The organism is Nocardia rhamnosiphila NBRC 108938 (assembly GCF_000720425.1).
Classification (GTDB): Bacteria; Actinomycetota; Actinomycetes; order Mycobacteriales; family Mycobacteriaceae; genus Nocardia; species Nocardia rhamnosiphila.
This window is the reverse complement of the sequence record NZ_JOAJ01000007.1, coordinates 1-54,994: the sequence shown is the minus strand read 5'-3', so window position 1 is coordinate 54,994 and position 54,994 is coordinate 1. Positions and strand designations below refer to the sequence as shown.

Annotated in this window: 63 protein-coding genes (1 of these 63 cut by a window edge); 26 read left to right on the top strand and 37 right to left on the bottom strand. The window is 67.0% G+C overall.

The genetic code is table 11. The features are described from left to right. Positions 1-40: the 5' end (the start) of an MFS transporter gene (locus IG75_RS0122615; RefSeq protein WP_051714831.1), read on the bottom strand. Its footprint begins 1,178 nt before the window's first position; 40 of the gene's 1,218 nt are visible here — the first part of the coding sequence; its start codon is at positions 38-40; its stop codon lies beyond the left edge, outside the window. Positions 41-247: 207 nt separating this feature from the next. Here IG75_RS0122615 and IG75_RS0122610 point away from each other — a divergent pair, with 207 nt between their 5' ends. Next, positions 248-688: a DUF6069 family protein gene (locus tag IG75_RS0122610; RefSeq protein WP_030523592.1), complete on the top strand. Its 441-nt coding sequence runs from the start codon at positions 248-250 to the stop codon at positions 686-688. A gap of 82 nt (positions 689-770) precedes the next feature. Here IG75_RS0122610 and IG75_RS0122605 read toward each other — a convergent pair whose 3' ends face one another. Both IG75_RS0122605 and IG75_RS0122600 read right to left on the bottom strand, forming a co-directional pair. Next, entirely contained in the window at positions 771-1,901 is a 1,131-nt protein-coding gene (locus IG75_RS0122605) for an NADH:flavin oxidoreductase (protein ID WP_030523593.1), read from the bottom strand. 181 nt (positions 1,902-2,082) lie between these two features. Continuing rightward, on the bottom strand, positions 2,083-2,922 hold the full coding sequence (locus tag IG75_RS0122600; protein ID WP_030523594.1) for an SDR family oxidoreductase: 840 nt from the start codon (positions 2,920-2,922) through the stop codon (positions 2,083-2,085). Positions 2,923-3,075: 153 nt separating this feature from the next. Here IG75_RS0122600 and IG75_RS0122595 point away from each other — a divergent pair, with 153 nt between their 5' ends. The 3 genes from IG75_RS0122595 to IG75_RS39245 all read left to right on the top strand — a co-directional run bounded on the left by IG75_RS0122595 (position 3,076) and on the right by IG75_RS39245 (position 4,602). Further along, complete coding sequence (locus IG75_RS0122595) at positions 3,076-3,957, top strand: helix-turn-helix transcriptional regulator (protein WP_030525926.1); 882 nt, start codon at positions 3,076-3,078, stop codon at positions 3,955-3,957. Between the two features lie 143 nt (positions 3,958-4,100). Next, positions 4,101-4,223 carry a hypothetical protein gene (locus IG75_RS40640; protein ID WP_265804183.1) on the top strand — a complete coding sequence of 41 codons (123 nt, stop codon included), beginning with the start codon at positions 4,101-4,103 and terminating at the stop codon, positions 4,221-4,223. Positions 4,224-4,443: 220 nt separating this feature from the next. Beyond that, a complete protein-coding gene (locus IG75_RS39245) occupies positions 4,444-4,602 on the top strand; it encodes a hypothetical protein (protein WP_156059110.1) in 159 nt (52 codons plus the stop codon). 671 nt (positions 4,603-5,273) lie between these two features. Here IG75_RS39245 and IG75_RS0122580 read toward each other — a convergent pair. The 4 genes from IG75_RS0122580 to IG75_RS0122565 form a co-directional block, all read right to left on the bottom strand. Next, entirely contained in the window at positions 5,274-6,551 is a 1,278-nt protein-coding gene (locus IG75_RS0122580; RefSeq protein WP_030523597.1) for a VWA domain-containing protein, read from the bottom strand. Between the two features lie 189 nt (positions 6,552-6,740). Further along, entirely contained in the window at positions 6,741-7,790 is a 1,050-nt protein-coding gene (locus IG75_RS0122575) for a zinc-binding dehydrogenase (protein ID WP_030523598.1), read from the bottom strand. Positions 7,791-7,975: 185 nt separating this feature from the next. Then, positions 7,976-8,902, bottom strand: a complete 927-nt coding sequence (locus tag IG75_RS0122570) for a DUF5996 family protein (protein WP_030523599.1) — start codon at positions 8,900-8,902, stop codon at positions 7,976-7,978. Between the two features lie 51 nt (positions 8,903-8,953). Continuing rightward, complete coding sequence (locus tag IG75_RS0122565; RefSeq protein WP_051714829.1) at positions 8,954-9,394, bottom strand: DUF2267 domain-containing protein; 441 nt, start codon at positions 9,392-9,394, stop codon at positions 8,954-8,956. Between the two features lie 330 nt (positions 9,395-9,724). Here IG75_RS0122565 and IG75_RS0122555 point away from each other — a divergent pair, with 330 nt between their 5' ends. From IG75_RS0122555 to IG75_RS0122545, 3 genes are all read left to right on the top strand, one after another. Then, complete coding sequence (locus IG75_RS0122555) at positions 9,725-10,258, top strand: hypothetical protein (protein WP_245713286.1); 534 nt, start codon at positions 9,725-9,727, stop codon at positions 10,256-10,258. A gap of 125 nt (positions 10,259-10,383) precedes the next feature. After that, positions 10,384-11,142, top strand: coding sequence for a MerR family transcriptional regulator (locus tag IG75_RS37475; RefSeq protein ID WP_081877088.1), 759 nt, complete (start codon positions 10,384-10,386; stop codon positions 11,140-11,142). Continuing rightward, positions 11,115-12,221 carry an alpha/beta fold hydrolase gene (locus tag IG75_RS0122545; RefSeq protein ID WP_245713287.1) on the top strand — a complete coding sequence of 369 codons (1,107 nt, stop codon included), beginning with the start codon at positions 11,115-11,117 and terminating at the stop codon, positions 12,219-12,221. Before IG75_RS37475 ends, IG75_RS0122545 begins: the two co-directional genes overlap by 28 nt. Positions 12,222-12,241: 20 nt before the next feature. On the opposite strand, the gene IG75_RS0122540 is transcribed toward IG75_RS0122545, so the two are convergent. Next, positions 12,242-13,159, bottom strand: a complete 918-nt coding sequence (locus tag IG75_RS0122540; RefSeq protein WP_051714828.1) for a LysR family transcriptional regulator — start codon at positions 13,157-13,159, stop codon at positions 12,242-12,244. A gap of 96 nt (positions 13,160-13,255) precedes the next feature. Here IG75_RS0122540 and IG75_RS0122535 point away from each other — a divergent pair, with 96 nt between their 5' ends. Next, positions 13,256-14,470 carry an MFS transporter gene (locus tag IG75_RS0122535; protein WP_051714827.1) on the top strand — a complete coding sequence of 405 codons (1,215 nt, stop codon included), beginning with the start codon at positions 13,256-13,258 and terminating at the stop codon, positions 14,468-14,470. A 43-nt stretch (positions 14,471-14,513) separates the two neighbouring features. Here the strand turns inward: IG75_RS0122535 and IG75_RS0122530 are convergent, their stop codons facing one another. The 6 genes from IG75_RS0122530 to IG75_RS0122505 form a co-directional block, all read right to left on the bottom strand. Further along, positions 14,514-15,140, bottom strand: a complete 627-nt coding sequence (locus tag IG75_RS0122530; RefSeq protein WP_030523606.1) for a LysE family translocator — start codon at positions 15,138-15,140, stop codon at positions 14,514-14,516. A gap of 94 nt (positions 15,141-15,234) precedes the next feature. Beyond that, the gene (locus IG75_RS0122525; protein WP_210436837.1) at positions 15,235-16,116 is read right to left on the bottom strand and encodes a helix-turn-helix transcriptional regulator; all 882 of its coding nucleotides are present in this window, start codon (positions 16,114-16,116) and stop codon (positions 15,235-15,237) included. Positions 16,117-16,140: 24 nt separating this feature from the next. Further along, entirely contained in the window at positions 16,141-16,671 is a 531-nt protein-coding gene (locus IG75_RS0122520) for a hypothetical protein (protein ID WP_030523608.1), read from the bottom strand. Positions 16,672-16,752: 81 nt separating this feature from the next. Next, complete coding sequence (locus tag IG75_RS37470) at positions 16,753-17,250, bottom strand: hypothetical protein (RefSeq protein ID WP_030523609.1); 498 nt, start codon at positions 17,248-17,250, stop codon at positions 16,753-16,755. After that, positions 17,247-18,506: a hypothetical protein gene (locus IG75_RS0122510; RefSeq protein ID WP_030523610.1), complete on the bottom strand. Its 1,260-nt coding sequence runs from the start codon at positions 18,504-18,506 to the stop codon at positions 17,247-17,249. The genes IG75_RS37470 and IG75_RS0122510 overlap by 4 nt, the downstream gene beginning before the upstream one ends. A gap of 96 nt (positions 18,507-18,602) precedes the next feature. Continuing rightward, on the bottom strand, positions 18,603-19,145 hold the full coding sequence (locus IG75_RS0122505) for a DUF3558 domain-containing protein (protein ID WP_245713291.1): 543 nt from the start codon (positions 19,143-19,145) through the stop codon (positions 18,603-18,605). Here IG75_RS0122505 and IG75_RS40370 point away from each other — a divergent pair. Next, entirely contained in the window at positions 19,054-19,347 is a 294-nt protein-coding gene (locus tag IG75_RS40370; RefSeq protein WP_030523612.1) for a hypothetical protein, read from the top strand. The two genes, IG75_RS0122505 and IG75_RS40370, sit on opposite strands and share 92 nt — an antisense overlap. Positions 19,348-19,473: 126 nt before the next feature. Beyond that, entirely contained in the window at positions 19,474-20,109 is a 636-nt protein-coding gene (locus tag IG75_RS0122495) for an AAA family ATPase (RefSeq protein WP_030523613.1), read from the top strand. A 69-nt stretch (positions 20,110-20,178) separates the two neighbouring features. On the opposite strand, the gene IG75_RS0122490 is transcribed toward IG75_RS0122495, so the two are convergent. The 5 genes from IG75_RS0122490 to IG75_RS0122470 all read right to left on the bottom strand — a co-directional run bounded on the left by IG75_RS0122490 (position 20,179) and on the right by IG75_RS0122470 (position 24,927). Further along, positions 20,179-21,450: an acyltransferase family protein gene (locus IG75_RS0122490; RefSeq protein ID WP_051714825.1), complete on the bottom strand. Its 1,272-nt coding sequence runs from the start codon at positions 21,448-21,450 to the stop codon at positions 20,179-20,181. Continuing rightward, positions 21,447-22,349, bottom strand: coding sequence for an SGNH/GDSL hydrolase family protein (locus IG75_RS0122485; RefSeq protein WP_051714824.1), 903 nt, complete (start codon positions 22,347-22,349; stop codon positions 21,447-21,449). The genes IG75_RS0122490 and IG75_RS0122485 overlap by 4 nt, the downstream gene beginning before the upstream one ends. 624 nt (positions 22,350-22,973) lie before the next feature. Then, entirely contained in the window at positions 22,974-23,555 is a 582-nt protein-coding gene (locus IG75_RS0122480; protein WP_030523616.1) for a DUF1707 SHOCT-like domain-containing protein, read from the bottom strand. A gap of 203 nt (positions 23,556-23,758) precedes the next feature. After that, positions 23,759-24,124, bottom strand: a complete 366-nt coding sequence (locus IG75_RS0122475) for a VOC family protein (protein WP_030523617.1) — start codon at positions 24,122-24,124, stop codon at positions 23,759-23,761. Positions 24,125-24,153: 29 nt separating this feature from the next. Further along, entirely contained in the window at positions 24,154-24,927 is a 774-nt protein-coding gene (locus IG75_RS0122470) for an oxidoreductase (protein ID WP_030523618.1), read from the bottom strand. 81 nt (positions 24,928-25,008) lie between these two features. Between IG75_RS0122470 and IG75_RS0122465 the strand changes: the two genes are divergently transcribed. Further along, the gene (locus tag IG75_RS0122465) at positions 25,009-25,602 is read left to right on the top strand and encodes a TetR/AcrR family transcriptional regulator (RefSeq protein WP_030525920.1); all 594 of its coding nucleotides are present in this window, start codon (positions 25,009-25,011) and stop codon (positions 25,600-25,602) included. 72 nt (positions 25,603-25,674) lie between these two features. Here IG75_RS0122465 and IG75_RS0122460 read toward each other — a convergent pair whose 3' ends face one another. Further along, the gene (locus IG75_RS0122460; RefSeq protein ID WP_030523620.1) at positions 25,675-26,619 is read right to left on the bottom strand and encodes an AraC family transcriptional regulator; all 945 of its coding nucleotides are present in this window, start codon (positions 26,617-26,619) and stop codon (positions 25,675-25,677) included. A gap of 86 nt (positions 26,620-26,705) precedes the next feature. Here IG75_RS0122460 and IG75_RS0122455 point away from each other — a divergent pair, with 86 nt between their 5' ends. Beyond that, positions 26,706-27,134, top strand: coding sequence for a nitroreductase family deazaflavin-dependent oxidoreductase (locus tag IG75_RS0122455; protein WP_030523621.1), 429 nt, complete (start codon positions 26,706-26,708; stop codon positions 27,132-27,134). A gap of 87 nt (positions 27,135-27,221) precedes the next feature. Further along, positions 27,222-27,764: an MOSC domain-containing protein gene (locus tag IG75_RS0122450; RefSeq protein ID WP_210436839.1), complete on the top strand. Its 543-nt coding sequence runs from the start codon at positions 27,222-27,224 to the stop codon at positions 27,762-27,764. Between the two features lie 91 nt (positions 27,765-27,855). Here the strand turns inward: IG75_RS0122450 and IG75_RS0122445 are convergent, their stop codons facing one another. Together IG75_RS0122445 and IG75_RS0122440 are read right to left on the bottom strand one after the other, a co-directional pair. Beyond that, the gene (locus IG75_RS0122445) at positions 27,856-28,671 is read right to left on the bottom strand and encodes an AAC(3) family N-acetyltransferase (RefSeq protein ID WP_030523623.1); all 816 of its coding nucleotides are present in this window, start codon (positions 28,669-28,671) and stop codon (positions 27,856-27,858) included. 63 nt (positions 28,672-28,734) lie between these two features. After that, positions 28,735-29,166: a pyridoxamine 5'-phosphate oxidase family protein gene (locus tag IG75_RS0122440; protein ID WP_030523624.1), complete on the bottom strand. Its 432-nt coding sequence runs from the start codon at positions 29,164-29,166 to the stop codon at positions 28,735-28,737. A gap of 247 nt (positions 29,167-29,413) precedes the next feature. On the opposite strand from IG75_RS0122440, the gene IG75_RS0122435 reads away from it, so the two are divergent. Both IG75_RS0122435 and IG75_RS0122425 read left to right on the top strand, forming a co-directional pair. Continuing rightward, on the top strand, positions 29,414-29,884 hold the full coding sequence (locus tag IG75_RS0122435) for a hypothetical protein (RefSeq protein ID WP_030523625.1): 471 nt from the start codon (positions 29,414-29,416) through the stop codon (positions 29,882-29,884). A 450-nt stretch (positions 29,885-30,334) separates the two neighbouring features. After that, positions 30,335-30,550 (top strand): RDD family protein, encoded by a 216-nt coding sequence (locus IG75_RS0122425; protein ID WP_030523626.1) that lies wholly within the window; start codon positions 30,335-30,337, stop codon positions 30,548-30,550. 150 nt (positions 30,551-30,700) lie between these two features. On the opposite strand, the gene IG75_RS0122420 is transcribed toward IG75_RS0122425, so the two are convergent. Beyond that, the gene (locus IG75_RS0122420) at positions 30,701-31,336 is read right to left on the bottom strand and encodes a DUF2461 domain-containing protein (protein ID WP_030523627.1); all 636 of its coding nucleotides are present in this window, start codon (positions 31,334-31,336) and stop codon (positions 30,701-30,703) included. Positions 31,337-31,569: 233 nt separating this feature from the next. Here IG75_RS0122420 and IG75_RS0122415 point away from each other — a divergent pair, with 233 nt between their 5' ends. Further along, the gene (locus tag IG75_RS0122415) at positions 31,570-32,175 is read left to right on the top strand and encodes a dihydrofolate reductase family protein (protein WP_030523628.1); all 606 of its coding nucleotides are present in this window, start codon (positions 31,570-31,572) and stop codon (positions 32,173-32,175) included. Between the two features lie 64 nt (positions 32,176-32,239). Continuing rightward, complete coding sequence (locus IG75_RS0122410; protein WP_030523629.1) at positions 32,240-33,136, top strand: aminoglycoside phosphotransferase family protein; 897 nt, start codon at positions 32,240-32,242, stop codon at positions 33,134-33,136. 263 nt (positions 33,137-33,399) lie between these two features. Here IG75_RS0122410 and IG75_RS39915 read toward each other — a convergent pair whose 3' ends face one another. Next, a complete protein-coding gene (locus IG75_RS39915) occupies positions 33,400-34,221 on the bottom strand; it encodes a CPBP family intramembrane glutamic endopeptidase (protein WP_051714823.1) in 822 nt (273 codons plus the stop codon). A 307-nt stretch (positions 34,222-34,528) separates the two neighbouring features. Between IG75_RS39915 and arfB the strand changes: the two genes are divergently transcribed. The 3 genes from arfB (at position 34,529) to IG75_RS0122390 (ending at position 37,718) form a co-directional block, all read left to right on the top strand. Further along, positions 34,529-34,960 (top strand): alternative ribosome rescue aminoacyl-tRNA hydrolase ArfB, encoded by a 432-nt coding sequence (arfB, locus tag IG75_RS0122400; RefSeq protein WP_030523631.1) that lies wholly within the window; start codon positions 34,529-34,531, stop codon positions 34,958-34,960. Positions 34,961-35,320: 360 nt separating this feature from the next. Then, positions 35,321-36,799, top strand: a complete 1,479-nt coding sequence (locus tag IG75_RS0122395; protein WP_081877091.1) for a serine hydrolase domain-containing protein — start codon at positions 35,321-35,323, stop codon at positions 36,797-36,799. A gap of 553 nt (positions 36,800-37,352) precedes the next feature. Then, positions 37,353-37,718, top strand: coding sequence for a hypothetical protein (locus IG75_RS0122390; RefSeq protein WP_030523633.1), 366 nt, complete (start codon positions 37,353-37,355; stop codon positions 37,716-37,718). 18 nt (positions 37,719-37,736) lie between these two features. Here the strand turns inward: IG75_RS0122390 and IG75_RS39235 are convergent, their stop codons facing one another. Further along, positions 37,737-37,934, bottom strand: coding sequence for a hypothetical protein (locus IG75_RS39235; RefSeq protein WP_030523634.1), 198 nt, complete (start codon positions 37,932-37,934; stop codon positions 37,737-37,739). Between the two features lie 185 nt (positions 37,935-38,119). On the opposite strand from IG75_RS39235, the gene IG75_RS0122380 reads away from it, so the two are divergent. Continuing rightward, positions 38,120-38,566 carry a hypothetical protein gene (locus IG75_RS0122380; protein WP_245713288.1) on the top strand — a complete coding sequence of 149 codons (447 nt, stop codon included), beginning with the start codon at positions 38,120-38,122 and terminating at the stop codon, positions 38,564-38,566. Positions 38,567-39,230: 664 nt separating this feature from the next. Here the strand turns inward: IG75_RS0122380 and IG75_RS0122375 are convergent. The 3 genes from IG75_RS0122375 to IG75_RS0122365 form a co-directional block, all read right to left on the bottom strand. After that, positions 39,231-39,998 carry an ABC transporter permease gene (locus IG75_RS0122375; protein ID WP_030523636.1) on the bottom strand — a complete coding sequence of 256 codons (768 nt, stop codon included), beginning with the start codon at positions 39,996-39,998 and terminating at the stop codon, positions 39,231-39,233. Beyond that, entirely contained in the window at positions 39,995-40,990 is a 996-nt protein-coding gene (locus tag IG75_RS0122370; RefSeq protein WP_030523637.1) for an ATP-binding cassette domain-containing protein, read from the bottom strand. The genes IG75_RS0122375 and IG75_RS0122370 overlap by 4 nt, the downstream gene beginning before the upstream one ends. A gap of 157 nt (positions 40,991-41,147) precedes the next feature. Beyond that, on the bottom strand, positions 41,148-41,732 hold the full coding sequence (locus IG75_RS0122365; protein ID WP_030523638.1) for a VOC family protein: 585 nt from the start codon (positions 41,730-41,732) through the stop codon (positions 41,148-41,150). Between the two features lie 81 nt (positions 41,733-41,813). Between IG75_RS0122365 and IG75_RS0122360 the strand changes: the two genes are divergently transcribed. Then, positions 41,814-42,818, top strand: coding sequence for a helix-turn-helix transcriptional regulator (locus IG75_RS0122360; RefSeq protein ID WP_063834188.1), 1,005 nt, complete (start codon positions 41,814-41,816; stop codon positions 42,816-42,818). 319 nt (positions 42,819-43,137) lie between these two features. Here IG75_RS0122360 and IG75_RS0122350 read toward each other — a convergent pair whose 3' ends face one another. Together IG75_RS0122350 and IG75_RS40635 are read right to left on the bottom strand one after the other, a co-directional pair. After that, a complete protein-coding gene (locus IG75_RS0122350; RefSeq protein WP_030523640.1) occupies positions 43,138-43,440 on the bottom strand; it encodes a hypothetical protein in 303 nt (100 codons plus the stop codon). Next, positions 43,437-43,568, bottom strand: coding sequence for a hypothetical protein (locus IG75_RS40635; protein ID WP_281181624.1), 132 nt, complete (start codon positions 43,566-43,568; stop codon positions 43,437-43,439). The genes IG75_RS0122350 and IG75_RS40635 overlap by 4 nt, the downstream gene beginning before the upstream one ends. A gap of 231 nt (positions 43,569-43,799) precedes the next feature. Between IG75_RS40635 and IG75_RS40365 the strand changes: the two genes are divergently transcribed. The 3 genes from IG75_RS40365 to IG75_RS0122330 all read left to right on the top strand — a co-directional run bounded on the left by IG75_RS40365 (position 43,800) and on the right by IG75_RS0122330 (position 46,597). Further along, entirely contained in the window at positions 43,800-45,116 is a 1,317-nt protein-coding gene (locus IG75_RS40365; RefSeq protein WP_030523641.1) for a helix-turn-helix domain-containing protein, read from the top strand. Continuing rightward, positions 45,109-45,657 (top strand): GNAT family N-acetyltransferase, encoded by a 549-nt coding sequence (locus IG75_RS40360; protein WP_030523642.1) that lies wholly within the window; start codon positions 45,109-45,111, stop codon positions 45,655-45,657. Before IG75_RS40365 ends, IG75_RS40360 begins: the two co-directional genes overlap by 8 nt. A 238-nt stretch (positions 45,658-45,895) precedes the next feature. Further along, positions 45,896-46,597, top strand: a complete 702-nt coding sequence (locus IG75_RS0122330; protein ID WP_245713289.1) for a hypothetical protein — start codon at positions 45,896-45,898, stop codon at positions 46,595-46,597. A 233-nt stretch (positions 46,598-46,830) separates the two neighbouring features. On the opposite strand, the gene IG75_RS0122325 is transcribed toward IG75_RS0122330, so the two are convergent. The 7 genes from IG75_RS0122325 to IG75_RS0122290 form a co-directional block, all read right to left on the bottom strand. Next, positions 46,831-47,406, bottom strand: coding sequence for a Fic/DOC family protein (locus tag IG75_RS0122325; protein ID WP_030523644.1), 576 nt, complete (start codon positions 47,404-47,406; stop codon positions 46,831-46,833). Continuing rightward, positions 47,403-47,720, bottom strand: coding sequence for an antitoxin VbhA family protein (locus IG75_RS0122320; protein ID WP_030523645.1), 318 nt, complete (start codon positions 47,718-47,720; stop codon positions 47,403-47,405). Before IG75_RS0122320 ends, IG75_RS0122325 begins: the two co-directional genes overlap by 4 nt. Before the next feature lie 102 nt (positions 47,721-47,822). Beyond that, the gene (locus tag IG75_RS0122310) at positions 47,823-49,526 is read right to left on the bottom strand and encodes a class I adenylate-forming enzyme family protein (protein ID WP_081877093.1); all 1,704 of its coding nucleotides are present in this window, start codon (positions 49,524-49,526) and stop codon (positions 47,823-47,825) included. Beyond that, complete coding sequence (locus IG75_RS0122305) at positions 49,523-50,872, bottom strand: MFS transporter (RefSeq protein ID WP_030523647.1); 1,350 nt, start codon at positions 50,870-50,872, stop codon at positions 49,523-49,525. Before IG75_RS0122305 ends, IG75_RS0122310 begins: the two co-directional genes overlap by 4 nt. Further along, positions 50,869-51,402, bottom strand: a complete 534-nt coding sequence (locus IG75_RS0122300) for a 3-isopropylmalate dehydratase small subunit (protein WP_030523648.1) — start codon at positions 51,400-51,402, stop codon at positions 50,869-50,871. Before IG75_RS0122300 ends, IG75_RS0122305 begins: the two co-directional genes overlap by 4 nt. After that, the gene (locus IG75_RS0122295) at positions 51,399-52,643 is read right to left on the bottom strand and encodes a 3-isopropylmalate dehydratase large subunit (protein WP_030523649.1); all 1,245 of its coding nucleotides are present in this window, start codon (positions 52,641-52,643) and stop codon (positions 51,399-51,401) included. The genes IG75_RS0122300 and IG75_RS0122295 overlap by 4 nt, the downstream gene beginning before the upstream one ends. A gap of 17 nt (positions 52,644-52,660) precedes the next feature. Beyond that, positions 52,661-53,527 (bottom strand): isocitrate lyase/PEP mutase family protein, encoded by an 867-nt coding sequence (locus tag IG75_RS0122290; RefSeq protein ID WP_030523650.1) that lies wholly within the window; start codon positions 53,525-53,527, stop codon positions 52,661-52,663. Between the two features lie 158 nt (positions 53,528-53,685). Between IG75_RS0122290 and IG75_RS0122285 the strand changes: the two genes are divergently transcribed. Continuing rightward, positions 53,686-54,471 (top strand): IclR family transcriptional regulator, encoded by a 786-nt coding sequence (locus tag IG75_RS0122285; protein WP_245713290.1) that lies wholly within the window; start codon positions 53,686-53,688, stop codon positions 54,469-54,471. Positions 54,472-54,994: the final 523 nt, after the last annotated feature.

Below are 54,994 nucleotides of genomic sequence, written 5' to 3'. Positions count from 1 at the left end.
GATTGCCGGCATCCGGCCCTGCGGAAGGATCAGTATTCACATCGGCCGACGGTATGAAGTGGCGGGTTTCGTCGCTGGCGGGATCGCGACATCACCGTCTCGCGGGCCGGCCCGCCGCTGCCGAGTGCCGGGTCGAAGCCATACGCTGAGTGATCTGGCACACGCTGCGGGCCGGCGATATTGACCTAAATATTAGTTTAGGTTTCAAGATGGTCTCACGCGAACTTCACAGCTTCAGGAGATCATCATGAGCATCGCGACCACACTCGCCGGCACCGCCGCCCGTATCCCCGCACTGAATCGTCCCGTCGCCCTCTTCGGCGCGATCGGCGCCGCTCTCGTGGCCAACCTCGTCGTCTGGCTGATCGGCGCGGCCGCCGGTGGCACATTCGAGATGACCGACGCGGGCCGGGTGCAGAGTGTCGCCCCCGGCGGAATCATCATGATGACCGTGGTCCCCATGCTGATCGGGCTCGGCGCGGCCGTACTGCTGTCCTACAGGTGGATCGGTGTGTTGCGCGTCGCCGCGGTGATCGGTTCGGCGCTCGCCGTCGCCACCATCGGCATGACCGTGAATGCCGACTTCGACACCGCGTCCACGGTCGCGCTGTCGATCACGCACTTGACCCTCGTCCCGGCCCTCGTCGTCGCCACCGAGGGCCTGCGTCGCAAGCTGGTCCACGGGTGACATGCGCGGTCGAGAAGGGCCTGCATCCATTGGATGCAGGCCCTTCTCTCGCCGGCGCGGTCCACGGCACCGCGTGCGCGTTCTACGTCAGCGTTCTCTGGTGTTCCTGCCGGTAGGCGATGTGTTCGTCGCTGCGCCCTTCCCGAAGCTTCCGGACCCACTCCGGGTCGGCGAGCAGGGCCCGGCCGAGTGCGACGAGATCGAATTCACCGTGTGCGTGCTGTTCCAGGAGTCGATCGATACCGGTGACGCCGGAATCTCCCCTACCGGTGAAGGAGGTGGTGAACACCTCGTCGAGACCGACCGAACCGACGGTGATCGTAGGCAGCCCGGTGATCTTCTTGGTCCATCCGGCCAGCCCCAGCTCGCCATCCGTGCCGGACAATTCGGGGAAGGCCGGTTCCCAGTGCCTCCGGGTGGACGGGTGTAGAACGTCGACCCCCGCCCGGACGAGCGGGGTGAGCACGCGGGCGAGTTCGGCGGGTGTCGCCGCGATACGTGCGTTGTAGTCACTGGATTTCCATTGCGAGTACCGGTACACGATCGCCAGGTCGGGGCCGACGGCTTCGCGGATCGCCGCGACGACCTCGGCCGGAAAACGAACGCGGGCCTCGAGCGTGCCGCCGTAGTCGTCGGAGCGGAGATTGGTTCGGTCCCAAAGGAATTGATCGAGCAGGTAGCCGTGCGCCCCGTGCAGTTCGATGCCGTCGAATCCGGTGGCCTTCGCGTTGACGGCGGCGCCGACCCAGGCGTCTCGCAATGCCTCGAGGTCGGATACGGTCAGCGCGCGCCCGGCTGCGGTGCCGTCGAGGCCGAGGCCGGATGGGCTGACGGATTCGATCTCGGGATTCAGCTCGGGTCGGTTACCGCGACCGACCCCGAGATGCCACAGCTGCGGGATGATCTGCCCGCCTTCCGCGTGCACGGCGTCGACCACCGCTTTCCAGCCGGCGAGGCTCTGCTCCCCGTAGTGGCGCGGCACCGAGGTATGGGGTCCAGCGGCCGGGTCGGGGATGTAAGTGCCCTCGGTGATGATAAGCCCGACACCGCCCGCGGCGCGGCGCCGATAATATTCGGCGACGTCCACGGTGGGGATACCGTCCGGCGAGAACATCCGAGTCATCGGCGCCATCGCGAATCGATTGCGCAGGTGCAGCGACTTCACCTCGAACGGTTCGAACAGGCCGTCCACGAGCTGCGATGTATCGGTCACAAGCGGATGCAACGTCGGCCCGTTCGACGGCTATTCCGTCGTGTGACATCGATCCTTGCTCTGTCCCGGCTCATGACAGTCGGGCAATTCCTCGTCGGCGGTGCTGACCGGCACCGTGGGACCGGCCCGCTCGGGGTGGCCGAGCGCGACCGGGCACGGCTCGCGGCGCCCCGGCACGGGATCACGCACTCCCGGTGTGGGCGGTAGCGGCCGAGGCCTCGCGCAGCGGCGCGATCTCGCGCTCGATGCGCTCGGTCAGCACGACGCGACGGTCCAGCGCGTCTTGCCCGACCGGCAGGTGTAGTGGAAGTCGCTCGCCCGACGCGACCCGGTAGATGAAAGCGGCACCCTTGACGGGGTCGCCGAGCTGCGTGTGATTTGCCTCCTCCACCCAGTCAAGTGTGACGTGAGCCGGAGTCCCGTCGTACTCGGCGATACGGCGCCCGGGCAGCTGCACCGAGGATGCGTCGAGGAAGTCGGTGCGGAAGACACCGGGCTCGACGACCATGCTCTGGATGCCGAACGGCTCCAGCTCGGACGCGAGGGCCTCGCTGATCCCGGCGACGGCGAACTTGGCGGCGGAGTACATGCTCACGCCCGGTTCGCCTTCGAATCCGGACCGCGACCCGATATGGACGAGCTTGCCCTTGCCCGCCCGGCGCATGATCGGCAGGACCGCGCGGGTGGTGTCGATCAGGCCGAACACGTTCACGTCGAACAGCGAACGCGCCTCGGCGCCGGTGATCTCCTCGAGCGTGCCGAGCAGCCCGCGGCCGGCGTTGTTGACGAGTACGTCGATCGACCCGAACCGGTCGACGACCTCGGCCACCGCCGACGCGATCTGCGTCCCATCGGTCACATCGAGCCGTACCGGCAGCGTGTTCGGGTGGTCGCGGACGTCCACGGGCAGGGTCTCGGGGCGGCGCGCGCCCAGGGCGACCTGCTCGCCACCGGCCAGAGCGGCGCGGGCGATCTCGAGACCGAGGCCGCGGCCGGCGCCGGTGATCATCCAGACAGACATGGAGTGGGTTCCTTTCCGTAGGAGTTGCCGCGGAATCACGACTCGTCCATCGTCGCCGGGCCCGGGGAGGTGCTGAAGGCCCACAGTTTCCTGGGACAAACTGGGCACCCCTCGCCCCCGTCGGCAGGCCATCGAGAGCGGGACACTGGAGTCATGTCGGATCATCTGGAGTCCCGCCCGGCCGATTTCCTGCGCGCGGCGCGCGCCCGGCTCTCCCCGGACCAGGTCGGTATCGCCGACGCCGGCCGGCGGCGCGTGGCGGGGTTGCGGCGCGAGGAACTCGCGATGCTGGCCGGCGTGAGCGTCGACTACTACACCCGCCTCGAGCAGGGACGCAGCAAGAGCGCATCCCCCGAGGTGCTCGACGCCCTGGCCGACGCACTGCGGCTCGACGACGCCGAGCGCGCACACCTGCACACGATCGCGCGGCCCGCCCCGGCCCGCCGCCGGCGGGCGGTCAGGCGGCAGCGGCTGCACCCGGCAACACGGACCCTGCTCGATACCCTCGAGACCGCGCTGCGGCCCGCCTTCGTGCTCGGACGCCGGCTCGACGTCCTCGGGCAGAACCGCCTCGCCGCGCTCCTGGTCGCCGACTTCGACAGAGTGCCCGAGACCGAACGCAACCAGGCCCGTTTCGTCTTCCTGGACCCGCACGCCCGCGAGCTCTATGTGGACTGGGAACAGGTCGCCGCCGACACCGCCGCCATGCTCCGGATGGACGCCGGCCGGCATCCGGAAGACCCCGGACTGGCGCGGCTCATCGGCGATCTGTCGATCCGGAGCCCCGAGTTCCGGCGGCTCTGGGCCCGCAACCGGGTACACGAGCGCAGCGTCGGCACGAAGCGGTACCACCACCCGCTCGTCGGTGACGTCACGATCACCTACCAGGCGCTCTCACCCGGTGACGACCCCGAACAGACCTTGTTCGTGTACGACACAGAACCGGGATCGGGCTCGGCCCACGCACTGCAGCTCCTCGCCGCGCAGTCCTCTCCCGCACACACCGCTCGATTCCCGGTCGCTGCCGACGAGTGACGTGGCGCCCTCGGGCCGGTCGGTGGCGCTGCGAGTCCGGCGGCCGAGGAGTCCGGCGGCAGTGGTCCCACCGGACTGGCTTTTTATTTTTTCTGACGTATGGTCGAGGTCGGTCGGATGGAACTTCGGAAAAAGGAGCGACAGTGGCTGATAAATCGCGCGGGAAATCGCTGAAAAAACCCTCGTCGACCCTGGAGCAGCGCCGGGCAGTGAAGCGTGAGCGGCAGGAGCAGTCGAGGGTTATCGTACGAAAGAAGAAGCGCTGAAACGGTTCCCACGTCGACGGAGGTCCTGCTCATCCCGGTAGTGGATAGAACTCGGACCGGAAGCCTTCTCGGCTCGTCCTCCGTCGAATCGTAACGCGAGACGGTTGATTTTTCCGTCGTCGCTCGTATCCGGATTCTTTCCGGGATAATTTTCTGTCACCGAGCGGACGTGTAACAGTTCACGGCGATGAGCCGTGCGATTTTATATTTCGGAGTAACCATGACTGCACCAGGAATAGCGGACCGAAGAAACGAGCGGGAGTCGAATTTCGGCACCGCCGAGATCAAGGCGCGTATCGAGGCGCTGTTCGACGCCCGGACACCTCTCGCGGGCAAAGACAGGCACGGCAACCGTGATCGCGACGAAAAGGAACCCTAGGAGCAGGGCGTATGCGCGGCCTCGGCGCAGCACGTTCCGCCCATTCCCGGATGCGGATGCCGGCCGGTCGCCGATGTGCGCCGGCCCGCCGACCCACCTGGTGGACGCGATCTTCGCGGAGTTCCATCGCGGTGGGATCCCGGCGAGCCATACCGGCTCCTCGACTGTGTCGCGGGCGTGGCCGGATGGTCGGGCCCCGGCGCCCGCGCAGCCGGTCACCGCCGGCATCCGGGTCGGCTCCGAAGCGGTCGTCCTCGTCGTTATCGATCGGGCGGTGGTGAATTACCTGTTCGGCGGGCCCCGCGGCGGCCGAGTGCGCCTCCGGTTGCTCCTCCGGGCGACAAGGGCGCGAATTCACGAAAATCGGTTGTGTGAGAAGGCGACCGCGACGGCGACCGCTCTCGCCGCCCGCCGCCTCCTCATCGTGTGTGATGCCGGGCGCACCTCTCCGGCCGAGCGAACACGCGCGATCCGGTGGGTTCGCGAAGTAGCGCACCGGATCGGCTATGAATGCTCGATCAACGGCCTGCACGATCTCGGCACGTCATACCTCGTTCTGGTCGCCGATACCCCGGTCGGCGACGCGGCACGGTCGGTCGCCGATCGGTGCCGGAGTGGGGGAGGCGCGATGAGCTGACCCGGGTGGCCCGTCGGCGCGACCCGACCGCCGATCAGCCGGCGCCGCCGCGGATTCCGGCGGATTCCGCCGCGCTCAGCCAATCGGGGAACTCGCCGAGCAGCCGGTTGTAGAGGTCGGCATCGGTCACCGTGTCGATATCGTCGACCGAGAAGAAGCCGGCGTTGTCGACCCGGCGTCCGGTCATCGTGTCCAGCGTGTGCAGGAGTCCGTAGTCGGCGTGGCCGAGTCCGATGAACTGCCAGAACGCGGGGAGCACGGAGGCTTCCCGCATGAGCGCGGTGATCTTCGCCTTCTGCCGGAATCCACCGTCGGTGAAGAACAGGACCAGCGTCGGTTGCCGATGGCGATTCACCGAGGCGATGATCTCGCGCATCACCGGTAGCTCGTTGTTGGCGCCGCCGATCTCCGCGTAGTCGATACCGCCGTGGCGGCCGCGCAGATGCAAATATTCGGCCGACCACGCCTCGGCGCCGTCCACCGTGATATCGGGCAGTCTCGCGTAGTCGGCGGCATAGAGGTAGGGCTCGATGCGGCCGTCGTCATCGAGTTGTACCGCGATCGGGAGCATACGTTCGACGACCCGTCGGACCGTTCCGGCGCTGTAGAGACGTCGCATACTGCCCGTCTTGTCGAGGACCAGGACGACCCGGGCACGAACGCCGCAGACTCCCTTGCCGACCAGTACTTTGGCGACCTCACGCTTACGCAGGTCGAGCGCGACGCGCTTCTCCAGCGACAGCGTCTCTTCCCCACGGGCCGTGCGGATCTCGGCGGCGGACACCGGCGCGGTGTGCGTGGGACCGCTGCCCGGGTGCTTCTCGTTCACATCGATTCCGTGATCGGTTGCCAATTCCGCAAGGCCGCCCGCGTATCCCTGGCCGACGGCCCGGATCTTCCAGCCCCCCGAACGGCGATAGAACTCGACCGCCACAACAGCCTTTTCCCTGCCGAGATCCGCCATCCGATACTCGTAGAGGGGGGTTCCGGCGCTATCGGTCACGGTGGTGGCCGGGGCGGGAAGCCCGCCGGATACCGTGTCGAGCGCGATCACTACCCGGACCTGTGCGATATCCGCCGGAACGGCCGACAACGAAAGCGCCAGTTTTCCCGGCTGCCCGTCGGGTCCGGGTCGCAATCGAACCCCCGGTCCGGCGGGCTGGTTGTAGAACACGAAATCGGCCTCCGAACGCACCACTCCCCGCTCGGTGACCAGCATCGCGGCCAGATCCGCCGTCGCGGCGACCTCGACCGAGACCAGCAACTCGGTGTGGGCGAGCGGTCCGTTCTGTCCTCTCGTCAGCTGCGTCATCGCCTTCTGTATCCCTCCGCCGAAGTTGTGGTGTCCGAGGGACCATCGTCGCGCCCATCCGATCTGTTGCCGGACGGAGAACTGCATCCGGATCGGTTGGCAGGCAGCGCGTTCCATCGACCGTCTCGCTGCCCGAGTCGAAGGGTGGCGCGGTGCGCGCCGGAACGGGAGATGCGGGAATGCCGCCGGCTACGGGTTCAGGACGATCTTGCCGACGTGCTCCCGGCGCGCGAGTTGTTCTTGCGCCAGGGCAGCCTGCTCCAACGGGTAGGCCGCGGCGATGACCGGGTGGATTCCGGCGCGGACGGCCAGGTCCATGAGGTGGCGGAAGTGTGTGGGGGTATGCATCGCGGAGCCGATCAGTTGCGCGTTGTGCAGGTAGAGCCGCCGCACGTCGAAGTGCACGTCGTAGCCGCCGAGCGCGCCGGCGACCACCCACCGGCCACCCTCGCGGAGCAACGGCAGCCCCGCGGCCACGAGCTCGCCGGCGACGACGTCGAGTCCCACATCGACGCCTCCCGGGGCGGTGGCGCGGACCTGCTCGGCGATATCTCCGGTGCGGTCGACGACTTCGTCGGCGCCCGCCGCACGGACCGAATCGCTCTTGGATCCGCTGCTGATGGCGATGACCCGGGCACCTCGCGCGCGGGCGATCTGGACGAGTGCGAGGCCGACACCACCCGACGCTCCGGAGACCAGCACGGTCTCCCCCTCCCGCACCCGGCCCCGTTCGATCATGCCCAGCGCGGTGCCGTAGGCGGTCGGCAAACTCGCGAGCTGATCGTCGGTCAGCGGGGATTCCGTCACGTCGTGCGCGTGTGTGGCCGGCGCTGTCACATATTCGGCGTAACCGCCGTCGCGTTCGCTGCCCATCAATCCCACCGGGTTCGCGTCCGGCCCCTCGCGGTCGTAGATCGCCGGGTCCACCACCACGCGGCGACCGGCCAGGCGTTCATCGACCCCCGGCCCGACCGCCGCGATCCGGCCGGCGATATCGGCGCCCTGGATGCGCGGGAAATCAATCGGGCCGCGCCAGCCCGACCGTGCCCGCGGGTCTTCCGGGCGGCCGTAGGCGCCCTCGCGGGTCCACAGGTCGGTGTTGTTCAGCGCTACCGCGTGTACCCGGACCAGCACCTCACCCGCGTCCGGGGTGGGTACGGGAACCTCCGCCCGCTCCAGCACCTCCGGCCCTCCATGGCGCGCGATCCGCACCGCGCGCATGGTCTCGGCTGTCGTCATGTCTCGACCTCCCTGGGTATACCGATCGGTAAACCCTGTCCAGGCTAGGTCGATCAGAGGAGATTCGCCACGCTGGACGAGCCCCCTACGGCCGCGCAGCAGCCGCCGATCGGTCTCGGGTAGCGCCGATCCGCGGGCGGGATCGATGCCTCGTCACGCTCGCCGCGCCGCGGCGGATGCCCGGGTCACCGCGCCCGGGGTAGCACCGTATCCAGGTGCTCACGGTCCCAGCCGGCGGCGTCGGCGGCGGCAGCGTAGGTGGACCGGAGAAACTCCAGCAGGGTGGCTTCGGGCTCGTCGGCGGTGCGCACGGCCTCGTACGGCAGCAGGAACTCGTGGACGGAGGCGTCGTAGTAGCCGGCCTGCGGCCGGATCGGGGTGTCCGCGTACCCGCCGGGCTCCGGATAGGCATAGGCGTAGAAACTGCCCTCGGATGAGCCACCCGGCCAGAAGCCGGTACTGGCCAGCTCGTGTGAATAGCCTTCGACCATGACCCAGTCGGCGCAGTTCGGGGCGCCACCCGGATGTGGCGGGGCGGTGCGCCCGGAGAAGCGGGTATAGGCCAGGTCCATCGCACCCCAGAAGAAATGCACGGGGCTGGCCTTACCGGAGAACTCCCCGCGGAACCGGTTCAGGACGCGGTCGGCGGCCACCAGCTGGCGCCAGAACGTATTGGCGTGGTCCCGGTTGTAGGCCGCGTGCGTGGTGTCCTCGGCGAACGGAATCGCGCGTTCCACCTCCACCGGTCGGGCCAGGATCGTGATGTCGATACCCAGCGCGTGCAGCGCGCCCATCACTTCTTCGTAGAACGCGGCCACGGTCTGGGGCTCCAGATTGATCCGGTGCCGCGCGCCGGTGCAGGACCGGATGAGTAGCTGGTGGTCGATGAAATCGAATTCGATATCGAACGTCCCGCGGTCGTAGGGGATCGCCGAGGTGGTCAAACCGCGCGCGGAGATATAGAGGGTCACCTGCCACCAGTGATTGACCATCGGGGCACGGGCCAGCCGGAGTTTGCCGACGATCTGCATCCACATGTGCAGGGTGTCGCGGGTATCGGCCCAGTCGTCCACCCGCAGGGCCGGCCAGATCTCGTTCGATGTGGTGCGCATATCCGTCCCTTCGGCTCGGTGGATCCGCGGGATCGGGGTGGGCGGCCTGCGTCAGGCTTCGGCCATCGGCCGCTCACCGCGCAGCACGATACCGAGGCGATCCGGGAACACGGCGAACACATGATCCAGCTGGCCGGGCGACATCATCCGGTCCAGCGCGGAGGTGACGCAGCCGGCGGTGAACGAGACATCGCCCGCCGAGATCCCGGCGCGCTCCGCGAACTCGTCGACGAACTCGGCGACGCCGTGGTTGCCCGGTACCCGGCTCGGTACCCACCCCTCGTACCAGATCCCGCGCAGGAAATCGGGCAGTTGGGCGGTGAGATGGGCGGAATTGGGCACACCTATCCGGTCCCGGACGGTGTGCATCCATGCGCGCAGCGCACGCAGCGCGAAGGTGAGATCCTCGGTCCCCAGATCGTCGGCGACGGCCCGCAACCAGGCGTGGGCGGTGTGCATGCCGGCGGCAAGGGGATCATTGTGATGCGTCATTGCTGCACCTGCCTTCCGAGTGGCCGGACCGATGCGCGGTTCGATAGCCTAATTCTACGGTGTTACCAGCGTGAACAGCAGGCTCGATTCGGTCTCCACGGCCGCCCGGAGACAGCACCGCCCCGGCGACTTCCACGAGATCGGGAGACGGGCGCCGCTACGATCCGGTAGCGGTACGAACCTGGTGCCACGGGAACCGCCGGCCGACAGCCGCCGCTTCGTGACGGGCGAATGCGTTTCGAGGCCGGCGAGCAACCCGTCCGTGCGAATCGACCCGCCCGTGGCGGAGCGAAACGTAATGAAGGCGAGGCGATGCACGATCATTTGTGCATGACGATCGCACGGAAATTGGCCACGACAGCAGCGACCGGACTCGTCGGTGCCGCGATGGCCGTGACAGCGCCGGGCGTCGCCGCCGCGGCCGACCCCTGCCAGCTCGGGGTGTCGAATGTGGGACCCCGTACCTGCGCCATGACAGAGGTCCGGACCGCCCCGGCGTGGACGGTGGGCAACGGTATCTGCGTCGGCATGTTGAGTGCCGCCGGAGTCGCCTACGACGGCCCCCTGGACCGGTACCACGTCTTTCCGGGAACTGCTCATTCCATCGAACTGCGGATCACGCAGGGCTTCTCCCCGCTGGGCAATTGGGCGCCGACCATCCTGGCCTGTGATGTCACGGCGATCGTCGACTGGCGCAACCTCGATACCGGCCGGAGCGGCTCGGTGAGCCAATTCATCCCCGCCGGCAACACGAGTTCCCGGCCGTTCTACGTGCACGTGGACTCCGGCCCGGGGCGGGTCGCGCTCACCGTGCGCACCGACCGTCCGAGCGTTCCGGCGACAGCCGAAGTATTCGTCCCCTGACCGCGCCGACGGTGACCTCGGGCGGTCGATAGACCGACCCTTGTCCGACAGGGGATCCCGGCACGAAGGCGACCCGTCGGCCGGGTCTTGCAGGTGACGTGACGTCATATGTCAGGCTCGCTGTCATGCCTGCTCGGGACGCATCGGACTGGATCGCCGTGGGTGACGTCGCGCGCCGGTGCGAGACCACGGTGCGCACGCTGCAGTACTACGACCGGATCGGGCTGTTGGTCGCGGAACGGGACGACAGCGGACGCCGGCGCTACCGCCCGGAGCACCTGGATCGCCTCCGCCGGATCCAGCTGCTGACCAGTGCGGGGTTGCGGCTCGACGAGGTCGGCGCGGCGCTCGATCGGCAGGCCGGCCGGCCGCTGGTCGAGACCTACAGCGAACAGGTTCGGCTCCTCGAGATCGCGGAGCTGCGATTGCGGTGCCAGCGGACCGTGCTGGCCGCGGTGACGCAGGTATTGCGGGAACATCCGGACGCCCGGGTGCCGGCCGGGGTTGTGGCCGCCACCATGAGCCTCGACCGCACCCTACTGCGCCATCCCGGGGTGCGGAATCCGGGCGCGCGTGCACCCGCCGGCCTCGAGATCGATGTGGAACGGGTGATCACCACCTACTTCAACTGGAAGGCGCATGCCGTCCAGGCGCTGCTGCTGGTGGAAAACGAGGTGCCGGCCGATTCGCGCTCGGGTCGTCGCCTCGGCCGGGAATGGCAGGCGACCACGGAGTACGCGCTCCGGGATCAACCCGCCGGAACCGGCGAACTGTACCGCGCGATGGAACGGTCCGATCACAGCTGGCCACCGGAAGACCGTGTGCTGCATCAGAAAACAAAGGATTTCCTCGACCGATGTCTACTCGTCGCACAGCAGAAGTGACCGCGGAAGCCGCCGAGGGGCGTGTCGGAGACGAACCCGGCCGCGACGCGGAACCCACTGCCGGAGCAGCCGGTGACGAGGGAGCCCGGCGGGCCGGCCGGCCACGGTCGCGGTTCCGCAGGGCAATGCTGGTCGTCGCCCTCTTCGTCGCCGTGACGATTCTGGCGTGGCTCATCCTGCGGGACACCGCGCCGGTGGGCCATTTCGACTCGGCCGGCGACAAGGCCCGCTATCTGGATGCGTACAACGAGGCGATGCGGGAGATGCCCGAACCGGAGCGCGTTCTCGACGTGCGGACGAGCTACGGGATCGTGCGGGTATACCGATACGCCGGTCCGGAGGGGACCGGCGAACGGGAACCGTTCCTTCTGCTTCCCGGCACACGATCGGGCGCACCCGTATTCGCCGACAATATGCCGGGCCTGCTCGCTCAGCGTGCGGTGTACGCCCTGGACCTGCTGGGTGAACCCGGAATGAGCGTGCAGGACCGACCGATCGAAACCCACGCCGACCAGGCCCGCTGGCTGCACGAGGTCCTGCTCGCGCTGCCCGAACCGGAATTCCACCTGGTCGGACTCTCGATCGGCGGCTGGACCGCGGCCAACCTCGCCGTCCACGAACCCGAAAAGGTCGCGAGCCTGATCCTGGTCGAGCCGGTGCAGACATTCGCCGGGCTCTCCACAGAGTTGCTGGTGCGGTCGCTTTCGGCGAGCGTGAGCTGGTTCCCGAAGTCGTGGCGGGACAGTTTCAACAGCTGGAGCGCCGGTGGCGCACCGGTCGAGGACGTTCCGGTCGCCCGGATGATCGAGGCCGGAATGTCTTCGTACACAACGAAACTACCGACGCCGAATCTGATCGGCCCGGAGCGGCTCCACGCCTTGGAGATGCCGGTGCTGGCGATTATCGCCGGCGACTCGCCCATGCACGACAGCGGTACTGCCGCCCGGACCGCCCGGGAGAATCTGCGCCACGGCACGGTGAAGGTCTACCCCGGCGCATCCCACGCGATCAACGGTGAGCAACCGGAACGGATCGCCGCCGATATCGAGGAATTCCTCGCCGGCCATCCCGGCCGGTGACGGCACAGCGATCGTCGGCTTCAGGCGCGCTGCCCCGTCGATTCCGCGATATCGGGGAGTGCGCCCAGTAATGCCGCCAGCTTCGTCAAATGTGCGGGGCGCTGCGCGGAACGCCAGATCAGCGCCATTCTGGACTCCTCGTCGAATCCGGTGACGCGCACATAGCGCAGGTCGGAGCGCTGGTTGCGCTCGGCCACCGGACGGCAGGTCAACATCGCGTACCGGCCGGTCGCGGCCAGAGTCATCCCCTCCTGAAGGGTTGCCACGCGGACCGTACCCGCAATCTGTTTCCCGAGCGGTGTGAAGCGCGGGAAGTGCACATCCCGCCAATACCGGGGCGCCGGCCCGTCCACCGATACGAGGTCGACGTCCGCCAGCGCTTCGGCATCGATACGCTCCACCCGTGCCAGCGGATGCCCGTGGCTCACGGCCAGCATCCGCGGCGCGGGCGGGAACGCGAACCCGACCGAGAGCCCCGGCTCTCGAACCGGGAGCAATGCGACGGCGGCATCGATATCGCCGGCAAGTAATGCACCGAACGGGTCACCGAGCGGTAGCTCCCGGAGCGACAGGGCCACGCCCGGGTTCTCCTGAGTGAATCGGGCCAGTGTCCAGGTGATCGTCTCGTAGGCGAGGCCCTGGAAACCGATCCGGATGGGCGCGGCTCGCCCGGCCTCCTGCCGAGCGCTGTCGACCAGCTCGATCAGCCGAGTGTAGGTCGGACGCACCCGGTCTACGAACTCCGCGCCGCTCTCGGTGAGCGCCACCCGGCGGCTGGTGCGTTCCACGAGCGGTGTCCCGATCTTGCGTTCCAGGGCGGCGACGAGCTGGCTGACCCGGCTCTGCGATACCCGTAGCCGCTGTGCTGTCCGGCCGAAGTGCAGTTCCTCGGCCAGTACGAGCAGACATTCCAGCTCGCGGACGGGAAGGTCCGGCATCCCGCTCCCTCCGTCGCGGCGATCGATGAGTTCAGCTGATCGAACAATGAGCTGATCACTGTTGTTCCGGCCCGGCGGGCATCCTTGACTGGACTCATGTCCACTGTGCGTGAATCACGAGCACCCGCCGCCGAATCCGGTGGCCGCTGGTCCTCGATCGCCGTCCTCGCCCTGTCCACATTTCTTGTTGTCACCTCGGAGATGCTTCCGGTCGGCGTACTGACGCCGATGTCCGAAGGGCTGGGCGTCACGCCGGGCACGGCCGGGTTCAGCCTGGCCGTCACCGGGGTCGTGGCCGCACTGGCCGCACCGTTCGTCTCCCGGCTGATCGGCGGCGCGGATCGGCGCCACGTCCTGGTGGCGGCCGCTCTCGTGCTCGCCGCCGGAAATCTGATCACCGCGGTCGCCCAGGGATTCGCAGTGCTCGCGCTCGGCCGCGTGGTCGTCGGATTCGCCATGGCGGCGGTGTGGGCGCTCGCGGCGGCGCTCGCCACTCGGCTGGTCGATGCTCGTCGCGCGGGGCCGGCGGTGTCGACGGTCGTCAGCGGAGTAGCGGTAGCGTCCGTGCTGGGGGTTCCGTTCGGTACCTTCCTCGGTGATATGGCCGGGTGGCGCAGCGCCTTCGGCCTACTCGCGCTGGCGGCTCTTGTGCTCGCCGCCGGGCTGGCCGTGCTCCTGCCTGCACTACCGCCAGAGCGGGACGCTGGATCGGGCGGGAATTCCGGTTCTCTCCTGGGGATTCCGGCGGTGCGCCGCGGGCTGATCGCGGTGACCCTCCTGGTCACCGCACACTTCGCCGCCTACACCTATGTGCGGCCCGCGCTGGAGGAATTGTCCGGGGTCCACGGTGCCGGTATCTCGCTGCTGCTCCTCCTCTACGGGCTCTGCGGGATCGGCGCGAATTTCGCCGCGGGGGCTGCCGCCACACGCCGCGTCCGATCGACAATGCTCGTCCTGGCGACCGGCATCACCGCCGCCCTGCTGGCGCTGCCGCTGGTGGGTACGGCCCCGATCGGCGCCGCTGTGGTACTGGTGCTGTGGGGGTTCTCCTACGGGGGTGTCTCGGTCTGCTGCCAGATCTGGGCCGTCCAAGCCGTGCCCGAACGGCGCGAAGCCGTCACCGGTCTTTTCGTCGGCGCCTTCACCGGCAGTATTGCGCTGGGATCCTTCCTCGGCGGAGTCATCCTCGACGGCGCCGGATTATCCGTGCTGCTCTGGGTCTCGGCGGGCGTGGCGGCCGCGGCTGCCCTGGTCACGGTGCCCGGCGGGGCCGTGACTGCCCGATCCGGCGTTGCCGGCCGAGCCCGTTGACGCGGGTTCGGCGTATCGGCTATCCGGCCCCGGCCGGCGATGCTCAGCGGAACGCCGCCAGCAGGAGAATGCCGAGACCCAGCACGCTCAGCGCCACTCCGGATGCGCGTTCGAGCGCCGGAAGGACTCGAGCGAATCTGCTCAGGACGACGCGGTTGCCGATGAGAACAGAAATGAGCAGGTCCCAGGTCAGTACGACAGCGAACATCCACATGCCGTATGCGACGAGCTGTCCCGTGCTCGAGCCGACGGTGAGAACGGCGGCGAGACCGGCGTAGAAGAAGGCGTTCTTGGGGTTGAGCGCGGCCGAGCCGAACCCCGTCGCGGCGAGTTTCCACCAGCCTCCAGCGGTGCGAACGGTTTCGTCGGCCGGTCCCCACTCGATCGGCGTGGCTCCGGCCGTGCGCAGGAAGCGTATGCCGAGGTAGAGGAGGAATCCGGCGCCCGCGATCTGGACAGCGGTGAACGTGATGGTGCCCGGCCGCAGGATCGACAGGCCCGCGAACGCGGTAGCGATGAAGACGGCGTTCGCGGCCGCGATGCCCGCACACGCGCCTGTCGCGCGACGCCATCCGGTAGTCATCGACGAGTGCGCGATCAGGAAGAAGTCGGGGCCCGGGGACAACAGGGCAAGGAAATGAGCACCGGCCACAGCAGCGAATTGATTCATTCTTCCTCTGTGCTCGACGTGTACGGACCGAGTCACTGTGCCGTCGCCGCCGCAGAAGTGTCTTGAACGAAATTGCAGGGCCGGTGCGCCTGCTTCAGCGGGCGGCGCCGGCACGGTACTCGCCGGGCGTGACCCCGGTGCGCGACTTGAAGATCCGGTGGAAATGGCTCTGGTCGGCGAAGCCGAGGTCGTTGGAGACTTCGGCCAGGCCACAGCCCGCCCGGAGCCGGGAACGCGCTCTGATGATGCGCTCGTTGATCTGCCAGGCAAGAGGAGGCAGCCCGGTGACAACACGGAACCGCCGAACCAACTGGAACCGGCTCAGACCCGTGTCCCGGACCAGATCGCCGAGGGAGACCTGCATATTCGAGGTGCGGAGGTGCTCGAGGATCGGGGCGATGATGGCCAGGTCCGCCTCACCGACTCTGGCGCCGCCGATGATATGAGCGGGCGCGGTCAGTATTTCGTCGAGAACAGTGACGAGCAGTTCTTCCTTCTCGCGCAGGTCGACGTCGGAGAACAGCACCTCGTTGAGGTGGCAGAACGCAGCGTATTGTCCAGGCTCGTCGATGACGCGTACGGGCCGATCGGCCCCCATACCGAGTTCGGGTAGCGATCCTTCGAGCCACGCCTCGTCCACGTGGAGCATCTGGTAGCTCCATCGACCCTCGACGGGGTTGCAGGCATGGACTCGATAGGCGGGGATCACCACGAGATTCTTCGCCGTGAGTTGCACGGGACCCTCGGGTGCACCGGTGAACACGCTGCGCCCTTCGTCCACCGCGCCGATCGACACCGCATCGTGGGAGTGCGGCTTGTAGCACGACACGGTGCGGCAGGCGCGCCTGCTCTCGAGAAAGGGAAGCGCATCGCTACGCCAGAACTCTGCCTGCACCACAGGCGCAAGCCTAGGGCGACGGCCGTGCAGCGAGGCCTCTACCTCATGGAAGCGGTCGTTCGTGGGAAGGTGGCTCACCGAGCTGGTGGCGGTAGAGGATGGCTACCAGATATCGGCCCAGACCGGCCGTTCGGGAATGTCGAAAAGCGCGGAATTCTTGTGGACTACGACGGGGATCGAGGCGCCGGCATGCAACTGTTCGGCCAGCGCGCGTGCCTTCGACCCCTGGAACTGAGGGTAGAAGTACTGCTTTCGCACGCGGGTTTCGCTATCCGTTTCCGGGTGCAGGAACTGGACGTCTACCCGCACCCGCCAGAGGTCGAGGTTGAACGGGCCTCGATTGTGCTTGCGCCGCAGATCGGATTCGACCACCACCGCGGACACAGCATTCCCGGCGCGCCGCAAACAGTTCCGGCGTAACCGCCACGCTGCGGCAAGGACGAACATCCACGCGGCGATACCCAGCACCGCGCTCACCGGGAGAAATAGCGCCATGGCGACTTGCGAACCCGTCGCCCGGGCGATAGCGGCACCCAGATTCAGCGCACCGGCCATGAACGCCACGGCCGCTACCGGGACGCCCAGTGTCCACACCAGTGACATCGGACCGACCATTTTCCGGGACCGTCCCATATCAACTCCTCGAACTCGACCGAACGGCAGTCCACCGACGGGAACGGCACCCGGGTACGGACAGAGACGGCAGCGTTCGTCTCAGCGCCACCGCTGCTCGCCGGGATATTCATCGAAGTCGTCGGGCCAGTCGCTGGGACCGACCACGGTTTCGCCTGTTCGTGGGCGCCGGGTCGGGTTCTGTGGTGGGTGCCATGTGGAGGCCGGCGGTGGTGTGGGTGCTTGCGGCGGGTCCGGAGTCCATGTCCAGATGAACTGCGGCGAGTTCTTCATTTCGGCGACTTCCGGTGGTATCGGATCGGCGCGGGTCTCGATCTCGCGCCATTGACATTCACCCGTGCCCACTCGTTCGGCGTAGGCCTTGAGCGCCGGGGACGCGGTCTCCATCCCGGCGACCACGGAGATGAATTCCTCTGTTACCTCGGTGGCGCCGCCGAAAAGTTGATCGACGTCGATACCGGCCAAGCGAATCGTGGCCGTGCGTAGATCGTCTACCGCGGCCATGACCTGCCGGGCGATCGCATCGACCGTGGGATCGATATCGGGCTCGCGCATGCTGCCCCATTGCGGTTTGCTCATGCGTTCTCCCACGGTGCGGTGCCGGATCCTACGTCATAGGACTGTGTGGGTCGATTGGTGGTGGCACCGTAATCTGCAATCTGCACGATATCCTGGCCGACGGCTGCTGCTCGGGTCGCGTCGTCGATCTTGCTGGTGACGGGCGCGATGGCCTCCTCCAGCTTCTGTTTCGCGTTCTCTCGCAACTGGCCCACTGGATCCTTGATGATATCCAGAAGTCTCTTGAAGGCATCGGCCAGCTCCTTGATCTTGCCGACCACGTCGATCGCGGCGTTGACAAGGAGACCGATATCCACGACCAGCTTGGCGATACGAGCAGCGCCGAGCCCCGGTACCGCTGCCGAAAGAATGTTCGCGACGGACTTGAGAGCGCCCTTGATGTCGTCGAAATCGACATACTTGTTGAGCATCCCCCACAGCTTGTCGAGGATGGTTCGGATGCCGTCCCTGATCATGTCGGCAACTTCGCCCGCACAATCACTCACGACCCGGCCGACCGGGCCTTCCCATTTCATCGCCGCGATCTGCTTGGTCGCCCAATCGTGGAAAGACACAGCGGCCTTGCCGTCCCAATTGGGTTGGCCGTTCGTACTTCCGTCGATCCGCTTCACCCCGGATTCGAGGTTCTTACCGCAGGCCTCGATGCCGTTGCCGGCCGCCTTGTACACCTCACCGAGTCTGCGGATCTCGGACCAGTTTCCCGGAATCGGCTCCAGGCATTTGACCAGCGGGTCGTATTCGGTTCCCGCCGCCCGGGTGATGCTCTTGATGGACTCGTTCACGTTGCCGAGCACCGGGAAAACCTCGGCAATGAGACCGGCCAGCTCTTCCTTGTTCGCGGCCGGTGCCTCGAGCTTGAACGACTCCGGCTTGGGATAGCCGGCAGCACCCGCATACTGTGCGGTGACGCCGCTCTCCTCGGTGCCGGCGTCTCCAGGAAGGGCTGACTCGGTGGCCGCGTTCAGCGCGGCATAGGTCTTCTGGTCCTGGTCGTGATACATCCAGGCGGCCTTGTTGAGTTCCGTCCCGCTACCGGTGGTGGTGTCGGCGAGCACCCGGTGCCGGTTGGCCATCCAGCCCGCCGCATCGTTGATAGGGGTCACCAGGGTGTCGATGATCGGCCCGTGCAGCCAATCCGCGGCCTTTCCCTCCTTCGCCACAAAATTCGACGCCGCCAGGACGTCGGCTCCGATCGAGGTGAGGAGAACACCCAGACCAGCGATTTCGCTGGGATTCGCTGATAATGTCTCGGTCATCGATATCCTCTGATTCCGCTCGCTTCTTCGTTTCTCGGCTGTCTTCGCGCCGGCCGAATCGGCGGGTCGTTCGGTCGGTTCCGGCGAGTGGGGGTCTTATTCGGTGACGAGCGATTCGCTCAGAACTTCTGCCGCCCCGCGGATCTCGTCGCAGGGCGGAGGCGCTTCGACCGGACCTGCCGGCAGCACGATGATGCCCACCCTGAAGGTCCCGTCGGGTGATTCGACAGCCGCCGAGCAGGCGCCGGCATTCGCCGGAGTCCGATACAGCACGGCCGCCCGCCCGCCGATCGGATCCGAGTCGAAAACCTCGTGACCGGTGTTCTTTCGGATGTCGTCGAGAGTCAGATCGCTCGACGTCACCGCCACCGCGCCGGTGGGGTACTTCTCGCCATCGACCAGCGTTTCACGCCAGAACTGGCAGCCGATTTCGGTGAAGATGCCAACGCCCTCAGTGGTCGCTCTTTCGCGGGTTCCCGGGTCGAATCCGGCCCTGGTCACCAGGTCGTCGCCCACACTCACACATGGGTCGAACCGAACCGGCTTCGTGCCGGTCTGTACCGGCGCGGGCGGGACACTCACCTTCACGGAGACGCTGGCCGCCGCGGATACCGTCGGCGAGGCGGTCGCCGGAACCATCGTCTTCTCCCCCCGATCGCCGGAACCAGCACAGGCGACCAATGCCACCGCACTCACCACCAGACACCCGGTGGCGGAGATCGTCCTCATCATCGAACCCCCCGAACATCGAAATCGCCGCCTGCTCCCTTCGGGTGCAGACAGTCACCAGCAGTCGGTAATGATGGCACAGGTGGGCGCATCGGTCTCGGGGAGCCCTTGATGCCGAGGGTTGGTGGTTCGAAGCAGCTTCGGGTGAGTGCTCGAGTCCGGAGGCCGGCCTGATGTGGCGGGTTCGGCTGGTACGGCAGCCGACCTCTACGGGCTCGTTGTGGATAGGTTGGTGGACATGCTGCTCTGGATCAATGGTCCCTTCGGCGGGGGAAAGACACAGACCGCGTTCGAACTGCATCGCCGGCTACCCGGCAGTGTCGTGTGCGACCCGGAAATGGTGGGATACGGTCTGCACCGGATGATGCCGCCGAAGCTCCGGACCGACTTCCAGGACTATCCGAGCTGGCGGCAAGGCGTGTCCGAGGTGCTGGACCATGTGCTCCGCGAGCACGAGGGCGTGGTGATCGCCCCGATGACCGTCGCCGACCCCCGATACTTCGACGAGACGGTCGGCCGGTTGCGCGAATCCGGCCACGACGTACGCCATTTCGCGCTGCTGGCTCGCCGGGAAACAGTTCTGGACCGACTGCGCGATCGGGGGCTCGGCTTTGCTCCCGTCCTGCGCGCAGTCGGCCAGGGCGATCTGCTGCTCCGTGCGGAACAGTTCGCGGTGGACAGGCTGGACTTCTGCCTCGAACAGCTGAGCAAGCCCGAGTTCGCGGACCATATCTGGACCGACACGACCCCGGTGACAGCGGTCGCCGACCGAATCGCCGACACGGTCGGCGTGACATTGACACCCGACACCGACGGCCGGATACGAAGCCGGCTGCGCCGGATGGCCGTCACGGTCCGCAGTGCTCGTATGTGAGTCGGCCGTCCGGGCGACCGGATCACCGCCGCGCTCACCGACAGCGGAGTCCGATCGCCATACCGGCTACTACCCGGGCACTGGTGGCGCTGATTCGGCCGGCTTCTTCCGCGGCGCGGTGCGGCGACCGGAGAATTTGCGCATCAGAGGGTCGTCGATCCAGTGATAGATGGCCGCCGCCAGCACTGTGGACACGACCAAGCTCAGTCCGGCGAACCCCAGCCAGCCCAGCGGCCCGAACTGTTTTCCGCCGATGAGCAACCGGGTGATCAGTGCCATCACCGGGAACTGGATCAAATAGAAAGCGAAGGAGATATTGCCCAGCCAGACCATCCGCGGCGAGGCGGTGAACCCGCGGATCCCCGCCAGGTCGCGCGCGGCCAGCGTGGCCACCACGGCCGTCATCGGCGCGAGCAGCAGCGCCGACATCTTGTAGTTCGGCGGCACCACCCAGGTCGCCGCGTAGGCGATCGCCAGCACGATCATCGGCGGCGCCAGCCGGGTGTTGCGCCAGCGGCCCTCCAGCACCAGCCGTGCCGCGAGCACGCCGAGGAAGAATTCGGGCAGCCGCGAGAGCGGGAAGTTGTAGCTGAGCCAATAGGACGCGGCCACCGGGATATCCGGCTGCTCGAACCAGATGGGCGCGGCATGCAGTTCGAAATACGGCGACACATCACCCGGTATCAGCCGCGGCGCGAACGTATTCGCGATCCCCTTGGGTCCGGGCACCCACAGGTAGTAAGCGGTGTGCAGCAACAGGATCGCCACCAGCAACCCCGCCAGCGCCCACCACACCTGATGGCTCTTGATCCGGCGCACCAGCGGCAGCGCGAGCGGAAAACTCAAATAGAAAAGGATTTCCGCGGCCAGCGACCAGGACGGCACATTGAGCCCGCCGACCGTCGTCCACTTCGGCACCCAGGTGTGGATGAGCGCGAGGTTCGGCGCCCAGACCACCATCCGCGTCAAGGGGACGCTCGCCACCAGGATGAATGCGAGGGCCGCGACCAGATGGGTCGGGTAGATCTTCAACACCCGGCGCCAATAGAACCGCGGCACCGAGCTCCCCGGCCGGAACGACCAATAGATGATGAACCCGGACAGGACGAAGAAGAAGGTCACTCCCGCGGCACCCAGCTGCATCGGCATCAGCTGATGGATCTGCCGGAACAACTCCGATTTCTGGAACGGATACACCGGCAGGAACACCAGGGCGTGCAGCAGGAATACGGCGAACGCCGCCCACCAGCGCGCCCCCGTCAGCGACGGCAGCGCCGGTCGCGCCGCCGCCGCATCGAGGAACTCCGGCCCGGACTCGGTCCGGGCCGGCGCCAGGCTCACCGGCGGACCTGCTCGTACACCGTCTCTGCGGCCACCTCGTCACCGCGCGCCGAGGGATGGAACGGCATTCCGGCGACGTCGGCCGCGGGATCGAAGAAACCGTTCAGCCAGGGGTCGTCCGCGCACAGCCCGTGGCCCGCGGTCGCCGGGCGAATATCGACGAACTCGAGTTTCAGCAGCTCTGCGGCCTCCCGTTGCGCGACGTTGAGGCGGTCCAGGTATTCGGTCACCGCCCGGCCCCTCGGCTGCACGACCTGCCCGGCACCGAGTACGTTCACGCACACGTGCTCCTGCGCCGCGGGGAACAGTTCGGGGTAGCCGACCAGCATGATCCGAGCCTTCGGCGCGTAGTAGCGCATATAGGAGATCACTTCACGGATGCGGTTGGCGTAGACCTGGCCCGTGACGTTCCGGTAGTCGGTGAACCGTCCCTGTTCGGCCGCCTCCAGCCCGCATCCGTCGGCGAGGTTGAACACGCAGGGCTGCAATGACGTGATCATTGTCGCCGTACTGTTCCGGGCCCAGACGTCGTTCATCCCGGTCTGAATAGCGATGACCTCGGTTTCCGGCCCGAACGCCTGCTGCTTGGCCGCCTCGGCCGCCTCGTGCACCAGCCACCAGCCGTCCCCCGTTGAGATCGTGGAGCCACTACAGGACACATCCACGAAGTCCGGCGTGCCCGCGACTCCCATCCGTTCGCTCAGCCGATTCGGCCATGAGGTGGGCGCGTGCAGGCACTCCTTGGTCGCCGAGAAGAATTTCGGGTAGTTCGCGGTGAACGAGTCACCGAGCACCACCAGGGATTTTCCCGCGGGCCGATTGTTTTCCACCGGCGCCGCCGCGGCCGGTGCGTACATGGTGGTCACGGTGAGTGCGGCCGCCACCACGGCGCCGGCCACTCCACCGCGATACCGAAAAAAGTTGCGGAACAAGACTTTCCCGTCGGTCAGTAGCCGGCCTGCGGATCGAAATCAGGCAGGGTGAGTGTCGGCTCGGGCTGGGCGGGTTCGGGCTGCGCGGGCGCCTCCGGCTGCGCGGGAGGCTCCGGTGCAGGCGCCACGGCCGGCGGTTCCGCAACAGGAGGTTCCGCCGCGGGCGGAGGTTCGACGGCGGCAGGGGGAGCCGGTGCCGGGCTCTGCGGCGCCGGGGTGGCCGAGGCATCGCTCGACGGCACCGCCACGCTGGTCGGAGCTACACTGGAGGTCGTCCCATGATTTTCGTGCGATTCGGAGTCGTCGCCACACCCGCTTACGCCGAGAACTACTGCGGCGCATGCGAACACGGTCACTAGGCAACGTTTCATGACGATTTCCGATCCTCCTGGCATTTCGGCTTCTTCGAACCCCACCCATTCCGCGGCGCGGAGTTGTCGAGCATAGTATCGCCGGATTCGCCGAACCGTTACAGCCCGTATTTCCTTGGGCAGGGAAGGGGCTTCCCGGCGCTCGACCAGTTCGAAAGCGGGCGTCGCCCAGGCCGCGGCGAGGATATGGACGGCGGCACCGTACGGCCGCGCTGCCTGCTCAGCGGAACGGCCACCACCAGCGCCGACGGCGGGGGTGACGAACAGTGATTCCGGCGTGCTCGACGCGGCCGCCGATCCGGAGCCGGGGCATTCCGGGTACCGGTGGGACCACGTTGTTCTTGATGCGGCCCCACTCGGTGACCATATCGTCGAGGTCGATAAACCACCCCTGGGGCACGAGGAACTCGACGCCGCCGTGTTTCGAGTCCACCTCGACCAGAATTTCCCGGGACCGCAGTACGGCAGAGCGGAAGTCGAGCACCACCCTGCCGTGTTCGGAGTGCACGACGATCTGTGGTGGCACCAGCCAGGTGCCATGCCGTGCGAGTTTGCCGCCCTTCGATCGCAGTACCAGGCGGTCTTCCATACTGCCGTGGGCGACAGGTGACAGGTCGGCGGTGACCGCCTCCAGTTCAGGTCTGGTTCTGCTGGAGTACACGGCGGCGAGCCGCTCATCCAATTCGGAGAGGTCCAGCCGTCCGTCGGCGTGCGCCTGCTGGATGAGCGCGGCGGCGTTGTTGCGTTCGTTGTCGGTGGCGCGCACCGCCGGGAGACCCTCGGATGGTGGCTCGACCGTCATATTCGTGACGATAGCGCAGCGGTGAATGCGCCGGTTGCCGTTCCGGTGTGAGTGGTGCGGCGGCGTGCAGTTCGGATCCGCTCGCCACTCGGAGCCGGGCTGTCACCTGCTCGGCACCTGTGTACCGGGTGGCCGAGGCGATCGAACCGGTCCGGTACCACCGGCATCCGATGAAAGCGGACCTGCGAAGGCGAATGGAGCAGTCAGGTCGCGCGGAGGCAGAAGGGATGTCCGGCGGGACTGGCATAAACGCGGGAGCCCTGCCGGGTGTCGACGACAGCATCCGTCGGCCGCAGCCGGCGTCCGCCCGCGTCCAGCACCCGCCGGTCGGCGGCCCCGAGGTCGTCCGTGGCGAGGTCGAAGTGCATCTGCTGCGAGACTCCGTCGGGCCAGTGCGGTGGGCGGTGGCCGGGAGCGAGTTGGATCACGACCGTGGGGAATCGGTCGATCTGCAGAAAATGGTGCGTCGGGGTCTTGGTGATGGAGCCGCCGAGCAGCCGGTGCCAGAACGTGCTCTCGCGCTCCGGATCGGCGGCGTCGATGATCAGTGACGTCAGCCGGACGTCCATGGTGGATCCTCGATTCTTGTTCGGTGTGTTCAGACCGTGGGGATGATGCCGCCGTCGACCCGGAACTGTGCGCCGGTGAGCCATTTGGCCCGACCGGAGGCGAGGAAGGCGATCATGTCCGCGACATCGTCGGGCTCGCCGGGGTGTCCCAAGGGGATCCGTAAGTGGTCCACGATGTGTTTCTCGATGTCGTCGATACCGACGCCGTGGCTGTCTGCGAGCTGCTGGAGATGCGCGGACGCGCCCCGGGTGAGGATGAAGCCCGGCAGTACACACACCACGCGGACGCCGTGTCGTCCCACCGCCGTCGCCAACTCGCGGCTGTAGGCGTTGAGTGCCGCCTTCGCCGCGGCATACGACGACTCGGCCGGCTGGGGGAGGTGGGCGGCGACAGACGAGATGTGCACCACGACGCCGGAGCCACGCTCGACCATTCCGGGCACCAGGGCACGGTCGAGCCGGACCGCGCTGAGCAGGTTCATCTCCAGATCGGCGAGCCAGGACGCGTCGCTGCGCTCCAGGGTCGGCACCGGCCCGCTCGCGGCTCCCGCATTGTTCACCAGAACATCGACACCGCCGACGCTGTCCCGTACGCGCTGCCCGAGGTCGGCGACTCCCGCCTCCGAGCTCAGGTCGGCGCGGAGGAAGATCGCGGGCAGATCGGGCCGGGGTGGCGTTCGTGAGGCGGTCACCACCGTGGCTCCGGCGGCGGCGAAGCGGCGGGCCGTCGCTTCGCCCAGGCCTCGGCTACCGCCGGTAACCAGCACGCGCAGACCGGCGAGCCCTTCGTCCTCGAGTGTCATGTGCGTGCTCCTTCGATAAGGTGAACCCGACTCCGGAAACAGTACACCTAAGCGGAGCCAGGCTCACCTTATGGAGGACTCTTGCCGTCATCACGCCCGCTGCGCGCCGATGCCCGCCGCAACCGTGCCGCCCTGCTGGCCGCGGCGCGCGAGGCGTTGCTCGCCGACGGTGATGCCTACGTGGAGGACATCGCTCGCCGGGCCGGCGTCTCCATCGGCACCCTGTACCGCCATTTCGAGACGCGCGAAGCGCTCGTCGCGGAGGTGTACCGCCAAGAGGTGGCCGAACTCTGCGCGACCCCCGCCCGCCTGCTCGAGGTGCACGCGCCCGACGAGGCTCTGCGCACCTTCCTGTTGCTGCTCGTGGAACATGCGGCAGTGGGCCGAGGTATGGGTGAAGTGCTCGAGAGCATCATGGCCACCGATTCCCCGGTCTACGGCGACACCCGCGACGAGATGGCCCGCGCCCTCGACGAACTGCTCACCGCAGGCGCTGCCGCCGGTCTCCTGCGCGAAGGCGTCAGCGGGCGTATCGTCCTGCGTGCTCTCGGTGGTATCTGCGGGTTGCGTACCACCGGCTGGAAGGAGGACGCGGTACATATCGCAACCATCCTGTACGACGGATTACGTTACGGCACAACGGTTTCGCAGCGCACCGGGCCATCGAATACCTAGCCCGGTCGTCTCCCCTGGGATAGCGGGGCCGTCCTGCGCGGCGCGGCTGTCACCCGCAGGCGATCGGCGGCGTCATGCGGGGGTCAGAGCATGGTCGGTCGCCCGCGCCGCGCTACGGAACTGCCCCGGGGCCTGCGAGCGTTCCCGTCGAAACGCTCGACTGAACGCATAGACCGATGTGTATCCGACCGAGCGGGCGATGGCCTCGAGCGGGTCGTCGGTGTCCCGCAGCCGGATCGCGGCCAGATCCATCCGCCATCGCGTCAGGTATTCGGCCGGCGCGGTACCGGTGACGGCGCGGAATCGTCGCGTCAGTGTGCTGCGGGAGAGCGTCAGCTCCGCGGCGAGTGAGTCGATGGTCCACCCCCGGGCCGGCTCCTGATGGATTCTGGCGAGCGCGTCGCCGACCACCGGGTCGGCCAGTACGCCGAGCCAGGATTCGCGCGCCTCGGCCGGGCTTTTCACCAACCACACCCGTAGCAACTGCACCAACAGGATGTCGACCAAGCGGTTGAGTACGAATGCGGTCGCGATCTGCGGGTAGGCCAGCTCCCGCGACAGCAGCCGGACGGCGTCGTCGAGGCAGCTGCCGCCGTGGTCGGCCCTGATGTGCAGAACCCGCGGCAACGATGTCATCACCTGCGTCGACACCGTGCGGTCGTATTCGTAACTGGCGCCGAGGATATGCGTCTGCACCGCACCGTCGCCCAACCGCAACACACTGCCGTCCTCCATGGCCGCGTCGCCGCCGCACCCGCCGCACGGGGCCAGCGGCACGCCGGGAGCACTGCTCAACGCATGCTCCGCCCCGCTCGGCAACAGCACCACATCGCCGGGCATGAGCTGTTGTGCCTCCCGGCCGGGCAGGCACAACCATGCGGTGCCCGAGGTGACGGCATAGAACGCGGCGTCGCGACGCGCGTCCCAGGAGATGCCCCAGGTGCCGCCCGCCTCGATGCGCGCACCCGCGGTACCGCGGACACCGCCGACCGCCAGTACGTCGGCGAGAACATCCATATAGTCGATGATAGTGCGACAAACAGATATTTATCTGGCTGATTCAGATATCGATCAATTCAACCAGTACCGCATATGGTCGGACCATGGCAGACGCGGACGACATCATCGAGATGAACAGCCAGGTCATCACCGAATTCCGGGAGAAAGGTGGCACCGTCGGCGGCATGTTCGAAGGCTTTCCGCTGATCCTCGTGCATCACAAAGGCGCGAAATCGGGCGTCGAGCGCATCGCGCCGCTGGTTCCCTACGTGGAAGGTGACCGGATCTTCATCTTCGCGAGCCTGGGTGGCAGCCCGAAGCACCCGGCCTGGTACCACAACCTGGTGGCCAACCCGAACACCACCGTCGAGTTCGGCGCAGAGACGTTCTCGGTCGCCGCTCGGGTGCTGCCCAGGGCCGAGCGCGACGAGATCTACGCCAAGCAGGTCGCCGTGCAGCCCCAGTTCGGTGAGTACCAGCGCAAGACCGACCGCGTCATCCCCGTCGTCGAGTTGCAGCGGACCGGCCACTGACGCGGGTGGCCGAGGCTGCCTCGATGCACATGGCGGTATCGAATGTGTCCGGGCTGCGGACCAGTGACGCGAGTACAGTCGCGGCAAGTGAGAGCAATCGTGACGGCCGTCGGCCGCAGTCGGGAGCACACCTTCACCAAACCCACCGTCGCGAGCATCGATCTTGTCGCCGGGCACGGGGTGGAGGGTGATGCCCATCAGGGCGTCACCGTCAAACATCGGTCCCGGGTAGCGCGCGATCCGAGCGCACCGAACCTGCGACAGGTCCACCTCATCCACTCCGAACTGTTCGACGACCTCCGGGCGGCCGGATTCGACGTGCGGCCGGGAGAACTCGGCGAGAACGTCACCACGCGTGGTGTGGATCTGCTCGGTCTGCCCACCGGCACGCTCCTGCGGCTCGGTGCCGAAGCGGTGGTCGAGGTGACAGGTCTGCGTAACCCGTGCGTCCAGATCGACCGCTTCCGGCGGGGTGTGCTCGAGCGCGTGGTCGGGCGCGACGAGCAGGGGGCGGTGATCCGCAGAGCCGGGATCATGTCGATCGTCCTGACCGGGGGCCGGGTCCTGCCCGGCGACGACATCATCGTCGAACCGCCCACCGGACTACACAGGCCACTTCAACCGGTCTAGGAACGCGCCCTTGTTGTGGGCCGGGACGTAGTGCTCCCGGCGGCATCGCTCCCGCTCGAATAAGTGAACTGCAGACCAAGCCTCCACGGGATCAACTGATCCTGCTGCGTAGGGCGCCGGTGGCGTAGTCGATCAAGGGTCGCTGTTCCAGCAATCGCGCGACCGATGAACCGAGCCGTCCGGTCCTGGTGTCGGCCGGTTGTGCTGCCGCGAACTCGTCGAGCACGTCGACGAAATGGGTGTCGTCGTAATCCAGGTCCGAGAATCGCGCCCACTGCCGTTGCCCGTCGCGGACGAGCGGAGCGCCTTGGGTTATCACGGTCCCCGTACCGGCGCGAACCTCCGCGAGGTGCAGGCTCGTGCAGTTGTTCGTGCCGATCAACAACACCCGTGCGTGGCGGTCGTACAGGCGTGCCAGCGGCGATCCCTCGCCGAGCGACATGCTCAACTCGTGGCCGCCGACGATCGCCGCCGCATCGGCGCCCCATGCGGCGAACGAGACGTGGGGGTGGTGACTCCGCTGCACCTCCGGCCAGGTGCGAAATGTCTCGGCAACCGCGCCCATCCACTCGCTGGGAGTCCGCACGGGATCGAAGGCCGGCAAACTGGCCCGCACCTCCGGCACCCATTCCGGGGGTACCGGAGGGTTCTGCCATCTCGCGGGATCGGTCAGGCCCGGCGTATGTGTCGGGACAACGAGCGTGCCCGACGGGGTGAGTGTGTCCTGCAGTGCCTGGATGACGGCGACGGCGCCACCGGACACCCACCCCAGCGACTTCAAGCTCGCGTGTACCAGGACGAGGTCGCCGCTCCGCAGCCCGAGCGTTCGCAGATCCTCCGCAAGGGAGGTCCGCGTGTGAGGGCGGGTTTGGCCGGGCGGCGCCTGTGGTGGCCGCGATGCTGACATGGGGCGCTCCTCAACTCGGTCGCGAGATGGAATATCCGGCCCGGCGTGAGCTGACAGTACTGGTCAGAAGTCGCTCGAGTAGTCCTGGCTGATCCAGCGGTCGGGGCGAATCGTGAACAGGACGGATTGGGCGCCGTCCATCTTATCGGCGAACTCGCGTCCGCCTTCGGGACCGAGATAGCGGACGGCGATGGCTTCCCGCGCCGCATGAGGGGATGGGGTCTCGGCACCGACGACGGTGCCCTCGACGATGACGTACTGATACGGCAGCTCTTCGCGCTGGACGACCAAGGTCACCACACCGGCTTCCTGGATGAGCCTGGCTTTGCGCCGGTTCGCGCCGGTATTGACCCTGATATCACCGCCCGGGACGTAGTCGTACCAGATCGGGACCGAGGCAGGCGGCCGTCCATCGGCCGCCGCGACGGACAGCACGGCTATGTGCTTGCCCGCGAGAAACTCCTGGCGTTCGGCTTCGGTGAAGGGTTTCGGCATACAGCATGTAACCGGCCGGTCGGTGGCTCTCTTCCCACGGGCAGCGCATGACGCTGGGAACGGATGGGCGGCTTACACACCGCGGGATATGCCGAAGAATTCAATATGTTCGGAACTTCGTCGGTCCAACACTACGAGGGGGTCGTACCCACCAATGGCGCTATCGATTTTCCGGACCCACCGGACAGCAGGACGGGGGACCGCACCGATCCGACTCGATGACAGCGGGCCGCCGAGGGCGCTCCCGGTGGTACTGCGCGGCATCCTCGCCTGCATTCTCCTGCTGGTCGCGCTGACAGGGCCGGGATGCGCCGAGTCCGTCGATCGTGCAACGGAAGCAGATACCGAAACCGGGACCGGCCCGGAGCTCATCCGTGAGGCGACCGAATACGGTGGGTGGACTCTTCCGGCCGGCGGGAAGGTCCTTCTGGTGAAGAAGGAAGCCGGACGCGAGCCCCGGTTCCGGCTGGCCGTCGAGATGACGCCGCCCGATCTGGTGTGGATGCTGGAGAACTCCGGCTATACCACCCCGCTCGGGCCCGGGCACGCATTGTCCATTTCCACGATCGCCGGACCTGATCCGAACTCATCGCCGAAGCTGCTCTACGCCCGCGACAACATCACGTCCCCGTCGGGGAGCCTTGTTTTCCGCAAGGTCATGGTCGACGAGCGTGACACGCAGACCCGAATCGTCCATCTGGAGTTCCTGAACATCTGAACGAACAGGAACCCGCCGCAGGCCGGGGTAGTACGGTTTCGGCGTCGGCGATGTCCGTGACCGATGTCCGCCTGCCCCGGAGTTGGTCCGGAGGTGTTCCGAATCGAGGCAACCGTGCCGTCCGCGGACGGCACCGCGATCGCCGTGGTGGAGTTCTCGACCGCGGACGCCGAAGCTGGGCCGTAATACCGCCGGATGGTCCTCGAGATGGCGATGTCGGTGACCTTCCCGCAACCGCTTTCGGACAGTAGGAGTTCCAGTCTTGCGCTCTGACGAAACGAACACTCCGCCAAATCACCGCGGCAACGCCAGAGCGGAACGCCCACCAGTAGGACTGAGCAAGACCGAGCCGAACCCCATGCGGCACAAGATCCGTGCCGGCGGCAAATCCGGCGCCCGACCCGTGGGCGTGGCGGTGTGGTACAGCTTCGACCATTCCCCGGAGCCACCGTGGAATCCGATCATGTCGGGCATTCTCGCCCTGTCGCCGTCTCGTTCATCCACCGCACATTCATCCAGAGACTGATCCGGACCACGCTCGGCAAACTCGTTTTCGGGCTCCGGCTGCGGCGCGAGGACGGCAGCTATCCAACGCTGGGGCAGCTGATCAAGCAGTGGTTCATCGGTATCTTCGGCGCGCTGGAGATTCTCACCGTCTCGAGCTGACCGCAACCTGCCGGTACGCGTTACGTCTCTGATCCGGTGATCCAGCGCGCTCGGTGTGCGGCGTGGCTGTCATGGTGAGCCGTACCGGGGCTCCGGCGGTCGGCCGGTGCCCGAGAACCGGGGTGACTGCTGTGCGGCCCGGCTGCGGACTCAGTTGCCGACGACGGCCCCGAGCCACCCCACGATAGGCCGCAGAGTCTCCCACGACGTGCGGACCTCCGTGGCGGCGCGCGGTGTTTTCAGCCAGCCCGGGGTGCCGAACTCCCGGCTGACCACGAGCGATTTGTGCCGCAGCAGGTCGATGCGCGGGTGGTCGAGTGGATAGCCCTTGGGGCGCGTCTTCAGCTTGCTGCCACCGAGGACGTAGCCCTCCTGGACGAGCTTGTCCAGAATCTTCTCGAACTCGGCGCCGCGCACGTCGTCGTCCAGGGTGGCGCGCAGGCGGGACAGCTGTTCCGGCGAGGCCGAGTAGAGGCCACCGGCGACGAACAACCCGGGTGCGCCGATCTGGACGTACCAGCCGACCCCCGGCGCGGTGTGCGCGACGGCGCCCTGATGGGTCTTGTACGGTGATTTGTCCCTGGAGAACCGTACGTCGCGGTAAGGACGGAAGATCTTGACCGGGCCGAAGTCCGGCTCGAGATCGGAGCTCAGCGCGGTCATCGGCCGTTTCACGGCGTCCTCGTAGATGTGCTTGTTGGCGGTCCAGAACGTCTTCGAGTTATCGGCCTCGAGATCCTCGTAGAAGTCCGGCCCCGCGATCGGGAATCCCGCGAACTCGCTCATACCGTCGAATCTATCGCCCGCCGTACGAGCGGGACGACGGGGAGTCGACCGGTCAATTCTCGGGTGCGTCGTGAATCTTCATGCCCGCCGCGTCCGCGGGAGGCATGTCCTCGGCGCGGGTCTCGGGTGAGTCGTGCTCCGGCTCCTCGGCGACTGTTACCCCACAGCGCGGCCGATGAGTTTGTGGCTCCCGGCCGGTCGAAGCTCGTGACACCCTAGGAAAGGACACCGCCATGTCGGAGCTTCTCGTCGACTTCATCACCTCGCTCGACGGCTACGCATCGGGTGTGGGATGGCCCGGGTTCTGGGGCCTCGAGGGTCCGGAGTATCTCGCGTGGCTCGGCGAGCAGCCCGAGGTCACCTACCTGATGGGAGCGAACACCTACCGTCTGATGTCGGGCTTCGCCGCCGGCGAGGTCCCGGAGGGCCAAGAGGAGTTCAGGCCCGAAGAAGAGGCGTCGGTCGATGAGCTCACGCAAGCGTCCAAGGTGGTGTTCTCCTCTTCGCTCGAGGGGCCGTTGACATGGGCCAACTCCACGCTGGTTCGCGACGACGCCGTCGAGGCGGTCCGTGCCATGAAGTCGGGTGGCTCGGGGCTCCTCAGCACGATCGGCAGCCTCGGCCTGAGCCGGTCTTTGCTACGAGCCGGACTCGTCGACCGCTTCCGGGTGGTGATGTTCCCGGTGATCACCGGGGCGACGGGCGAGGAACGCATCTACGACGGCTATCCGGACGTCGCTCTCGAGATGATCGAGCACCGCACCTTCGACGGCCGCATCCAGTTGGTCGAGTACAAGCCCCGCGTGCTCGAGCACCCGCCGCTCGGCGCCCCCGCGTGACGACTCCTGTCCGCCGGTCCGGCCCACACTCACCGTGCATGCTGCCTCGGTACAGTGACTTCGTATGACCGGCACCGAGCTGGAGATCACCGCAGACCTGGTCCGCGACCTGCTGCGGGAGCAGCATCCCGACCTCGCGGGCCTGACCATCCGCGAGGTGGCGGGTGGCTGGGGCAACCAGATGTGGCGTCTCGGGGACGAGTTGGCCGTACGTATGCAGCGCATGGACCCCACCCCGGACGTGCAGCTGAAGGAGCGGCGGTGGCTACCCGCGCTGGGCCCGCACCTGCCGCTGCCGGTGCCGACCCCGGTGCGATTCGGTGAACCGTCCGAGCGTTTCCCCAAGCACTGGACCGTGATGACGTGGGTTCCCGGCGAGCCGCTCGACCACGCCACGATCAGCCGCGGCGCCCATGCGGCCGATACGCTGGCAGCTTTCCTCCGGGCGCTGCACGTTCCCGCACCCGCCGAGGCGCCGATCGCTACCGATCGCGGCGCCCATCCCAGGGACTGCACAGATGGCTTCGAAGCCTTCTGCCGAGCCGTCGCCCCTGCCGACCTCGCCGCCGACGTCCGGGCGGTCTGGGACGATGCCGTCGCCGCCGGCGTGTGGGAGGGCCCGCCGGTGTGGGTGCACGGCGACCTCCATCCCGCGAACGTCGTCGTCTCGGACGGAACGCTCTCGGGCATTGTCGACTTCGGTGACCTGTTCGCCGGTGACCCGGCGTGGGACCTCGCCGCCGCCTGGGTCCTGCTGCCCGCGGATATGGCCGCACGGTTCTTCGACAGCTACGCGCTTGCGGACGAGGCGGCGATCCGGCGGGCCCGCGGACTGGCGGCCATGAAGAGTTTGTTCCTGATGCTCATGGGGCAGAACGGAGATCGGGGCCTTCCGGGCGGAAAACCGCACTGGGGACCTGTAGGCCGAGCGGCACTCGAGCGTGTTCTGAAGGGCGTGTGACACACGACGTTGTTATTCCCGCTTTCATCCTGAAGCAGGAATAGAGGGCCACCAAATCCCACTTTCGTTGTGCTTCGCATGTCTCTCGAGAGCGACGAGTGCCTCGCCCAGGTCGTTCCCGGACGTTTCACCTACGGGAGTCCGATCGAAATGCGGGGCTTGCCGGGCTGCCGGAAAAGCGTGTTCCTCGAGCGTCGACATCCGGAAATCGCCACCGTATCCGCGCAGCTATGCCCGCTCCGGGAGGTCCGGAGGTGCACTGGTCAGCGCAGGGTGACGAGAATCGCCCTGCGGAGGAGCCACACCGCCGGGACCAGGCAGCACAGCAGCGCGAAGAGGCTCGCTTCCGGACCGAACGTCCCACCGGTGAGTACCTCCGGACCGGAAAGGACGGTGCGCAGCAGGCCGGGTTCGCCGTCGGCGCCGGATATCGCAGTGCCGAACACACCGGACTCGGTGAAATTCCAGGCGAAATGCAGGCCGATCGGTAGCCACAGCGCCCGCGTGGCGGTGTAGGCAATGGCCAGCAGCGCGCCGCCTTCGACCGCGATGGCCAGGGCGCCCCATAGCGTGGCGTTGCTGTTGACCGAGTGCGTCAGACCGAAGATCAGTGACGAGACCGCGATCGCGACGATGCTGCCGGTCCGTTCCTCCAGGATGCGGTGCACCACGCCACGGAACAGCAGTTCCTCGGTGACCGCCACCGAGGCCATCGAGCCGGCCACGCCCAGGCAGGCCCCGAACGACCCACCGGTGATGTCGGCGTCGGTGAACAGTGCTGCGAGCAGCATGGTCGCGAGGAATGCCCCGGCGCCGATGAGTACACCGTGCCCCAGCCCGCGCCACTGCCCCGCGGCGGCCAGTTCGGTGACCGCCGGCCGGTTCTCGACACGGCGGGAAAGCCACGTGTAGGCGAAGATCGCTCCGGCGGCCGCGCCGAACCCGAGGGAGAAACGCAGCACAGGCACACCCGAAACGAGCGCGTCCAGCCCCCGGGCGGCGATCAGCAACACGACCGTTCCGACGAGCAGAACCGGCACCCGGAACCGCTGTATCGGCGGTTTCCGCTCGGTGGGGATCGCCATCGAAAGTCCTCTCGCCGCTGTGCAGTACGGCGAGACTACGAACGAGCCGAGCCGCGTCGCATCACCCCACGGGAGACTTCCCGGTAGTACTCGAGGGGGACACCGTACTGTCCGCTCGCTCTTCGGTCAGGCCCCGAGGCGAGGCTTCGCGAGGCGTGCGAGTCCGGCGTCGGCGACATCGATGAGAACGCGACGACCGCGTGCTGCCTGTTACCCGTACCCAAGGTCGTCACTATCGTGAACGAGAGAGTCACCATTCAGCCACTCGGGACAGTGGCCTCGCGAATCGGAAAGACGGCATCGGATCATGGCAGAAGACCTGACCGTGACTCGGACGCTGGTGATACCCGCCGCCGAGTTACGCGAGCGGTTCTCCCGCTCGTCCGGCCCGGGCGGGCAGCACGTCAACACCACCGACAGCCGGGTCGAGCTGTCGTTCGACCTCGCCAACTCGCCCTCCGTGCCGGCGTCGCTGCGCACCCGGATGCTCGACCGCCTGGCGACCCGCCTGGTCGACGGGGTGCTCACGATCGCCGCTTCGGAGCACCGCGCCCAGCTGCAGAACCGCGCAGCCGCCCGCGAACGCCTGGCCGCGTTACTGCGCGACGCCGCGGCCCCTCCGCCGCCCGTTCGCCGCGCCACCAAGCCCTCGCGTGGCGCGAAGGAACGTCGCATCGCCGCGAAGAAACGGCGCGGCATCACCAAGCGAAACCGCCGTGCCTTTCCCGACGACCAGTAATACTTTGTCAGGTCGGTGTGTACGTCGTCCTGTATGCGAATCGGGTGACCGGCTGCGACGGTCTCATCAGCGTAGGCAGCGGCTCTGTCACTGACGCACGCTCCTCGGCGATGCCCGAATCCGGGAACCCGAACCTCTGAGACTCATCTCGCCTGGATTATCGAACCGCGGGTCGTTGAACGCACCCGTAAGGATCGGGTTCGGGTCGAGGTCGGCGAACTCTGCCGGCGAACAGCGCGGCCGCAGGGAAATGTCGCGGTGGCTCGGCCCGCCGTCGGGTCGCAGCCCGCGGTCGACGCCGGTTTCGTCCCGAGTCCGGGCTTGACCTTGCCCCTGGGGCAAGGTTCGAGGGTGGTGGTCATGAACGAGAAAACGAAGACAGTGTCCGACACAGTTACTTGGGACGACAAGGGCGCCTGGACGGCGAAAGGTGTCTGGGGGAGGGCTGATTCACAGGGCGGCGGCTTCTCCGTCGATCGCTGGCAGAAACGCCTGGACGATTTACGCGCGGCGCATCATGTGCCCGGCGCGCAGCTGGCGGTGCTGGTCGACGGTGAGGTCTACGAGCTGGCCAGCGGTGTGCTGCACCGCGGTACCGGGGTCGAGGTCACCACCGACTCGGTGTTCTTGTCCGGCTCGATCGCCAAGGTCTACACCGCGACTCTGATTCTGCAGCTGGTGGGCGAGGGCCTGCTGGATCTGGACGCCCGAGTGGTCGACGTGCTGCCCGAGTTCGGAACACCGGACGCGGAGGCGACGCGGGTCATCACCGTGCGTCAGCTGCTCAGCCATACCGGCGGCCTGACCAACGATTTCAACCGCGACACCGGGCGCGGTGACGACTGCCTCGAGAAGTTCGTCGCCGCGGCGCGCGAGGTGGCGCTGGACTGCCCGCCCGGCAATGCCCTGTCCTACGCGGGCGTCGGCTACGTCGTGCTTGCCCGCATCGTCGAGGTCTTGCGCGGCATGACATGGGATCAGGCGATCCGCGATCACCTGGCCACCCCGCTCGGTCTCGAGCGCCTGATGACGCTGCCCGAGGAAGCGCTGAGTTTTCGTGTCGCCATGTCGCATCTCGGGGAGCCGGGCGCCTACCCGGATCCGGCGCCGGCATGGGATCTCATGCCGCGGTCGGTGGGCCCGGCCGGGCGTGTGATCACGTCCGCGGGCGATATGGTCCGGTTCGCGAAGATGCACCTCGACGGCGGTGTCGCGGCGGACGGCACTCGCGTGCTCGCCGCCGACGCGGTGAACGCTATGCAGCACCACGAGATCGACACGCCCGACAAGTGGAGCGTCTTCTCCGATGCCTGGGGGCTGGGCTGGACGCTCTACGACTGGGACGGAATTCGCGGCTACGGCCATGACGGTGCGGCCGTCGGCCAGTATGCGTATCTGCGTGTGGTCCCCGAGGCCGGGGTTGTGGTCGCGCTGATGACCAACGGCGGCAGCGCCCGCCAGCTCTACGGCGACGTGTACCGGGAACTGCTCGCCGAGCTCGCCGGTGTGCAGATGCCCGAGCCGTTCGCGCCGGCGGATCCGCCCATCGAGGTGGACATCACACCGTTTCTGGGCACCTACCAGCGAGAAGGCGTCGTCATCACGGTCAGCCGCGGCGACGACGGAAACGCCCATATGCGTTACGCATTCGTCGACGATATGGCGGAGCTGTCCCCGCCGCTGGAGATGGACCTGCTCCCGTACTCCGAGAACATCTTCGCCGCCTCCGGCGCGGGGCCCTCCTTCGCCGAAGGCTACATGCCCATCGTCTTCGCCACCCTCAACGACGGCACCGAATGCTGCTACGCCGGCATGCGCGCTGCCCCGAGGGTCGCCTGACCCATTCTCGTCGCCGTGGTCGTTGGCAGCGACATCCAGGTAGGTCGCGGCCGACTCCCGCGAACGTCTGGCCTCGTTACCGCGTGATGCCGCCTGCCGCCCCGCCGCCCGTTCGCCGCGTCACCAAGCCCTCGCGCGGCGCGAAGGCACGTCGCATCTCCGCGAAGAAGCGGCGGCATCACCAAACGAAACCACCGTGCCTTTCCCGGAGACCAGTAGTGCTTTGCCAGGTCGATAACGATCGACTCATCGGTATACCCGTGCACCCGTGCTGCCGGGAAACCACATCCGTCTCCGAGAGAGAGTATGTGCGCGCGATAGCCCACCGCAGCCATCGCGGATCGGCGGGGATCAGGGTGCGGTCGAACCGGCTTCTACCTGCGCCGGAGGGGCAGGCGGGGTAGGCCGGATCATCGGCGAGCACGGTTTCTGGCTCGCTCCGACCGAGATATCGAAAGCGAGCATTACACCGGCCGATACGACATTATGGTCGCAGATCTGACTACTCAGGTCGCACACTGCGTTTTTCGACTGATCAGGGATCTGCGTGCATATGTTGAAGATATCGACCCGCACCATGCTCGGCAGCGTCATTGCCGTGCAGCTCATTGTCGGTTCAGTGGGCGTCGCGGCGGCCGAGCCCGCCCCGGCGCCCGCGCCGGTCGCGCCCGTGCAAGCACCCGATGCTCCGGGGCCCGGGGCGGGGGCGCCCATCGCGGCGTGCATGGCGCCCGGCGACTCCATCGAACTCCGGGCCGGCCTGGGCGCCCTGCTCGGGACCGGGAGCGGCGCGATCGCAGGGCTGCCCCTCGCCTTTGTCGGGGCCATCCCCCTCGGGATCATCGGCGGCGTGATCGGCGCCATGGTCGGCTCGACCACCTACGCGCAAGACGCCTGGCGGGCTCCGAAGGGCTGCTGATCGGGCGGGGCCGCGGGGTCAGCCCTTGACGGGGTAGGTGGCATCGAGCCATTCGGTGAACGAAGGTCCGCCGATGCGGGCGTGCGCCCGGCCACCGACCCTGAATTTTTGGCCGATGTCGGCCACAGAGATCGATTTCGACGTGAGCTGCAAGGTCAGGCGGGAGTGGATACCCTGTGCGACGTCGTGTGCGCGATCGGCCGTCGACTGGGGCAAGCCGGTGTTCGTGTGTGCCGAGGGACAATACGGATATCCACACCTCGGGTTCGACCCAGCAGCAGACCGTGTCGTGCTGCTGGCAGATCCAGAGGACCCAGAATCTTGACGGCTGTTCTCCCGCTCGGAGGCGCCCGCTGATCAACGGACGGGAGTGAACTATGCGGGTCGCTGTGACCGGGCACATGAACATCACCGAGGAAACCGCGGTGCTGGTGCGCGAGGAGCTCACTCGCCGCCTCGCCGACGTTTCCGATCTGGTGGGGGTGAGCTGTATTGCGCGTGGTGCCGATTCGGTGTTCGCACGAGCGGTACTCGAGCTGGGCGGTGGACTCGAGGTGGTGTTGCCTTCCCGGAATTACCGCGAGGCCAAGGTGAAGCCTGATCACGCACCAGCGTTCGACGAGCTGGTGGCGCGCGCGTCCGAGGTTCGGGTGATGGATTTCGAGGAGGCCGGCCGGGAGGCGTACGGGGCGGCGAACGAGGCGCTGCTCGGGTCGGCTGATCGTCTGGTCGCGGTGTGGGACGGGGAAGGCGGCGAGGCCGGTGGTACCGGCAGTGTGGTGAAGCCGGCGCGGGAGCGGGGGGTTCCTGTGGATGTGGTGTGGCCCGAAGGCGCAGCACGTGCCTGACCGTCGCTTCTCCGGTGTGCACTCCTGAGATGATGTGTCGCTCCCGGTGCCGCACACTGCGGGTAGTCCGTCGGTGCGGTCGGTATTGCCGTCGCTGCTGGAGGCTGGATCTGCGAAGACCGGTCAGTGCTTCCGCGATCTCGGCGAGAACCATCGAGCCGCGGCGCCGGCGCGGCAATCTCTCGATATGAGCGACGGGTATCAAAGGGGGAAGGTGTTCGACCTGTGCTTGCTTGCGTCGAGTGGAACGCCGGCTGTTCTTCGGCGACGCTCCGCGCCTGGTGGACAAACCGACGTGTTGGTGCAGCAGTAGTGTTTCCACCCCGACTATTCGGGTCTCTGGCGACGTTTCGGGGTATTCGGGACCGGCAGCGCCAGGGGGTCGCTGCCGGTCCCGGAACGCCTCGGCCAGGTGAACCAGCGAGCGTGTTCGGTGGCCCCTTGTGCGAATGTGCGGGCCGAGCGGCCGGTCACTGGCGCTACGGTGTCGAGGACCTTGTCTGCGGCGTCGGGTGGGTGGGTTGCCGAGCGGAGACCGAATTCGACGTATTCGTCACCGAAGCCGTGACCGGCCGGGCGGTCCCGTTTCTGGGCTCGGCTGAGTGCTGGTGGGTGAGTGGAACTCCTATCGCTTCAGCGAGTATCCGGGTGCGTTGCGCCGGAGTCAGGGCCTGGTGCTCTTGCGCAGTGCGCGCAAGCCCACCGCGATACCGATGGCTGCGGTGAGGATCGCGGCCAGCCAGCCCCAGCCGACGTCGGCCGAGGTGAGGCGGCCGGCGAACAGATCACGTTCGGCGTTCACGACGTGGGTCAGCGGGTTCACCACCGAGAGCGCGCGCATCCAGCCTGGAGCTTGTTCGAGGGGTAGCAGCATGCCGGACAGGATCATGGCGGGAAACAGCAAGGTCTGGTGCACTGTCCAGAAAACCCAGTCCTGTTCCCGGACGACGATGGCCAGTGCGTAACTGAACGAGCCGATGCCCAGGCCGAGGACACCCAGCAGCAGCAGGCCCTGCACCGCGCCGAGTGGATCCGGCCGCAGCCCCAAGGGGATGGTCACCAGGATGATCAGGGTCGCCTGCGCGATCAGGGGGAGGAATTCCTTGACCGCGCGGCCCAGGAAGAGAGCCGACCGGGACAGCGGCGTGACCAGCAGGCGCTCGTGGGTGCCGTTGTGGAGGTCGAGCTGGAGGTTGGAGCCGGTGCCGGCGGTACCGAACAACGACGTCATGACCAGGATTCCGGGAACGAACCACGCCCAGGGCGACTCACCGTCGCGGGCCAGCAGCGGCCCGAACAGCAACAGGAAGAACAGGGGTTGGATCAGGCCGAAGACGACCGAGAACGGATCGCCGAGCACGGGGCGTAGTTCCCGGACTGTGACGAGCAGGGTGTCGGCGACGATATTGCGGCGCGGTTCAGTGGTGGTCATCGGGTCTCCTCCGGATTGTGGTTGCCGCTCTCGGCCGTCCCTGGGTCGCGCAAGCTGCGTCCGGTGAGCTCGAGGAAGACGTCGTCGAGGGTCGGCACCCGGGTAGCTGCGGAAACAACTTCGATGCCGCGCGCATGGGCCGCGGTGACCAGCGCGGGTACGGCTTTCGGGCCGTCCGCCGCGTGGGCGACGACGGCGGTGCCGGTGTGAGTCACCCGGTTCACGCACTCGGTCCGGCGCGCCAGCGCGGCCAGCTCGCCCGCCCGGGCCGGGTCGGCGGCTTCGAGCGTGACCCGGTCGCCCGCGTGCTCGCCCTTCAGCGCCTCGGGTGACCCGTCGGCGATGATGCGCCCGTGATCCACAATCACGACTCGATCGGCGATCTGGTCGGCCTCGTCGAGGTAGTGGGTGGTGACCACGATCGTCATGCCGGATTCCGCCCGGAGGCGGGCGATGTGGTCCCACAGATTGGCCCGGTTGTGCGGGTCCAGCCCGGTCGTCGGCTCGTCGAGGAACAACAGCGCGGGCCGATGGACCAACCCCATCGCCAGATCCAGGCGCCGGCGCTGGCCGCCGGACATGGCCTGGGACTTCCGCTCTCCGAGTCCGTCGAGACCCAAGGCGGTGAACAGCTCACCCGCCCGGATCCGCGCCGATTTCCGGTTCAGTCCGTAGATCCGGGCCTGGGTCACCACCTCGTCCATCGCACGCTGGGTATGTCCCGCGCTGTTGCCCTGACCGACGTATCCGATCACCTGCCGTACCTGCCCCGGTTCGCGCTCTACGTCGTGGCCGCCGATCTGCGCGGATCCGCCGGTCGGCGGCAGCAGCGTCGTGAGCATGCGCATCAAGGTCGTCTTACCGGCCCCGTTGGGGCCGAGGATCGCCAAGACTTCTTCCCGCGCGACGGTCAGATCGATGCCGTCGACCGCGCGGACTTCTGATTCGCCGGGACCGTGGAAGGTCCTGGTCAAACTCCGGGTGCTGATCACGTCCTGCCTCTCCATGGGGTACAGGACGATCAAAACCTCCGTTGCGGACGATATACGGCCACAAGCCGAAAAGGGGCGGCCCGGAAGTCCTTGTCCCGAAGATTCGGATGCCGAATGCCCTGCGGCGCATACGAGGCCGCAGGGCATAGCCGACGGGTCAGCGGGTGCGCGGATCCCGCAGCGAGGCCATCGCTTCCATGAGCGAGGAGTGAACGGCGGTCAGCTCCGGTGTCGCGAACGACTCCCAGGACTGCTCGCCCGCACCGGTCTCGGCGGAATCGGCCTGCCCCCAGTCGCCTCCGCCGGTTTCGTCCGCCGATCCTTCATCCCAGGACGCGTTACCCGGATTGTGCTTGTACACCCACCACAGGTGGCCGAACGGGTCGGCGAAGCGGGACAGTACGTCGCCCCAGAAATCCGTCGGCTCGGTGACGATCCGCGCACCACGCGCGGCGGCTCGTTTCAGCGTGGCGGCCGGATCGTCGACGTAGACGCGGACAAAGGACGGCATATACGGCCAGTCCGGTTTACGGTCGGCGATCGTCAGCGTCGAATCACCTATCCGCAGCTCGGAATGCAGAATCAGGCCGTCGGTATCGGCTGTCCGCGCCTCGGCGACCTCGATCGCCCCGAACACATCGACCAGGAAGTCGAGCAGACCTGCCGCGTCGTCGGTCCAGATGAAGGGGTCGACCGTTGCGGAACCGGCGGGCGCCGGGGGGACGGCGGGAATGGTGGACATATTGTCTCCTTTCGGTTGGTGCCCCCAGATTCTCCGCAGTTGCGGACAGGATATGGCCACAAGGGCGCCTAGCCTCGGGGTGTGTCCACCAGCACTCGCACTCTCGCGCTTCTCGGTCTGCTGCAGAGCCGTCGCCACTGGTCCGGTGCCGAACTCGCGCGGCGGCTCGACGTCAGCGAGCGGACCGTCCGGCGCGATGTGCTCGGCCTCCAGGAGATCGGCTATCCGATCGAAACGACCCGCGGCACCGGCGGCGGCTACCAGCTCAGTGCGGGTGCCTGCCTGCCGCCACTGGTCCTGGGCGAGGAGGAGGCCGCGGCGACGGTACTGGGGCTGAAGGAGATCGCGACCGGGAACCATCCCGCCTCGGCCGAAGCCGCCATGAGCGCCATGGCCAAGATCGTCCAGGTCCTGCCCATTCGTATCCGTCGCCGGATCGACAGTCTGCGGATCGTCGCGACCCCCACCGGTGATGGATACCACCGAGCCGAGATCGACGATGTCACCGCGTTGACCACCCTCGCGCTGGCCTGCCGGGACGCCGATACCGTCTCGTTCTCCTACCGCGGCAGCGACGCGGTCACTTCGCATCGTACGGTCCAACCGCATCAGATCGTCAATGTCGAAAGCCGCCTCTACCTGGTGGCCTGGGATCTCGATCGCACCGACTGGCGCACTTTCCGAATCGACCGGATCGCGCGACCACGCCGCACCGGCGCACGATTCGCACCGCGCCGCCCGCCCGGCGGCGATCCGGTGGAATATGTCCGCGACCGGATCGGGTCGATGCCGTCGAGGTACCGGGTGCACGCCACCGTCCAGGCTTCCGCCGAACGCGTCAGAGCCGAAATCGTCCACTACGGCACCGTCGCCGCCCTCGACCCCGGATCGTGCGAGGTCCATATCGCCGCCGACTCCCTGGACTGGGCGGCCTTCTGCCTCGTCTCGATCGGAGCACCGTTCATCGTGCACGGACCACCCGAAGCCACCGACCTCATGAAGGACTGGGGATCCAGGCTCCTCACCGCCACACGAGCGACCGGAAACGGACTCGTCTGCGACGGGTCGATCGGCAACCGGGCGTAGGACTCGGGGGTTGAGGAGCATGCGCGCATCGCGGCATGCGGGCGACGTACTGGGTGAACTCCATCCCATCCGGAAGACGGATGTCCGCTGTCGACAACCGGATGTGCCGGTTCTCGTCGACCAAGCGCTCACCGAGGATCGTCCACTGGGTATCGCTCACATCCTTGACGGTAGTGGGGCCGACCTCGCACCCGGTAGGCATTCGACGGAGCTGCCGGGACGGTTCGGTATGCCGATCATCAGGGCCACCAGATCGTCGCCGCGATCACCAGCAGCGGTAGCCCGACCGCGATCACGTAACCGGCCGCTACGAGATCGATCATGGTTTCGCCTGCACGGACGACCAACGTGCGAAGCTGAGCCGCGGCACCACGGTCTCCACGTCGGCGAGGTCCATTACCGCGTTGAGTTCGATCGGGCCGAGGTGGTCGGGTGCCGGCAGGATCACCAGGTCGGCCCCGGCGTTGCGTACCTGGTCGACCACTCCTAGTACCGACCGTTCGCTGGGCCATATGAGGTGGTATCCGAGTTTGTGGGCGAGGCGCTGTATCCGGTCGCGATCGTGTTCGGGGTCGTGGCTGATGTCGTAGTCGATCCAGCCGAGGGCAATCGAATGGCTCATGGCGTGAAGTCGGTGTCGGCGGCCGGTCTCGGGGCATCGAGGGTGGATCGGAGTTTGGTCGCTACCCGCTCCAATACCACCGGGTCGGTGCAGTAGTGGTCGCGCCACAGCCGGATGGTCGCTTCCATCGCTCGGTTCCGTGCCGGTCGCTTGGGCAGAGGTGGTCGATCGCGCACAGTGCCTCCTGGCCGGGTGTCATGGCATGCACCCGGCGACGGGGAATCCCGCAGTCAGCGGCGACGTAATGTGCTGTCCAACAGGCGGTTCGACCCGGCGCCGGGGCCGGATTAAGCGTCATCGACCGGCGATCGCCATCCCAGGGACAGCAGTGATAGAGAACCGCTACCCTTCCGCTAGGTATGCACGAACAGGGGGTGCTGATGATCGTGGAGGTTTGGACAAGAGTTGAGGTACGGGCGCTGCGTGACGCCGCCCTACGGATGACGCAGGAGCAGTTCGCAGAACAGATCGGGTGGTCTGTCGCCACCGTGCGAAAATGGGAACGTGCCACCGAATCGCGGCCGGTGCGCGGGCAACGTGCCGCCGACCTCGATAGTTGGCTCGCCAAGCTGAGCCCGGAGCAGATGCGTCGTTTTGCTCTCGCCGTATCCGCCCCGCGGGGCGCAGCACAGCGACACTCGCCGTCTGGAGGCGTAGAGGATGAGGCCGACTTGAACCGCCGCGAATTCGGCAAAGCTGCCGCGCTTACGGTCGCGACGTTGCCGCAGCGGAATCCGTCCCGGATCGGTATGGCGGATGTGGACCGGCTCAACGCATTCACGGCCGAGCTGGAGGCCGCCCAACAGAGTGTTGGTGGTGCAGGGCTCCTACCCACTGCAGTTAATGCATTGGAGTGTAGTCAGGGACTGGTGCACAACTGTGTTTTCGACGATGCGACTGGCCGAGCATGGATGTCCGCAGTAGGCGAGCTTGCTGTTCAAACCGGCTGGCTCGCTTACGATGCGGAGCGCACCGAGCTGGCGTGGCGCTGTTACTCCGATGCGCTCTCATTGGCGTTCACGGCGGAGGACGACGATCTGACCGTTCATGCATGCCTGAACGCTGCCCTGCAGACCACAACGCTGGCGCGTGTCGGCCGAGCATCCCCGTCGTATGCACTCGCGCTCACCCGGCGCGCCGGAAGCCTGGTGCGGCGGCGGCCGGCGGGACGGATACACGCACTGATCGCCGCACGCGAGGCCGCTGCACACGGAACGGCTGGTGACTGGAAAAGCGTCCAGCGTTCTATGTCGGGGGCCTGGCGTGAGATGGACAATGCGATAAGTCATGAGCCGGATGACCAGTGTGCTCCATGGCTTCGGTTCGTCAGCCACTCCGAGATCCGGTTCCACGAGGCGCGGGCCTGCACCGATAGCGGGCGGCACGAGCGGGCGCTCGGCTTGTTCGAGGTCATCGCGGGCGAACCGGCGAGCGCGGGCAACGCTGTGCACAGGGCAGCCTGGAAGGCAGCGGCGCTCGCCCGTACCGGTGATAGGCGGGCAGCGATCGAAGCGGGCGCACCGGTGCTCGGGACGCTGGAAGAGTGGCTGGCGTCGCCCCGCGCATTCAAGGTGCTGGAACCGGTACGGCAAGCGGCGGACACCGTTTCCGAGGGCGAGGAGTTCCGGTTGCGGTTCGACGCGCTCAAGGCCACGAAAGGTCATTCAGTTGAGTGAGATCCGACGCTTCGACCACATCGGCGCCCACGAAATCCGCAACACGGTCCAGGAGGTCTACGCACGTGCCTATGCGGAGGCTATCACCTCCGGTGACCCGTTCGAGTCGTTGGAGGCGTCGATGAACCGATTCGACGCATACCTGCGTGCGCCGGGCTTCGACCTGGTGGTGCTGTACGTGGATGGGCAGCCGATCGGTCAGGCGTGGGGGTGGCCACTCGGCGCGAAAACCGCGAAGTGGGACAGTTTGCGGCTCGATGAAGACGATCCGCAGTTCACCCGTGAGGACGGGACCCGGACGTTCGGGCTCTCGGAGATCATGGTGGTTCCTGAGCACACCGGCCGAGGCTATGCGCGGGCACTGCACGACGAGCTGCTCGGCGCCCGACGGGAGCAGCGGGCGACGCTGCTGGTGGATCCTCGCAACGAGCGCGCTTATGTGCGGTATAGGCATTGGGGCTGGTACCGGGTCGGCGTTCAGCGTCCTGATTGGGAGGGTGCGCCCACATTCGACGTGCTGATTCGGGCTCTGCCGCTGTGATCGGACGCGCCTGTTTCTCGAGGCGAAAGCTGGAGACCACCACGCCGCCTGCAAGGCGATCGAACCGATCGCACCTGCGCTGTGGAACGGGAATGATGCCGGACGGGATTGCAGATTCGCACTGCGCAGTCGGTATCGCGTGCGAGCAGGAAACATCGCGGCCTTCCTCCAGTCGGTCGCCACCTGCGCTGCAACGTGGGATGCTCTGTATTGGCCGAGTAGGGGAGATATAACGGTGGTGACCGAGGCGTTCCAGGACGAAGAACCGGAGAACAATGGGGGTTCCGCCGATGCCGGCACCGACTCGAAGAAGTCATCGAACACAATGGCATTGTTCGACAAGGCACTGGTCGCCGCCGGAAAACTGGTCGATTCACGGGTCGAGCGATTGCGTCGACGCCATCCAGAAGACACAAATGAACAGCTACTGAAAAGGCTCGAGACCACATTTATGTCCTCGGTAACCGCGACTGGCGCGGCCACGGGCGGTGCGGCCGCGGTACCAGGGGCCGGAACCGCTGCAGCGCTGGCGATGACAGGCGGGGACTTCTCCTGGTTCATGACTGCCGCAGCAGCCCATGTGCTGTCTGCTGTGCGGGTGTACGGCTTCGATATCGCAGACCTCGAGCACCAGAAGGCGATCGTATTGACAGTGCTCGCCGGGGGCAGCGGCTCGACGATTTTCGGTAAGGCGGCCGGACGGACGGGTTCTCACCTGGGTAAGCTCCTGGCGAACTCGGTCCCTACGAACACAATCCGCTCGGTGAACCGGGTACTCGGCCACAATTTCGTCACCCGCTACGGCACACGTCAAGGAGTGCTCGTGCTCGGACGGGCCGCGCCTTTTGGTATCGGGGTGGTAATCGGCGCGGGTGGCAACCTGCTCATGGCGCAAAGCGTTATCAAGGCGACCCGCCTTGCGGTGCGCCCTGCTGCCTGAGCCACCTGCGGAAACAGCACTCCCCGAAAGATTCCCGAAGAGCCCCGACGCGGCCATCGCAGGTGCGCTAACTCGTTCCAGAGAAACGGATATCGGCGTCCGGCTGGATGCGATAGCCGAGCTGGGTAAGAATGCACATCTCCCTGAAGTGAGGTCCCGCCTCATCGAGCTACTCGACGACGAGATCATCACTGTGGAGGTCGACGCGGCAGAAGTGCTGGATGCGTATCGGGCTACTCCGGCTGGACCAGCCGGTCGAGTAGGTCGCGCAGCGGCCTGTGGTCGCCGAGCAGCGAGGACCTCGAGGCTGTGCTGTTCTCTATTTGATCCAGAAGAGACCAATCGATCGGGTAGCCGGCCTGGCGCGCGAGCTGGCCGAAGAACGCACGCTGGGCGCGGCCGTTTCCTTCACGAAACGGGTGGATCGCGTTGACTTCGGCCAGGAAATAGGTGAGGCGGTCGACGAACGCTTGTCGGCGTGTTCCGCGGAGAAAATTCTCGGCCGCAAGCTGTCCGAACGCCTGTGCGGCATAGGATTCGATATGGGACGGCAGGCAGAACGGTTCTGTGCGTGCGATGCCGATGGTTCGGATTTCTCCTGCCCAGGGATAGATATCGCCGAAGATGTCGAGGTGGAATGCGCACAGGTGTCGTAGATCGTAACTGCCCGGTAGTATGCGGATTCGCAGGTCGGCCAGCGCTGCGTAGGTGAGGTCGGCCTCGGCGCGGCGTAGCTTTTCTTCGTCGGTGATGCCGAGGCGGTTTCTCAGTACACCTGATCCGGGATCGAGATAAGGGTCGAGGGTCACGTGGCGCCGTGCAGTTCGCGAACCATCTGCCGCATCTGCTCGGTGCTTATCTCTCCCCGCGACCACCGGGCCGTGATGTCGTCGGCTTCAGGAGTGGGAGTCAGGCCTTCGGCACGGACCGACGCTCTGGCCTCCGCGGCGGCGCGAGTCCGCTCGGCGGTCAGCTCCTCGAAAACCTCGACGGGGATCATCACGGCCTCGGTCTTGCGGCGTGAACCCACCCCGATCGGTGTCCGGTCGCCGTGGCGGAATCGGTCGAGCATCCGAGGCAGCCGCTCGCGGGCTTCCCTTACTGACCACGTCTCGATCAACATGCCTAAAAGTGTACCCGAATGTGTACACATTCGGTGCGGTCGAGCCGCTCGTGCTGCTGTTCGAGTACGCAGGTCATGCCGTCGTCATCGACCGGCTGGAACTCATTGTCTTGTGCGGACGCCATCCTGCTGCTCGCGCAGCGCTCGTCGGCGGATCTTCCCGGTTTGTGTTTTGGGTAGGTCGGCGAGTATTCCCACGGTCCTGGGCCGCTTGTAGGGCGCGAGGCGTTCCCGGGCGAACGAGATCAGTTCGTCGGCGCCGGCAGTGTGGCCGTCCTTCAAGGAGACGTAGGCGGCTACCGACTCGCCTCGATATTCGTCGGCGACGCCCACCACCGCAGCTTCGAGTACGGCCGGGTGTTCATAAAGAACATCCTCGACCTCGCGCGGCCAGACTTTGTACCCGGAGACGTTGATCTGGTCTTTGATCCGGTCGACAAGGTAAACCCAGCCCTGTCCGTCCACGATCGCGCTGTCGCCGGTTCGGAGGCGGCCTTCCGGCAGCGCGGCCTCGGATTCTTCTGGCTTGCGCCAATATCCGCGGACGACCTGTGGTCCGGTGACGACGAGTTCGCCTTGGGTGCCGGGCGGGAGGGGGTGGCCTTCGGGGTCGACCACCGCGATGTTCACACCCGGCAGAGGTAGCCCGATGGATAGGGTCCCGCTGTCCGGATCGACCGGTGCGCTCGTCCCCGGCGGTACCGCCGTAACCGCCGACGATGTCTCGGTCATGCCGTAGGCGTTGTGGATGTAATGCCCGAACCGTTCCCGGAATCGGGCGACCGTACTCGGTGGAACCGGCGCACCCCCGCTGAACAGCGTCTTGATGCTCGAGAAGTGTTCGGCCGAGGCGTATTCGGAGTTCATCATCGCGTTGAAGGCGGTGATGGAACCGATCGTGTAGGTGACCCCGTGCTCGCGAAGTGCGTCGAGGGCGACATCGGTATTGAACCGCCCGGTGAAAACCAGCGACGTCTGCTCGGTCAGTGCGAGCGCACCGATGACGACCGCCCCGGTGATATGGAACAGCGGGGCGAGAGCGTAAACGACGTCGCCGGGCGTGATGCCGGCCATTCGGGCGAAGCTGGTGGTCACCGCGAGGACGTTGGCGTGCGAGTTCATCGCGCCCTTCGGCGGGCCGGTTGTGCCGGAGGTGTAGGCGAGGAACGCCAGGTCCTCGCCGCGTACCTGAACCTGCGGTGGTCGCCTGCCGACGTACCTGTGCGCCAAACCGAGCAGGTCGGGGTCGCCGGGTGCCGAGGGTGCCGACTCGGTGCCGATGACCCGGCGATCGTGGCGGCATTGCAGTTCCGCCTCCGCGGTACCGAGCACCCACCGGACCGTGGTGTCGGCGACGTCCTCGCGGACCTGCGACACATCGTGGTCGGTGGTGATGATCCCGACCGGTTCGGCATCGGCGACCAGTTCGCGGAATTCCCGCCCCCGATACATGGGGTTGAGCAGCAGCGCGATCGCGCCGAGTTTCCACAGTGCGAGCAGGACCAGCGCGTATTGCGGAATGTTCTGCAGGTGGATGCCCACCCGCTCCCCGTGCCCCACGCCGCGGTCGGCCAGTGCGGCCGCGAGTGCGGTGGCGAGGTCGTCGGCCTGGCGCACGGAGAGCGTGGTGTCGAAGTACACGAGGGCCGGGGCGTCGGGGTCGTGCTGCACCCGGTCGTTCCATGCCTCGACGAGTGTGTCGAAGCGGGGGCGGGGTTCGGGTGCTTCCTGGTGCGGGGCAACCCCGCCCGCCGCACCCTCATCGAATGCGGCGGACGGGGTTGTTCCGGTGTTTCCGGTGGTCATGCCGGAAGTTCCTTGCGGCTGGTTTCGCGGATGGTGGCGACGGTGAGGAGGCCGATAGCGCAGACGCCCATCACCCAGTAGGCGGGTGACATCGCATTGCCGGTCGATTCGACCAGCTGGGCGGCGACATAGGGGGCGGTACCGCCGGCGGCGATGGTGCCGATATTGAAGCCCAGCGAGACTCCGGTGTAGCGAACCGTCCGCGGGAAGAGTTCGGTGAACAGCGGGAACGCCGGAACCTGCACAACCCCGTTGAGCACCATGTAGAGGAAGTAGACGATGCCGATGACAAGAATGCTCTCGGTCGCCCCCATGATCATGAACGCCGGAAGTGCGATCACGACGTAGGCGAGGTATCCGCCGACGAGTACCGGTTTACGGCCGAACCTGTCGGTGAGCATGCCGCTGAGCGGGAAGGTGGCGCAGGCCAGGGCGATGGCGATGGCCGAGGTCCAGTAGACGGCGTCCTTGGAGAAGCCGAGATCTTTGATCAGGTAGACGCTGAAGTAGGTCAGGCCGATGTAGCCGGAGCCGTTCATCGCGATGGCGACACCGACGACGCGGAGGACCGACCACGGGTTCTTGGTGACCGTGTCCAGCAGCGGGCTCTTGGTGACCTGCTGCTTCTCGGCCATCTCCTCGAATTCGGGGGTGTCCTCGAGCTTCATCCGGACGCGGAGGCAGACGTAGGCGAGGGGGAGGGCGAGCAGGAACGGGATGCGCCAGCCCCACGATTCCATCTGCTCGTCGGTGGTGATCAGGGCGACCACGCCCACGACGGCCGCGGCTACGGCGAAGCCGAGGGTGGAGCCGACGGGGGTGAAGGAGCCGAAGAAGCCGCGTTTGCGGGGCGGGGCGGATTCGGCGATATAGGTCGCGGCGCCGCCGACTTCGCCGCCGGCGGAGAAGCCCTGGGCGAGGCGGACGAGGACCAACAGGACGGGGGCGAGGACGCCGACGGTCGAGTGGGTGGGGAGCAGGCCGAGGATGCCGCAGGCGATACCCATGCTGACCACGGTGATCACCAGGGAATGGCGGCGGCCGCGGCGGTCGCCGAGGCGGCCGAAGAAGATACCGCCGAGGGGGCGGGCGACGTAGGCGACGCCGAAGACGGCGAGGGTCGACAGGATCGACACGCCGGAATTGTCGGACGGGAAGAACAGGGGGGCGATGGTGACGGCGAGGAAGCCGTAGACCGCGAAGTCGTAGTACTCGATGAGGGTGCCGACGCCGCCGGCGATGGCGGCGCGGCGGGCCACGGAGTTCGACTTCTTCGGTGCGGTCACCGGCAGCTGCCCGGCGGGCCGGCTGTCAGGGTTCTCGACGCGATGATCGACATTGGTCATTGCGGTTGTCCTTGGCGTGCGTGCTCGGCGAGCAGGAGTTCATACGAACCACCGGCCTCGATGACCTGAATGGTCCGTGGGTTCGGTGGGGTTCCGACCAGGTCGGTTCCCTCGGGCCGGCGCAGGGTGGCGGTGCGCCAGTCGAGGGCCACGGCGTCGTCGACCCGGACTGCGGTCGAGACGCCGGGGATCGTGATCAACGGCATGCCGTTGAAGGTCTCGCCGCGCCAGAAGCCGGGCGAGAAGGATTCCGCGACGATGGCCGCGATACCCGCATTGCGGAGGGCGACCATCGGTGGATAGTGCGGGTGACCGTAGCCGAAGTTACGGCCGCCGACGATGATATCGCCGGGGCGGACACGGTCGGTGAAGGTGGGGTCGTAGGCCTGCATACACACCGAGCGCAGGTGGTCGGGGTCGTAGGACTTGATATTGGAGACGCCGACGACGAGGTCGATATCGAAATCGTCGCCGAAGATCCAGGCGACCTTGCCTTCGATGATGTCCGGGGGCGGGGGATAGGCGCTCACTGGACCGACTCCTGAATCGTGCCGGCCAGGGCGCTGGCGGCGACGGTGTAGGGGGAGCCCATGTAGATGTTGGCGTCGGGGCTGCCCATGCGGCCGGAGATGTTCAGGACGCCGGTGGAGATGCAGTTCTCGCCCGCTTGCAGGGGTTTCTGGTAGCCGAAGCAGAAATCGCAGCTCGATATATTGATATGCGCACCTGCGGCGCGGAGCACGTCGAGGATGCCTTCGCGCTCGGCCTGCTCGTACACCTTCTGTGAGGTGGGGACGACATTGAGTTCGACGCCGGGGGCGACTTTGCGACCGTCGAGGACGAGGGCTGCGGCGCGTAGGTCTTCGATGCGGCCGCTGGCGCACGAGCCGATGAAGGCCTTGGTGATCGGGGTGCCGGCGAGTTCCTGGGCGGTTTTGGTGTTGACGGCCCGAGCCGAGCCGGGGAGCACCACCCGGGGAGTCAGGGTGGACAGGTCGATGGTGTGGCGGGCCGCGTAGGTGGCGTCGGGGTCGGGATACACCGGGTCGAAGTCACGGCGGGCGACATTCTTCGCGTAGGCGAGGGACGTCTCGTCGGGTTCGAAGAGAGCGGAGACCGCGCCGGTGAACATGGCCATGCCACACAGGCCCTGGCGGTGGTCGATGGTCATCGAGCGGGCGCCGGGGCCGCCGAATTCCATCACCTGATGGGCGCAACCGTCGGCGCCGACCATATCGATGATGGTGTGCACGAGGTCGCGGCTGTCGACGCCGGGCGGGAATTCGCCGACGAGGTCGAAGCGGGTGGTGGCGGGGATATCGACGAAGACCTGCCCGGTGACCCAGGCTTCGATGAGGTCGCGGCGGATTCCCCAGCCGAGGGCGCCGAACGCGCCGATACCGCTGATATGGCCGTCGAAATGGACGAGGAATTCGCCGGGGATCGCGAGGCCCAGTTCGGCGGTGAGCTGGTGGCCGATACCGCGGCCCTCGTGCAGCTCGATGCCGTAGAACTCGCACCAGTCGCGGGTGACCTGGTGGACCTCGGTTTCCTTGTCGTTGCGCTTGGTGAGCATGTGGTCGATGAAGACGATGTAGCGGCTCGGGTCCGCGAGCTCGGTGATTCCGAAGTCCTCGCGCATCTGCCGGAACATCACATCGGTGTAGCCGGGGAAGTCGTAGGCGATCATGCGCGCGGGGTGCACGGCGTGGTTCTCGCCGGCGCGGACCGTGTCCTGATCCGAGGCGCGGCCCAGGATCTTCTCCGTCATCGTGTAACCCACGGCGGTCACTGCTCCTTCGCGGGTAGGTACTTGTTCTGCATGGCCTCGACCTCGGGGAAGCCGATCATTTCGACGAACTCGTGGTGCTGGAGCGCGTCGGCGCTGACCTGGGCGGGGGCCTCGCCCGCGGCCAGCCGCTTCAGTGTCTCGCGGGCCGCCCCGGCCACCGCCATCAGCACCTGGGTGGGCAGCAGGGCGAGCCGGACGCCGATCTGATCCAGGATTTCGGGGGTGAAATCGCGTTCGGTCCAGGTCGAGGCGGTGAGGGTGGCCATGAGCGGGACGCCGACCTCCTCGTGGCAGCGCTGCCACTGTTCGACGGTTTCGAAGGTCTTGGTCACCGGCATGATCATGTCGGCGCCGGCCTCGACGTAGGCCTGGGCGCGGCGGATGGCGTCGTCGCCGCGGGCGTCGGTGCGGGCGATCAGCAGGACGTCGTCGGGGATGGAGTCGCGGACGGCGCGGATCTTGCCGGTGGCCTCGGCGACGGTGACCAGGTCGACGGGGTCGCCCACACAGATGGGGCAGGACTTGGGGGAGACCTGGTCCTCCATGAACATCCCGCCGACGCCCGCGTCGGCGAACTTCGTCGCGGTGCGCGCGGCATTGACGGCATTGCCGTAGCCGGTGTCGATATCGGCGACCAGCGGCAGCTTGGAGGACTCCCGGATCGTGCGGATTGCCTGGAGGTTCTCGGTCTGGGTGTAGAGCTCGGCGTCGGGGAGGCCGAGCGCGGCCGAGACGGCGAAGCCCGAGGCGCACAGGGCGCTGAACCCGGCCTGTTCGGCGAGGCGGGCGGTCAGGCCGTCCCATACGCCGGGGGCGTAGACGAGTCCGTTCGACGTGAGGTCTTTCAAGGTCGGGCTGCGCACCAGTCCACTCTCCGTTTCGCAATGCGGAATGCGTTTCGTATCTCGATATGAGACGGTAAGGTGGCTCAGGTCACAAAGTCAACCCCGAGCGAGGGATGTGTTCGTATGGTGGCGAGATCGATCGCCCGACCCGTGGAAGCGAGTGAGTATCAGTGGCTGTGCCCGTAGAGTCCGAGGCGCCGGGGGGTCGCGATGTCGTGGGCGCCGTCCTCAAGGCGTGCACGCTGCTCGGTCACTTCAGCGCGGACCGTCCCGCCTGGACGCTGAACGACCTCACCGTGGCGAGCGGGATGAACAAGACGACGGTGTTCCGCCTGATGGCCACACTGATCCAGGCGCGGTGGGTGGATCGCACGGAAGAAGGCGCCTACCGCATAGCGATGCCGGTATTCGAAATCGGCTCCGCGGCACTGTCGAAACTCGATATCCGTTCCGCGGCAAAACCTTTCATGTCCGATCTGGCGACCACCTTCGGCAACACGGCCTATCTGATGGTTCCCGCCGAACAGGGCGCGGTGTGCATCGACCTGCTCGAGGGCCGCAACTCGCTCGTCGTCGCCGGCATCAATATCGGATCCGTGATGCCCTATCACGCCGCGGCGGGACCGGTCGTCATGCTCGCGTACTCGGAAGTATTGCGGGACAGGTGGATCAGCGCCGACCTTCCGGCGATCACCGAGCGGACAATCACCGATGTGGACCGGCTCGTCGCACACCTCGACGCGATCAGGGACGCCGGTTATTCGGTGAGCAACGCGGACTATCTGCCCGGGGTCGCGGCGGTGGCGGCACCGATCCTGGGACGCGATGGCTCGGTGGTCGCGTCCATCAGTGTGGGCGGCCGGGCCGAGGAGTTCGAGGGCGACGCATTGGCCGCGAAGATCGAGAAGGTGTGTGACGCGGGGGCGCGCATTACACGGATCGTGCAGGCGCTACCGAGGTGATGAGGTTTCGCGGGCGTCGTATGTGCTGCGTAGTTCGCCTTCGGGATGTCGGGCCAGGGTTCGCGGTTGCGGGAGCGGCGTGTGTCATACCGGTCGACCCGGCCTTCGAAGCGGTTGGGTCTTCGGATAGGAAGCGGGGCATCTCCGATCCGGTTCGGCCAGCGCGGCGCGGAGCTTGTCGAGTGCGGTTCGGGCGTGCGGGGCAAGCGGCGAGCGATCCATCAGCCCCAGAGCTGCGACACAGGCCGTCGCCTCCTCGACGGTGAGCGGCACGGGCGGTAGCGAGTACGCTCTCCACCGACCTGCATTTCCATAAGAAATGAATATAAAAATGCTATGCTTTGAGCGTGAGTCGTCAAGAAACCGCTCCCGGCCCGTCCGCCGCCATCAGCGCAGCCCTCTACGGCCTGGCCACCACGGCCGCGAGACGCCTGCCTCGGGACATGAGCTTGACGTCCGCCGCCACCCTGGCCACCCTGGACCGGACCGGCCCGCGGCGCATCACCGATCTGGCCGCGGTCGA

Coding starts and splice junctions, on each gene's coding strand:
- IG75_RS0122520 (WP_030523608.1), bottom strand. CDS start 16,671: ATGGGACGGTCCCGGAAAATGGTCGGTCCGATGTCACTGGTGTGGACA.
- IG75_RS0122440 (WP_030523624.1), bottom strand. CDS start 29,166: ATGCCGAAACCCTTCACCGAAGCCGAACGCCAGGAGTTTCTCGCGGGC.
- IG75_RS0122455 (WP_030523621.1), top strand. CDS start 26,706: ATGGCAGACGCGGACGACATCATCGAGATGAACAGCCAGGTCATCACC.
- IG75_RS0122375 (WP_030523636.1), bottom strand. CDS start 39,998: ATGACCACCACTGAACCGCGCCGCAATATCGTCGCCGACACCCTGCTC.
- arfB (WP_030523631.1), top strand. CDS start 34,529: ATGGCAGAAGACCTGACCGTGACTCGGACGCTGGTGATACCCGCCGCC.
- IG75_RS0122570 (WP_030523599.1), bottom strand. CDS start 8,902: ATGCGCACCACATCGAACGAGATCTGGCCGGCCCTGCGGGTGGACGAC.
- IG75_RS0122475 (WP_030523617.1), bottom strand. CDS start 24,124: ATGGACGTCCGGCTGACGTCACTGATCATCGACGCCGCCGATCCGGAG.
- IG75_RS0122600 (WP_030523594.1), bottom strand. CDS start 2,922: ATGTCTGTCTGGATGATCACCGGCGCCGGCCGCGGCCTCGGTCTCGAG.
- IG75_RS0122565 (WP_051714829.1), bottom strand. CDS start 9,394: ATGACGCATCACAATGATCCCCTTGCCGCCGGCATGCACACCGCCCAC.
- IG75_RS0122480 (WP_030523616.1), bottom strand. CDS start 23,555: ATGACGGTCGAGCCACCATCCGAGGGTCTCCCGGCGGTGCGCGCCACC.
- IG75_RS0122445 (WP_030523623.1), bottom strand. CDS start 28,671: ATGTCAGCATCGCGGCCACCACAGGCGCCGCCCGGCCAAACCCGCCCT.
- IG75_RS0122535 (WP_051714827.1), top strand. CDS start 13,256: ATGTCCACTGTGCGTGAATCACGAGCACCCGCCGCCGAATCCGGTGGC.
- IG75_RS0122505 (WP_245713291.1), bottom strand. CDS start 19,145: ATGGTTCCGGCGACCGCCTCGCCGACGGTATCCGCGGCGGCCAGCGTC.
- IG75_RS0122410 (WP_030523629.1), top strand. CDS start 32,240: ATGACCGGCACCGAGCTGGAGATCACCGCAGACCTGGTCCGCGACCTG.
- IG75_RS0122495 (WP_030523613.1), top strand. CDS start 19,474: ATGCTGCTCTGGATCAATGGTCCCTTCGGCGGGGGAAAGACACAGACC.
- IG75_RS40365 (WP_030523641.1), top strand. CDS start 43,800: ATGCACGAACAGGGGGTGCTGATGATCGTGGAGGTTTGGACAAGAGTT.
- IG75_RS37475 (WP_081877088.1), top strand. CDS start 10,384: ATGCCTGCTCGGGACGCATCGGACTGGATCGCCGTGGGTGACGTCGCG.
- IG75_RS0122575 (WP_030523598.1), bottom strand. CDS start 7,790: ATGACGACAGCCGAGACCATGCGCGCGGTGCGGATCGCGCGCCATGGA.
- IG75_RS0122320 (WP_030523645.1), bottom strand. CDS start 47,720: ATGTTGATCGAGACGTGGTCAGTAAGGGAAGCCCGCGAGCGGCTGCCT.
- IG75_RS0122545 (WP_245713287.1), top strand. CDS start 11,115: ATGTCTACTCGTCGCACAGCAGAAGTGACCGCGGAAGCCGCCGAGGGG.
- IG75_RS0122305 (WP_030523647.1), bottom strand. CDS start 50,872: ATGACCAATGTCGATCATCGCGTCGAGAACCCTGACAGCCGGCCCGCC.
- IG75_RS0122540 (WP_051714828.1), bottom strand. CDS start 13,159: ATGCCGGACCTTCCCGTCCGCGAGCTGGAATGTCTGCTCGTACTGGCC.
- IG75_RS40635 (WP_281181624.1), bottom strand. CDS start 43,568: ATGGAAGCGACCATCCGGCTGTGGCGCGACCACTACTGCACCGACCCG.
- IG75_RS0122415 (WP_030523628.1), top strand. CDS start 31,570: ATGTCGGAGCTTCTCGTCGACTTCATCACCTCGCTCGACGGCTACGCA.
- IG75_RS37470 (WP_030523609.1), bottom strand. CDS start 17,250: ATGAGCAAACCGCAATGGGGCAGCATGCGCGAGCCCGATATCGATCCC.
- IG75_RS0122460 (WP_030523620.1), bottom strand. CDS start 26,619: ATGGATGTTCTCGCCGACGTACTGGCGGTCGGCGGTGTCCGCGGTACC.
- IG75_RS0122310 (WP_081877093.1), bottom strand. CDS start 49,526: ATGACCACCGGAAACACCGGAACAACCCCGTCCGCCGCATTCGATGAG.
- IG75_RS39915 (WP_051714823.1), bottom strand. CDS start 34,221: ATGGCGATCCCCACCGAGCGGAAACCGCCGATACAGCGGTTCCGGGTG.
- IG75_RS0122365 (WP_030523638.1), bottom strand. CDS start 41,732: ATGTCCACCATTCCCGCCGTCCCCCCGGCGCCCGCCGGTTCCGCAACG.
- IG75_RS0122380 (WP_245713288.1), top strand. CDS start 38,120: ATGAACATCACCGAGGAAACCGCGGTGCTGGTGCGCGAGGAGCTCACT.
- IG75_RS39245 (WP_156059110.1), top strand. CDS start 4,444: ATGACTGCACCAGGAATAGCGGACCGAAGAAACGAGCGGGAGTCGAAT.
- IG75_RS0122555 (WP_245713286.1), top strand. CDS start 9,725: ATGACGATCGCACGGAAATTGGCCACGACAGCAGCGACCGGACTCGTC.
- IG75_RS0122595 (WP_030525926.1), top strand. CDS start 3,076: ATGTCGGATCATCTGGAGTCCCGCCCGGCCGATTTCCTGCGCGCGGCG.
- IG75_RS0122295 (WP_030523649.1), bottom strand. CDS start 52,643: ATGACGGAGAAGATCCTGGGCCGCGCCTCGGATCAGGACACGGTCCGC.
- IG75_RS0122420 (WP_030523627.1), bottom strand. CDS start 31,336: ATGAGCGAGTTCGCGGGATTCCCGATCGCGGGGCCGGACTTCTACGAG.
- IG75_RS0122395 (WP_081877091.1), top strand. CDS start 35,321: ATGAACGAGAAAACGAAGACAGTGTCCGACACAGTTACTTGGGACGAC.
- IG75_RS0122530 (WP_030523606.1), bottom strand. CDS start 15,140: ATGAATCAATTCGCTGCTGTGGCCGGTGCTCATTTCCTTGCCCTGTTG.
- IG75_RS0122470 (WP_030523618.1), bottom strand. CDS start 24,927: ATGACACTCGAGGACGAAGGGCTCGCCGGTCTGCGCGTGCTGGTTACC.
- IG75_RS0122610 (WP_030523592.1), top strand. CDS start 248: ATGAGCATCGCGACCACACTCGCCGGCACCGCCGCCCGTATCCCCGCA.
- IG75_RS0122510 (WP_030523610.1), bottom strand. CDS start 18,506: ATGACCGAGACATTATCAGCGAATCCCAGCGAAATCGCTGGTCTGGGT.
- IG75_RS0122350 (WP_030523640.1), bottom strand. CDS start 43,440: ATGAGCCATTCGATTGCCCTCGGCTGGATCGACTACGACATCAGCCAC.
- IG75_RS0122580 (WP_030523597.1), bottom strand. CDS start 6,551: ATGACGCAGCTGACGAGAGGACAGAACGGACCGCTCGCCCACACCGAG.
- IG75_RS0122390 (WP_030523633.1), top strand. CDS start 37,353: ATGTTGAAGATATCGACCCGCACCATGCTCGGCAGCGTCATTGCCGTG.